We start from the raw sequence: 57,671 nt of genomic DNA on the forward strand, positions 1-57,671 counted from the left end.
TCTAGGATTCAACATATGGGTAAAATGCCAAGAATCTGGATTCTTCCCACCTTCTCTATGTAAATCTGGTCCTGTTCTTTTAGACCCCCATAAGAAAGGGCGATCATAAATATATTCACCTGCCTTAGAATATTCACCGTATCGAACGACTTCATCCCTAAATGGTCGTATCATTTGAGAATGGCAGGCATTACATCCTTCCCTTATATATAAATCTCTACCTTCTAGCTCTAAGGGAGAATATGGTTTTACTGATGAAATAGTTGGTATGTTCGATTTTACAAATACGGTTGGTAAAACTTCTATTGCTCCACCTATAGCCAAAGCTACAAGCGTTAATATAGAAAAATATATTGGAGTTCTTTCTAACCAAGTATGCTTTTTTTCATTTTCTCCTTTTTTAGAAGATATTTTTAAAGCCGGAGCTTCTGCTGGTTCATTTGCTAACAAATTACCTTTTCTTACGGTAACAAAAATATTTACTACCATCAAAGCAGCTCCTGCAAGGTAGAACACCCCACCTATAAATCTTGTAATATAAAATCCTCTTAAAGCAGTTACGGTTTCTAGAAAGTTTTTATAAACTAAAGTTCCGTCTGGATTAAATTGTTTCCACATTAATCCTTGTGTAAAACCACTCATATACATAGGTACTGCGTATAAAACAATTCCTAATGTTCCTAACCAAAAATGCCAGTTTGCTAATTTTACCGAATATAATTTAGTTCTATAAATTCTAGGGATTATATAATAAAGCATACCAAAGGTCATAAATCCATTCCAGCCTAAGGTACCTATATGAACATGACCGATAACCCAATCGGTAAAATGACCAATTTTATTTAGGGATTTTGTAGCAAGTAATGGACCTTCAAAGGTTGCCATCCCATAGCAAGTAATCGCTACCACAAACATTTTTAAAATAGGATCCTCTCTAACTTTATCCCAAGCGCCTCTTAAAGTTAATAAACCATTTAACATCCCTCCCCACGATGGAGCAATTAACATAATGGAGAATACAGTTCCTAGCATTTGAGCCCAACCCGGTAAGGAAGTATATAATAAGTGATGCGGACCTGCCCACATATATACAAATATTAGAGACCAAAAATGTATAATTGATAATTTATAAGAGAAAACTGGTCGATTGGCAGCCTTTGGCATAAAATAGTACATCAAGCCTAAAACGGGTGTAGTTAAGAAAAATGCCACGGCATTATGCCCAAACCACCATTGTACCATTGCATCTTGTACACCTGCGTAAGCAGAATAACTTTTTGAATGCACAATGTTCCAATCAATTGGAACTTCTAAATTATTAAATACCCATAACAAAGTAATTCCAATCCAAGTAGCTATATAAAACCAAATAGCTACATACATATGACTAACCCTTCTTTTTGCTATAGTAATAAACATAATTATTCCGAATAGCACCCATATTATAGCAACAAATATATCGATAGGCCACTCATGCTCTGCGTATTCTTTAGAGGTATTTATACCCATTAAAAACGTAATTGCTACTAAAACAATTATAAGTTGCCATCCCCAGAAGTGAATCCAAGAGAGTGTATCATTGGTACGGGTTTTTAATAATCTTTGAATGGAGTAATAAAATCCTGCAAAGAATCCATTTCCTACAAATGCATAAATTGCTGCACTTGTATGTAACATTCTTAATCGTCCAAAACCAATAAAACCTTGGGATTTTGCTAATTGACTTGGTTCTACCCCAAAAATAAAATCTGGCAATGTGGGTATAAACAATAAAGCAGCCACTGTCAATCCTACTATAAATGCGACAACACTCCAAAATATGGTTGCAAAAGCAAAAGCTTTTGTTATTTTGTTGTCATACGAAAATTTTTGTGTCTCCATCTTTTATAATGTAGTTATCTTAATATAATTTTTCTATTTTATTTTTTCTTCATTATTTTTTAATTCTTCTCCTTCAGCGTGTTGAACCTCATTAGAATCAAACAACATTCTTACTGCCGGAGATTCATCATCATCAAACTGACCTTTTTTAATAGCATAGATAAATAGCCCTAAAAAAATAGCAGCTAAAGAAACACTACACAATATCATTAAATACAAAATCTCCATAGCCTTATCCTATATCGCACAAATCTAATATTTTATTTACTTTCATTCATAAATATACTCTTAATATTTGATAAAAAAAAATAATTTAGAATGTTTCTAAATTATTAAGGTTTTAGATATTTCTTAAAAACTATATATCCTGAAATTTGAGTTAGAATTGTAGATATAAACACAATAGTAATTGAACTTACAGGCATTAAAATAGCTGCAACTAAAGGTTTAAGTCTACCTGAAACAGCAAAACTTAAACCAATAATGTTATAAAAAAAACTTATCATAAAGCATATATACACGATCCTTATAGCAATCTTAGATATTTTAAGATAACTGGATAAACTTGTGATTCTACTTCCATCTAAAATTGCATCAGAAGAGGGTGTAAAGCTATTTATATCGTCAGCTATAGCCACACCGACATTCGACTGTTTTAATGCTCCTGAGTCATTAAGACCATCACCCACCATCATAACTAAATCTCCTTTTTTTTGCAATTTTTCAATATATTCTAATTTATCTTGGGGTGATTGATTAAATTTTAAAATAGTCGAAGTAGGAAATAGTTGTTTTAAAAATTCTTCTTCTGAATTATTATCACCACTTAAAAGAGAAATTTTATTTTTTAAAGATATCTTTTTTACAACCTCAGGTACATATTTTCTATATTGGTTTTTAAATATATATCTTCCTATATTTTCTACATTAATACTTATAAAAACGGATGTCTCTTGAATTGGCTCTCCCTTATATTTAACAAAACTAGAAGAACCAATTTTATAGGTATTCCCATTAACATTAGCTTCAATACCTTTCCCTATGATTTCTTTGTAATTGCGTACTAATAATGACTTGTCGGGGCAATCTAAATATTCATAAAGTGAACGGCTAAGGGGATGATTTGAATTCTTTAAAATAGCTTTTAATTCTTCCAGTTCAGCAACGGTTAATGGTTTACCTTCATAAGCTATATGATTAGCTTTATTCATGGTTAAAGTACCTGTTTTATCAAAAACTATATGGTTGACTTTCGACATTTTCTCAACCGTTGTAGAATCTTTAACATAAAATTTATTTCTCCCTAAAATTCTCATTATGTTCCCTAAGGTAAAAGGGACTGAAAGAGCTAAAGCACATGGACAGGCTACGATAAGTATTGCAGTAATTACCTGATACATTTGGGAGGTATTCTTTTCAATGAAATACCAGTAACAACCACTTATTAGGGTAATTATTAAAATAACAAATACAAAATATTTGCTTACGCTGTTCGTAATTGTATCTAAGATAGAATTTTCTTTTTTAAAGGCTTCATTATTCCATAGCCTTGTTAGGTAACTTTGATTTACTTCTTTAATTATCTCTAATTCAAGCATGGTTCCTCTTTGTTTACCTCCGGCAAAAATTTTCTGACCGCTCTTTTTCTCAATTAAATGAGATTCTCCAGTTATAAAACTATTGTCAATAAATGCTTCTCCTTTTATTAAAATAGCATCTGCAGGTATAATTTCGCCATTTCTAATTAATATTCTGTCTCCAATTTTTAGTTTTGAAATTAGGATATTTTTTTGCTGATTGTCTGGATCTATTTTAGTAACAGCAATTGGATAAAAAGATTTATAATCTCGATCAAAAGCTAATGATTTATACGTTCTTTGCTGAAAAAATTTACCTAATAACATAAAGAATAATAGACCGCATAATGAATCAAAATATCCATTGCTTATCCCCCAATAGGCTTCGTAACAACTTCTGAAAAACAAAGCAAAAATACCTATAACTATTGGCATATCTAAATTTAACCTTTTATATCTTAAAGCACTCCAAGCAGATTTATAATAATCAGAGGCACAATATAAAACTACCGGTAGAGATAATAAGAACATCAAAACTCTAAATAATTGATTGTACTGTTCCAACCAAACATCTTTATTGCCTTCTAAAAATTCTGGAAAAGCCAACAGCATAACATTCCCAAATGCAAATCCTGCAATACCTATTTTTATTATTAAAGTTCGATCTACATTTTCAGGTTTCTTTTTTTCGGCCGTTTCTAAATTTATTATGGGTTTATAGCCTAAACTAGACAAGAAATTGGCTAATTCACTTAATTTATACGTTGAGCTTTTATAGGCTATTTGTACAGTTTTGTTGGTAAAATGAACGGTAGAATATAAAATTTTTGAATTAATGTTTTTTAGACTTTCCAATAGCCATACACAAGAACTACAATGTATCACAGGTACTTTAAGGGTTACCAGTGTGGTTCCGTCTTCAGAATAGTCTATAATTTTATTAAAGATTTCAGGAGTGTCCAAAAATTCAAAATAATTTTTATCTCCATCTGGTTTAATTCCAGCCTGTTTATTCAGTTCATAAAAATTGCTAAGATGATTTTGGCTTAATATTTCATAAACTGTTTTACATCCATTACAACAAAAAACTTTATCATCAAAATCTACTTCTTCGCTTACTATTTCTTGCCCACAATGAAAGCATTTTTTATCCATACTCCCTATAATCAATATTTTAATTTACAAAGTTAGCTTCTTTTAAATTACTTTAAAGAGAAATATTTTTGTATTTTCGCCCGAAAAATTGAGCAATGTATAGTGATTCTGTTGAATTAATTATTTCTGAGTTAAAAAACAACAATGTTTTAAAAGAGTTTTCTAAAGATGAAATTAAAATTTTAAACAATGAAATAATTGAGGTAACTTATCATAAAGGTCAAGAAATTATTCATGAAGGATGTAAGCCTACTGGAATTTATGGAATTCTAAAAGGTACAGCCAAACTATATCAAAATGGTTTTAATGGTAAAGAACAAATTTTAAGATTTGTTAAACGAGGGGATATTATTGGATATAGATCTTTATTGTGTGGGGAGTCTTTTAGTGCTTCTTGTACATCTATTGATGATGAGCTTGTCGCTATATATATACCCGAAATTATTTTTAATAAATTACTAAAGGTGAGTTCTAAAGTATCTTTTGATATCTTAAAAAAGATTTCTCTAGATTTAGGGGAGGCGGGTAAGACCATCACTTTATTGGCTCAAAAAACAGTACGTGAAAGATTAGCTGAAGTTCTTCTTTTTTTGGAAAAAAAATTAGGTGTCGACCAAGAAGGTTTTATAAATATAACTCTTACCAGAGAGGAAATGGCTAACCTTATTGGCACTGCTACAGAAAGTGCTATACGATTAATTTCTGAATTTAAAGGAGACAAATTAATTAAAGTAAGTGGTAGAAAAATTAAAATTTTAGATCATAAAATGTTAACCCGATTGGGTCATGTTACTTTATAAGTCTGATAATTCCATCCATCTCATTTCTTTTTCTTCTAATTCTTGAATTAAAAGATTTAATTCATCTCCCAATTCTTGAATTTTTTTAAATTCCAAATTTTCTAGTGTCAGTTGCGAAGATAATTCATCTTTTTTCTTTTCAAGTTTTGCAATTTCATCTTCAAGGATTTCTAACTCTCGCTTTTCTTTAAAAGACAATTTTTTATTTTTTTTTACTGGCTCTTCATGACCTTTATCTGCAGCTATTTTTTCTTCACTTTGGTTAATTTCTTCTTGATTAACACTAGTTTTAGACTTTTTTTCTAAATAGTATTTGGTATAATTACCTATAAAATTTGTAATCTTACCTTCTCCTTCAAAAATCATCAATTCATCCACGACTTTATCCATAAAATATCTATCATGACTTACTATTAATAAACAGCCTTGATAATCATTTAAAAAGTTTTCTAAAACGGTTAAAGTTGGTAAGTCTAAATCATTCGTAGGTTCATCTAGAATTAAAAAATTTGGATTTTTAAAGAGTATAGAAAGTAATTGTAATCTTTTTTTCTCTCCTCCACTTAATTTTCCTATAGGTGTATATTGAGTTTCTGGTTTAAATAGAAACATTTCTAAAAATTGGCTTGCAAAAAGCTGCTTTCCATTAGATAAAGGAAAATAGTCTGCGATTTCTTTTACGTAATCAATTACTCTTTGTTCTTCTTTAAATATAATACCCTCCTGTTTAAAATGACCAATATTTAAAGTATCTCCCCACTCTATGCTCCCTGAATCTATTGGCTCTTGGTTTTCCAATATTTTAAGAAAGGTTGTTTTACCTGCTCCATTTTTACCTACAATTCCTATTCTAGCTCCTCTTAAGAATGTATGCGTGAAAGAATCTAATATAATTTTATTACCAAATTTTTTGGAGACACTTTCCATTTCAATAATTTTTTTCCCTAGACGAGTCATTTGCATGTCTAGCTGAAGATTGGAATTGTCTAACTTTATATTTGCTGTTTCTTCCGTCTTATAAAAATCTGAAATTCTACTTTTAGACTTGGATGTTCTCGCTTTTGGTTGTCTTCTCATCCATTCCAACTCTTTTTTGTAAAGATTTTTTGCTTTATCTATTTGGGAAGCTTGATTTTCAATCCTTAGAGCTTTGTTCGTAACGTAAGTTTCGTAATCTCCGTTATGAGTATAAATCATCTCATCTTCTAATTCTAATATTTTGGTGCATATAGCATCTAAAAAATAACGATCGTGGGTAACTAAAATTAGTGTTTTATTTTCTTTATTCAGAAAATATTCCAACCACTCAACCATTTCAATATCTAGGTGATTGGTGGGCTCATCCAATATCAATAAAATATAACCTTTCTCTAAAGTAATATCGATCAAAAATTTAGCAAGAGAAATTCTTTTCTTCTGCCCCCCAGACAAATCTTTAATTTTTTTAGAAAGAAAGTCAATTTTTAATTGAGAAATAATTTCCTGTATTAAGGGTTCTACCTTCCAACCATCGTATAAATCCATCTTTTCAATCAAATTCATTAGTTCTGGATTTGAAGGATCTTCTTTAATTAACTTGTCATACTGATGAACTACATCTAAAATGGGATTGGAATGATTAAAAATATAATCTTCTGCCTTTGAGTCTTCATTAAAAGAATCTGACTGCTCAAACATGATCACTTTTACATCTTTATTAAATAAAATTTCTCCATCGTCAAGATTTTCCTTTCCAGCTAATATTTTTAATAGAGTAGACTTCCCACTTCCATTTTTAGCAACCAAAGCTATTTGCTCTCCTTCATTTACATGAAACGATACTTCTTTAAATAGAGTTCTTATTCCGAAAGATTTGCTAATATTTTTAACTGAAAGATAATTCATATGTTGTTATTTAAATCGACGAGATCCTAAAATCTTACCTATTAATCAATAATGTAAAAATAAAAAAGCCGAAAGTGATACTTTCGGCTTTTTGTGGTACCTCTTGGAATCGAACCAAGGACACAAGGATTTTCAGTCCTTTGCTCTACCAACTGAGCTAAGGTACCTCATTTGGTTTTCGTTTGCAAATATAGTACTATTTTTTATATCTCCAAAAGTTTTAAGAAATATTTTTCATGATTTCTCGTTTAACTTATAAACTAATATATTTTAATTATAAAATTATTTTCATAATCAATACATTATTAACATATTTGTACCCGTAATAAAATTACTGAATGAAATTATATCTTTTCCCGTTGCTATGTTTAATTGTTTTGAGCAATGGATTACATGCACAACAAACCTCAACCTCTCCCTACTCTTCTATAGGATTAGGAGATGAAAAATTTAGTACCGATATTACTGTTTCCTCTATGGGAGGTATTGGAACTTCATATATTTCTGACTTTAACAATGAAGCAAATTTTAATAACCCTGCTGCAAATAGAAATTTAAAATATACCAGCTTTAATGTTTCTGTAAACACAGATTTTATAAATGAGAAAACTTCTTCACAAAGTAGTGATAGATCTACCACTTACCTTTCCAACATTTCAGTTGCTTTTCCAGCAGGGGAAAAATCTAGAATTGGATTCAATTTAAGACCCTATTCTACTTTAGGCTACAATATGGACCTAAGTAACAACTCAAATGGTATAACGCAAAATTCTTCTCTTAAAGGTAGAGGTGGTTTAAACATGTTTGGTGGTTTTTACTCCTATAACATTACTCAAGACCTTTCCGTAGCGGCTAAAATCAATTATATATGGGGACAACTAAAAAAAGAGGAAGAAACATCTATTCAGGGTGCCAATCTAAAATCCGGAACTTTTAACCGCAAAGATTATGGATATTTTGATTATACATTAGCCCTTGCTTATAGAAAAAAATTCACCAATGACCATTTAATTAAATTGGGAGCCACTTATACTTTCGGTAGGGATGTAAATACTGATGTAAATTCATTATATTCTACGTATTATTACAATTCTTTAAATGAAAAACAATCCATTGATACTTTAAGTTATTCCCGTGGTACTTACGATAGTAAAATACCTTTTTCTTATTCATTAGGAGTGGCTTATGGTAAGGAGTTTAAATGGTCATTAGGTTTAGACTTCAAATATATTAACCAATCTAAACTTGAAATTCCTCAAGAAAATTACACTTATAATAACAGATACCGAGTTGCTTTGGGTGGATGGTTTTTGCCTAACATAAATGGTTTTAAATCTTATTTTGAAAAAATTATCTATCGTTACGGTATATATTATGAAGAAACTGGAATTGAACTTAACAATCAATCAATCAATCAGTATGGTATAACAGCTGGTTTAAGCCTGCCAATTGGGAAAACCGGTAAACAAGATCCTTCTACCTTAAATCTAGGCTTAGAACTTGGCCAAAGAGGTACTACTTCTGAAGGCTTGATAAAGGAAAATTTTGTAAACTTTAGAATTGGATTTAATTTTGACGATCTTTGGTTTAGAAAAAGACAATTTGATTAATAATGAATCTAAATATATTTAAGCTGAATCTAAATTGCTAGATTCAGCTTTTTTATTTAAATACTATTAAATTTTTATAATCTCTTATTTTTTTATTATAGAATGTATGTTTTACTATTCAATAAATAACTAATATGATAAAAAAAATCTTCTATTTATAAAAATAGAAGATTAAAAAATTATTTAAATTATATAAAAGTTAATTATTCGAATTTTAAAGAAAACACTATTGCTCTTGTAGACATTGATTTAATCGCACCCGCCCAAACAGGAGGAGTACCTGGATTGTCCTTCACTAATTCATCATTTATAAAGAATATACCTCTAACTGATGGGGTTAGTTTAAACCTCTTTAAATAAATTTCTATTCCAGCTTCTAATTGGTATGAGAAGTTGTTGTCTTTCATTCGGAAAACTTGCTCCAAATTGTCTTGTTCTTTCTTCTCACTCCCTTGAAGATTCATTAAATAACTCAATCCAGCCTGTATATAAGGTCTGGTATTGTTCCATTTATTTCCATGAAAATTAATAAATACCGGGATATCTATATATGTAGACTTTACGTTTCTAATAGCATCCAAATCTGAGTAAGTAGGTTCTTTTCCTTCTTCGACTTCTTGGTTAATTATATTTTGTATATTTCTAAATATTAGATCTCTTTGAACGAAATGCATTGCTGGCTCTACTCTTAAATCTAAATATTCATTGATTCTCATTTTACCTATTAATCCTACTGTAAAACCAGCTTTGGAATCTACATTAACTAAGAATTTACCTCTTGAGTTTAATCCTTCTGCTTCTGGATGCAATTTAAAACTAAAGTAGTTGATGCCTAAATAATAGCCCCAAGAAAATTTTTGATGATCTATATCGTCATATCGATCCATAACATCTTTAGAGCGGAACTGAGCATTTAATAAGTTATAAGAAGTTATAAATACCAATAATGTTATAATCTTTCTCATGTATAATGAAAACGTATTCTTTCTTAATTTATTTTGTTCCCTCATAAATACTTACAACTCCAAAAGTAAATGTTTTACTCGTACTTTGTTTAAAACCATTTTTTAAAAGAATCTCTTCCATTTCTTTTCCGTAAGGCATTTTACTTACAGAATCGGGCAGATATGTATAAGCCTTTGAATCTCCTGAGATTATTTTCCCAATGGTTGGCAATATATATTTAAAATAAAGCATAAAAAAAGGTGCAAAAATCCCTGTGGGTTTAGAAAATTCTAAAATAAACAACTTGCCTCCTTTCTTTAAGACTCTTTGCATTTCTGATATACCTTTTTCAAGATTCTCAAAATTTCTAACTCCAAATGAAGCAGTTACAATATCAAACTCCTCATCATGAAAAGGTAGATTTTCTGCTTCTCCTTTAATCAGTTTTATTCTTTCTTTTAATCCTTGTTTGTTTATTTTAATTTGTCCGTAATCCAACATTCTTTGAGAAAGATCTAAACCTGTCACTAAAGCATTTGTCTTTTTTGCATGTTCAATAGCTAGATCTGCTGTACCTGTTGCAACATCTAATATTTTACCTGGATTTAAAGCTACTACCCTTTTTTCTAATCGATTTCGCCAGTAAACATCAATCTTAAGAGAGAGTAATCGATTTAAAAAATCATAATTTTCCGAAATGTTATCAAACATTTCTTCCACTTGCTTCTTTTTATTGTCGGTTTTATTGTAAGGTTTTATATTTTCGGGAGTCATAAATTACTTTCTCTACTATACCTTACAAAAGTAATTGTTTTTATTCAGAAATAGTTTCGTAATACTCTACAAATTGATTTTTTCTGAACAACTTAGTAATACCTGTTAGGCTATCAGATTTCTTTTTTAGTTTGGGATACTCTTGGTTAATATTTATTGAAAAACCTTGGATTACTAAATCGTTGTATTTTTTTATTTCTCCTTTATATTCTTTTCCTTCTATATCTATATGATGAGAATTATAAAGTGAATCTCTATTTTTTACATAACCATAATATCTTTTAAAGGTATAATAATTGGATAGTGTAGGATTTATTAAACCTCTAGTATTATTTTCTATGCTAAAAAATGTATCTTTTAATAGTACGACTGAATCTTCTCTCTTTGCTGAGATGGCATTATTGCCTAGCTGAATAGATACTTTAGCAGTTTGCCCTGGTCCTAGTAAATATTTTTTATTATTTAATACTACTTTAATACTACTATCTGTTGGATTATCTAGCAAGAATACATCTTCTTTTTTTAGGAATAAAAGATATACGGAAACTGAAAATAAACAGAAAGCTAGGGCTATAATTAAACCTTTAAGGGAATTATTTTTCATAAATTTTTTACTTTTTTTAAAACTACAAAGTTAAATGAGTTAAATAATAATCTTATATAAAAAAGTTTATATAAATCTTAATATTAGAATTTTAAACATCTGTATTAAGTATTTACACAAATTTAATTTTTATACAAAATTCTTTTAAATACTAAATGTATTTATTTAGGTTTATGCTCTTTATACAAACTTTCTATATTAATAAGTAAATTTAGCGCTCTTTATTATTCCTAATTTTGTAACATTTTTAGATAGGTAGCATACTTATAAAAATAGATAAAACTCATTCAATAATGAAAATTTACAGTACAATTCTTGCATTTTTGATACTTAGAATTCTATCAGCCCAAAAAATTTGGTCATTTAATGATTGTTTATCTTATGCTAAAGAAAATAATTTGCAAGTATTAGCTGCCATTTTAAATGAAAAGGTTCAAGAAGGGAATTACGATATTGCTAAGAAAAATAAGCTTCCTAATTTAACTGGTACTGTTGGAAATAGCTTTTCTTTTGGCCCCGATGCTCGTAAAGATTTTTCATACAATGAAGGTTATCAAAATAATTTAGCTTTAGAATCTTCAATCATCTTGTATAATAACGGAAGTTTAGATATAACTCAAGAAAAAAATAAACTCTTAATTGATCAACATAAATTTACAACAGAAAAAATACGTAATGATATTTCTTTGCAACTTGTGGGTAATTATTTAACCGTTTTGTTAAATAAAGAATTGATGCTTGTAAATGGAAATTTACTGAATACTCAGGTTCAAGATGCTGAAAGAAATGAAAAATTATACAATGCAGGAAGCATTCCATTAAGTACTTTGTATGAATCTAAATCTAATATGGCTAACGCTAAACAAACTTTTGAAAATTCAAAAATTGATGTTAATCGAGCGTTGATGAATTTAGCTATGCTTCTTCAAATGGATTATCGTGATTTTGAGATTGAAGATGTAAAAGTTTCTGATCAGATTGACTTACCATTAATCAACATAGATAATATTATCAACCATGCTTATACAAATCAGCCAGAAATAAAGTCCTCAGAATTAAGTGTGGAAGTAGCTAAAAAAGATATTGAACTTGCTAAAGCTGCTTTATACCCTACCATTACAGGAGGCTATAAAGCGAGTACTTATTATCAAGATTATTTTGATAGGTCTGTAAAAAATCTTAAAGATCAGTGGCACGATAATAATTCTCAAATTATAACTTTAGGCGTGAGCGTACCTATCTTTAATAAAGGAATTACAAAAGCAAAAATTGAACAGTCCAAAATAGCTCAATTAATACAAGAAAATCAATTAGATCAGAATAAACTAAATCTAAAGCAAACCATACAATCTTCTTATTTTGATGTGAATTCTTCTTACCAAACGTATACATCTGCTAAAGAGTTGGTAGAGTCTACTAAAATTTCTTATGAATTTGCTGAAAAAAGTTTTAATGCTGGAAAAATTAATGTTTATGATTTAAATATTGCCAGAACTAATTATTTTAATGCACAATCGCAAATGCTTCAAGCTAAATATAGTTATCTTTTTAAGCTTAAAATCTTAGAATTCTATATGGGTAAACCATTAGAAATTTCTTCTGATGAAAATATAAATACTAACAATGCATTAACAACCAGTATATCTCAATCCATCCATAATACAGAGATCTCTTTAAATGAAACAAATTCTAATGAATCTCTAAATGTAAATACCAATAATGACAATAATATTATTGCAAATGAACCTAAAGAAGTAAATATTTTACAGAAAAATTCTGAAATTATAGATCTTGAAGACAACTTAAAATCTGAATCTATAAACAAGGAAACAATTGAAAAAAATATTCCAATTAATGAGTCTGAAAAAATTATCTCTAACGATCATACAGAAACAGCTAATATCCCGAAAAAAGATCAGATTAACCAAAATTCTCAAACTATTGCAAATAGCTCTTTAAACGAAGAGGATTTGAAAAGAGAAGCTTTAATAAAAGAGCGCCGAGCTAAACTCTCCCAGGGTTCCTCCACAAATATTTTTAAGAATGAGGCAGAGAGAGAAGAAATGATTAAGAAAAAAAGAGAAGAAATGAAAAAAAATTAGGTATTAAACCTTTATAATAAAAAAACCTGAATAATAATTCAGGTTTTTTATTTAGAGCTGGTACAATTAATTATCCTTTCTAAAAACCAATCCAGTTTCTGGAAAATAATCTGCTATTATATTTTCATTATCATTAATCTTTCCACCTAAAATTTCTTTCGACAATTGGTTAAGAATTTCATGTTGAATTATTCTTTTCAAAGGTCTAGCCCCAAAGGAAGGATCATAACCTTTACTCATTATATAATCTTTCGCTTCCTCTGTCATTCTCATATTTATACCTTTTTTTGCTAAAATTTTATTCAATGAATCTAATTGAATATCTATTATACCTCGTATTTCATTTTTGTTTAAAGGTTTAAAAATAATTGTCTCATCAATTCTATTTAAAAATTCTGGTCTAAGGGTTTTTCTTAATAGTTCTAAAACCTCTTTTTTAGTTAACTCTAAAATTTCCTTGTAATTGTTTTCCTGTAATTTTTCAAAATTTTCTTGTATTAGGTGAGAACCCAAATTAGAGGTCATAACTATTATGGTATTTTTAAAATTAACCATTCTACCCTTATTATCCGTTAAACGCCCATCGTCCAATACCTGTAATAATACATTGAATACATCTGGATGTGCTTTTTCGATCTCATCTAACAATACAACGGAATAAGGTTTTCTCCTCACAGCTTCGGTTAACTGTCCACCTTCGTCATATCCTACATACCCTGGAGGCGCACCCACCAAGCGACTTACCGAATGTTTCTCTTGATACTCACTCATATCAATACGAGTCATGGAATTTTCATCGTCGAAAAGAAACTCCGCCAAAGCTTTAGCCAATTCAGTTTTGCCCACTCCTGTAGTACCTAAAAACAAGAAAGATCCTATAGGTTTTCTTTCATCATTTAATCCAGCTCTATTTCTACGAATAGCATCTGCCACAGCTTCAATAGCCTCGTCTTGCCCTACCACTCGCTTATGTAAAACTTGTTCTAGATTTAACAATTTTTCTCTTTCACTTTGCACCAATTTAGTTACAGGTATACCTGTCCACTTAGCTACAACTTCAGCTATATCTTCTGAATCAACTTCTTCTTTTATTAAACGAGGTTTATCTTCTGATAATTCCTCTTCCGCTTGAATTAAGGCTTCTTCTTTTTCTTTAATTTTACCGTAACGCAACTCTGCAACCTTTCCATAGTCTCCTGCTCTCTCTGCTTTATCTGCCTCCAGCTTTAGCTCTTCAATATTCTTTCTAATTTCCTGAACTCTTTCGGCTCGCTCTTTTTCAGCTTTCCAAGAGGCACTCAATTCATCCCGTTTTTCGTTTAGTTGAGCTAACTCTTGTTTCACGTTTTCAAGTTTTTTTTCATTGGAGAGCCTTATAGCTTCATTTGACGTAGGACTCTCTGTCTCTCTTTTTACCGCTTCTAACTCAATCTCCAACTGCATTTTTTTTCTATCTAAAGCATCTAACTCCTCGGGTTTTGAATTCATTTCCATACGTAATTTAGAAGAGGCTTCATCAATTAAATCTATCGCCTTATCTGGAAGAAAACGATCGGAAATGTATCGATTGGAAAGCTCTGCTGCGGCTATTACTGCTTCATCTTTAATACGTACCTTATGGTGAGCTTCGTATTTTTCTTTAATCCCTCTTAAAATAGCTATTGCATCTTCTACGCCCGGTTCATCTACCATAACTTTTTGAAAACGCCTTTCCAGAGCTTTATCCTTTTCAAAATATTTTTGATATTCATTTAAAGTGGTAGCACCAATGGATCTTAATTCACCTCTTGCTAGTGCTGGTTTTAGAATATTGGCTGCATCCATTGCTCCTTCTCCTCCTCCAGCACCTACTAGAGTATGTATTTCGTCTATGAAAAGTATTATATTCCCCTCAGAGGAAGTTACTTCCTTAACTACTGATTTAAGCCTTTCCTCAAATTCCCCCTTATATTTAGCCCCAGCAATTAATGCCCCCATGTCTAATGAAAATATCGTTTTATCTTTCAAATTTTCAGGAACATCTCCATTTATAATTCTATGCGCTATACCTTCTGCAATGGCTGTTTTACCAACCCCAGGCTCTCCAATTAAAATAGGATTATTTTTTGTTCTTCTTGATAGGATTTGAAGAACCCTTCTTATTTCTTCATCCCTTCCTATAACAGGATCTAACTTACCTTCTAGCGCTAATTCATTTAAATTTTTCGCATATTTGTTTAAGGAATTGTAATTATCTTCTGCTGTTTGAGAGGTTACTCTTTCTCCTTTCCTTATTTCTTCTATGGCTTTTAAAACACCATCTCTAGTAACTCCTTGATTTTTTAATAATTGGGAAGTTGAATCTCCAACAGATAAAATAGCTAAAAATAGATGTTCTAAACTTATAAACTCATCTTTCATCTTATTTGCTTCTGTTTGTGCATCTGTCAACACCTTATTCGCATTCTGTGAAAGATATAATTGCCCTCCAGAAACTTTAGGTAAGGAATTTAATATATTCTGCAATTCAGAATTTATATAAGCTAAATTAGAGTTTTGCTTTTTTAAAATAAAAGTAATTACACTTGCCTCACTCGTTAATAAAGCTTTAAGAAAATGTGCAGGCTCAATCGCTTGATTTCCTAATTCTTGAGCATAGTTTTGTGCTTGTTGTAAAGCTTCTTGTGATTTTATTGTTAATTTATTGATATCCATGTCTAAATTCAATTTTTTATAACATTTTATATTCAAAATATAAGCCAAATGGAGAAAATACTTACCGCTTAATAATTGAAACAAAATAAAAGACAAAAAGTCGTTAATTAAGTCAAGATACTGTCTTTTTGTCCTTAATAAAGCCTATATTGAATAAAATAAATTTGTTTATTTTTGTGATATGAAGGAAAAATTTATCCCGATCTTATCTAGTCTAATGACTATCTCTCTTGTAGTATTTGTAGGCTTGCAAGTTTTCTGGCTTAAGCAATCTATCGATGCTGGAGAACAGGACTTTTCTTCACGCGTATATAAGGCTTTAAATAATTCTGCACAAAAAATTAACTCTATTGAAATCAATAAATTTTATAAACCTTTTACAAATTTTTATCAGAATATAAATAACCAAAAAGACTCTAGCACTATTCAGACCGCTATGAGTGTTATTGATTCACAATCAGTAAAATACATTATGTATAAAAAAACGATTGTTAATCGCAAACCTTTAATTATTCCTTTCTCAAAAAAAGATACTTTAAAAATCACCAATTTACTCACCGACGAAGGTGTCCTAAAAATTAAGAAAGATTCTAACGATTCTAATTTAAAACCTATTGAACAAAGCATTGAAAATAGTTTTGTGAGTCCAAAATTTACTTTAGATGAATTTGCAAGACTTAGTATCAACCAAATGAGTTTAGAATCTAGAGTTAATATCCAGTTAATTGACTCTGTCGTTAACATTGAGCTAAGAAAGCAAAACATCGATACTAAATTTGAATCAGGCGTACTCAATAACAAATTTGAAATCACTAAAATTCATAGCAAAGACTTTGTACTAAGTAAACAACCTAAAGAAAATTACAATGTTATCTTATTTTCAGACGGAAAAGACATTGCAAATTATTATCTATCGGTTTACTTTCCTTCGAAACAATATTCAGTACTCAACCCAATATTTGGCGCAATCGGCTTAACTATAGCTTCAACTCTAGTTATAATAGCCATTTATTCTGTATCTATCTATTATATGTACCGACAGAAAAAAATCTCTGAAATAAAAACAGATTTTATAAACAATATGTCTCATGAATTTAAAACACCTATTGCAACCATTAATATTGCAGCAGATGCTTTAAAATCAGAGAAAGTACAAGCAAATACAGAGAAAATTCTTTTCTATTCTTCCCTTATTAAACAGGAAAACGAAAGAATGAAAAAGCAGGTTGAAATGGTTTTAAGAATGTCTAAACTTGAGAGAAATTCTCTTGAATTAATTAGAAAAGAAACAAATATTCGAGAAATTCTTAAAAATAGCGTTAAAACCGTACGTCTTCAAGTAGAGGAAAGGGGCGGACAAATTACTGAAAATTATACAGCCACTAACTTTACAGCTAATGTGGACGGATTTCATTTAACCAATGCTTTCGTAAATATACTAGACAATGCAAATAAATATTCACCCAATAAACCGGATATAACTCTAAAAACTTATAATAAGGACAATAATTATTTTGTTGAGATTACTGACAAAGGGAAAGGAATGTCTGAAAATGTGGTAAAAAAAATATTTGAAAAATTTTATAGAGAAGAAAGTGGAAATATTCATAACGTAAAAGGGCATGGACTGGGCTTAACCTACGTTAAGAATATTATTAAATTACATAATGGTGGTATTAAAGTTGTAAGTAAACCTAATAAAGGTACTACATTTATAATTAATCTACCTCTAAATCATAATTAAAATGGAAAAAAAAATTAAGTTATTACTTGTAGAGGACGATCCTAGTTTTGGATCGGTATTAAAGGACTATCTTACCCTTAATGACTACGACGTTACTTTAGCAATTGATGGAGAAGATGGTTTAGAAAAATTTAAAGCTGACACCTTTGATGTATGCCTCTCTGATGTAATGATGCCTAAAAAGGACGGATTTACTTTAGCTAAAGAAATTATTGATTTAAATCCTGATATTCCATTGATCTTTCTAACCGCTAAAAATATGCGCGAGGATATTTTAACCGGGTATAAATTAGGAGCAAATGACTATATAACTAAACCCTTCGATTCTGAAGTATTGCTTTACAAAATTAATGCTGTACTCCAAAGAAATTCAAATTCTACAATCAATAGTGAGAATGATGTAAAGGAAGTTTATGAGATATCTAATTTCAAATTTAATACTAAGTTAAGACAACTTGAGATAAATGGAAAAATGCATAAACTATCTCCCAAAGAGAATGAATTATTAAAATTATTATGTAAATATAAGAACGACCTAATGCCTAGAGAAGAAGCTCTAACCAAAATATGGCACAATGACAATTACTTTACTTCTAGAAGTATGGATGTTTACATTGCTAAAATTAGAAAATTATTGAAAGAAGATGACAATATTGAAATTGCCAATATACATGGAGAAGGATTCCGTCTTTTGGTAAAAGAATAAGCCTAGATAACTGAAATAGCACAATTATTATTTTCATTTTATGAGTGAAAACTTAAAAAGTTTAGTAATACCTTTACTAAACTTTTTAAGTTTTTGTTGATTAATATTATTTATATAAAATGGATAATTTAAAAAAAGCTCCTAATATTTACGATTTAGAAAATAAAAAAATAAGTTCTCTTTTATGGGAATATGCTATCCCTGGAATCATTGGAACCGTTGCAGTTGCTTTATATAGCATTATTGACAGCATATATATTGGCAATAACAAATATTTAGGAGATCATGCCAATGGCGGCTTGGGTATTTTACTTCCAATTATGAATTTTCTTTCTGGAATAGGTATGCTAATAGGCGCTGGAGCAGCAGCAAGAACATCCATTTTTCTAGGAAAAAAAGATAATATTTCAGCTGAAAAAATAGTTGGCAATTCAATTATATTAAGCATTGTTTTAACACTCTTTCCCGTTATATATATATACATTTATATTGGTAAAATCCTCTTTTTGTTAGGGACTACTTCTGAAACTTTACCTTTTGCCAAAGAATTTTTAAAGTATTATCTACCAGGGAATATTTTTTTAATTTTAAATTTCTCTTTAAATAATATCATGAGATCTTCGGGTTACCCTAAGAAAGCTATGTACACGATGTTAATTGGCGTAGGAGCAAACATTATTCTAGCTCCAATTTTTATATTTATACTAAATTTAGGAATGAAAGGAGCTGCAATAGCAACAAACTTATCAATCTTCTTAGGTTTATGCTTTGTATTAACACACTTTTTTCAACATAAGAACACCTTAACCTTGAAGTGGAAACGATTAAAACCTGATTTTAGGATAATATGGGCTATTATTAGTATAGGGTTTGCCCCGTTTTTTATTTTGATAGCTGCCTCATTAATTGTTTTTATAATCAATCATAGATTAGTTTCTTATGGTGGAAGTATTGCTATAGAGGCTTATACTTTGGCTAATCGGATATTGATGGTGTTTATCATGATCATTGTAGGATTGACGCAAGGAATGCAGCCCATAATCGGTTATAACTATGGAGCCAAACGATTGGATCGTGTAAAACAAACATTAAAATACACATTAAAAGTTGGATTTATAATAGGTTTAATAGGTTGTATTTCTGGAGTAATATTTCCGCATATTATTATTAAAATGTTTAACCCTTCACCTTATCTAGCTAAACATGCAGAAAGAGCCTTACATATATTAACATTAACTCTACCTTTAAGTGGAATACAAATGGTAATTTCCTCTTATTTTCAATGCATAGGAAAAGCAATAAAAGCATTCTTTTTAAGCATGACTCGACAATTCCTTATCTTGATTCCTGCTTTATATATTCTGCCTAAATATTTTGAATTGAATGGAATATGGTATTCTGTTACAATATCTGATACAATATCTACATTAATAGCTATAATAATGTTTATCCTACAAATAAAAACCTTTAAATATATTAAATAAAAATCTCGTTTGTTTATTTAATATAAATAATAAACAAACCTATTATTTATTGTAAAATAAATAATAGGTTTGTTTATTAGTATTTTAATATATTATAAATCAATAATATATTTTCTTTTTTTATATTTGCAAACTTAACTATTGTATCAAAACAGTATGCATTGTTTAATTACAATCTATAATTCAATATAAACTGAACTAATTATGAAAAATAAAGAAGTTCTTATTGTTTCACCTTTTGAAATTCCAAACGTAAGATTAGCACTACAAACTTTAAAATCTGGAGCTTTTCCTATTTTGCACTTAGGCAGAAATAAAAAAATTGCAATTAATAAATTAAAAGAACTTTCTGAAAAAACTTCTGAAAAATTTGGTATTAGTGGTTGTTCATATATTCTTTCTGAAATAGAAATACCTACTAATGTTTCAAAAGTAATAACTCCATATATTTCAAATATAAAACTAGATTATACTATTGACATACTTTACCAAGTATTTTCTTTTGAAGAAGCAGAATTAGCTATTAAAAATGGAGTTAAATCAATAATAATAAAAGGAAATGAAGGTTCAGGAAAGGTTTCCTACGAATCATCTTTTATTCTATTTCAGAATATACTAAAAAAATACCCAAATCCTGATTTCAATATATATGTACAAGGAGGATTTGGGGTTCATACTTCTGCTGCTGCTCTAGCATTAGGTGCACATGGGGTTATTTTTGATAGTCAAGTAGCTCTATTTCCAGAGAGTAATACTCCAGAGAATTTAAAAAATATCCTTTCTAAATTAAGTGGAAGTGAAACGATTGTAGTAGAAAACTATAGATTTTTATCAAGAAAAAACTCACCTAAACTACCCGAATCCCCTACCTTCAAAGATGTGGAACCTTTTATTGGTGGACTTGATATTGAATCTAATCTAATCCCTTTGGGGCAAGATATAGCATTAGCTGTAGATTATTTAGAAAAATATAAAAAATTAGACAATTTTGTATTTGCCGTTAAAGAAGCAACCTATGGGCATCTTTTACAAGCTCAAAAATTAAATTCAATTGAAAAAAATAGTCCTTTAGCCAAAGAATTAAAAATTAAGTACCCTATAGCCCAGGGACCAATGGCTAGAGTTAGCGATATACCTGAATTTGCTGAAAAAGTAGCCAATGAAGGAGCCATTCCATTTATCGCTATGAGTCTTATGATTGGAAACGCAGCCAAAAATGCCGTTAAAAATACCTATGATTTATTAAAAGATAAACCTTGGGGGGTTGGAATTCTTGGCTTCGCTCCTTCTCAGATTAGAGAAGAACAAATGAAGTACATTTTAGAAAATAAACCCCCAGTTGTTATAATTGCTGGCGGAAGACCTTCTCTCGCTAAACCATACGAAAAAGAAGGAATTAAAGCTTTTTTACATGTACCATCAGTTTCCTTATTAGATTTGTTCCTTAAAGAAGGAGCCAAAAATTTTATATTTGAAGGAAGAGAAAGTGGAGGTCACGTTGGTCCCTTAGCTAGTTTAGTTCTTTGGGAAAAACAAATTTTCAGATTACTTAAAGAAGAACAACCGTCTTTAATAAATGTATTCTTTGCTGGTGGAATCCATGATTCTTTCTCATCAGCATTTGTATCAATAATGTCAGCATCACTTGCTGCAAAAGGAGTGAAAATTGGAATCCTTATGGGTAGCTCTTACCTATTTACGAAAGAGGCTGTAGATACCGGTGCTATTTCTAAAGTCTATCAACAAGAGTCCATAAATTTAGATAAAACTATATTACTTGAAGCCGCAGCCGGGCAAGAAACAAGAGCTTTACCTACACCTTTTACTGAAGAATTCCTTAATGAAAAGAAACGTCTAATAGCTCAAGGACTAGACTCTAAAGAAGTTTGGTTAAAATTAGAAGAAATGAACTTGGGCCGTCAAAGAATTTCTGCAAAAGGAATTGAAAGAAAAGGAGATAAACTCGTTGAATTAAACCATAAGGAACAACTTCAAAAAGGTGTCTTTATGATTGGAGCAATAGCTTCATTAAGAAATAAAGCTCTTTCAATAAAAGATCTTCATAAAGAAGTTGCTGTTGACAATAATACCCTTATATCTAATTTAAGTGAAATATCAAAACCAGCAAATAAACAAAAAAACACCAAGTTAGCCATTGTCGGAATGGCTGGAATATTTCCAAAAGCCAAAGATCTTGATGAATATTGGAAAAATATTTTATTAGGAGAGGATTGTATTACTGAAGTTCCTAACGACCGATGGAATAAAGATCTTTTCTACAATCCTAATACAAGAGATACAGATTATATATCTTCTAAATGGGGAGGTTTTATACCAACCATTGACTTTGATCCTTTAGAATTTGGAATTCCTCCACAATCATTAGCTTCCATTGAACCTGTTCAGCTATTAAGTCTACTCGTAGCAAAAAGAGCTTTTGAAGATGCCGGTTATGATATGAAAAATTTTGATGGAGAAAATACTTCCGTTATTATTGGTGCAGAAGGAGCTACAGAACTTGCTTCAAGCTATGGATTTAGAGGTTATGCTAAACAAGTTTTTGGAGAACTACCAGAAGAACTAAAACAAGCCCTACCTAAACTAAATGAAGATTCATTTCCTGGAGTACTATCCAATGTAGTTGCAGGTAGAATTACCAATCGTTTAAATCTAGGCGGTTGCAATTATACCGTTGATGCGGCTTGCGCCTCATCCTTAGCTGCCATGGATATTGCTTGCCAAGAATTACAAAGTAATAGATCAGACATAGTTTTGGTTGGTGGTGCAGATTTACATAATGGATTAAATGATTTTTTAATGTTCTCTGCAACACATGCTCTCTCTAGAAAAGGTAAATGCGCCTCTTTTGATGCTGATTCTGATGGGATAGCTTTAGGAGAAGGGATTGCTATGTTAGTTTTAAAAAGACTGGAAGACGCTGAACAAGATGGCGATAGAATTTACGCAGTTATCCGTGGCACAGGTGGAAGTAGCGACGGAAAAAGTTTAGGAATGACAGCACCTAACAAAAAAGGACAAATGAAAGCTTTACAACGAGCGTATAAAAATTCAGGAGTTTTGCCTTCAGAAGTTGGATTAATTGAAGCACATGGAACAGGCACAGTAGTTGGAGACCGTACAGAGTTAAATGCTCTTACTGATATGTTTTTAGAATCTGGAGCTCAAGTGGGTCAAACCCACTTAGGTTCTGTAAAAACCCAAATTGGACATACGAAATGTTCCGCTGGTATTGCGGGCGTAATTAAAGCAGCATTATCTACTTACTACGGCATAAAACCACCAACAATAAATTTAAAGAAACCGAACACTTATTACAATCAAGAATTAAGTCCTTTTGTATTTAATACTCAAGCTGGATTATGGAACGACGATAAAAGAATTTCAGGAATAAGTGCATTCGGATTTGGAGGAACTAACTTCCATGTAGTTATCGAAAACTATCAATCCGATATAAAAAAGGCCAGTGCATTAAATAGTTGGCCCTCAGAACTCTTTATTTTTAGAGGAGATCATAAAGAGGAAGCTCTCTTACTAGCAAAAAAAATTAAAACTTTACTTAATACAAATAAAAGTCTAAAAATCAAAGACATTGCTTACAGTTTAGCTACCTATAATCAAAAAGAAATTCAATTTTCTATTATTGCACAAAATATAGAGGAATTAGATTTAAAAATTGATAATATTCTTCTTAATAAAGAAGATCAAAATATTTATTTAAGAAAAGAAATTGATGGAAAAGTAGCATTTCTTTTCTCAGGTCAAGGAAGCCAACGCGTTAATATGGCTAGAGATTTATTTGTAGCCTTTCCATCCATGAGGAAGTTATTAAATCAAAACAGAGAATATGAAAAAATATTATTTCCTCATACTGTTTTTGATAATGGTAGTAAAATTCAACAAAATAAGATCATAACTGACACAAGAAATACTCAACCTACCCTAGGAATTGTAGATTTAGCTATTGCAGAGTTTTTAAATTCTTTAGGTATCACTCCTGATGTAGTTGCGGGACATAGTTATGGTGAATTACCTGCTTTATGTTTTGCAGGAGTTTTTGATTCTGAAAAACTTGTTTATTTAAGTAAAGAAAGAGCTGAATCTATCCTTAAAGCTATAAAAGAGGATAAGGGAAAAATGATTGTCACTAGTGCCAATGAAGAAGAATTAAGTTCTTTATTAAAAGATGAAAATGAAATATGGGCAGTAAATTATAATTCTCAAAAACAAATTATTTTAGCTGGTAGTACATCAGCAGTTGCTAAATTTATAGAAAAAGCTAAAGAAAACAAGATTTCATGCAAAGAATTAACTGTAGATTGTGCTTTCCATAGCCCCCTACTTAAAGATGCTGAAAAATTCTATAGCAAAATACTTAAAGATATTAAATTTAAAGAACCAAAAATACCTGTTTGGTCCAATACTACTGCAGAAGAATATCCTTCTCAAGAGACTAAAATCAAAGAACGACTTTCTGAACATCTTATTAAACCGGTATTATTTACTCAAGAGGTCAATAACTTATACAATAATAACGTAAAAATTTTCATTGAGACGGGTCCTGGCAGAGTATTGACCAATTTAGTACAAACTATTTTAGGGAAAGAAGATATCGTGACAATCCAAACGGAGGAAAAAGGGAAAGAAGGTATAAGTTTTTTACTACAAGGAATTGCACAATATATTTCTACCGGTAGAAATATTAATTTAGAGAAATTATTTGAAGATAGAGAGGTTGCGAAATTAAAAATTGATGAACCTGAATTCTACAAGAACAAACCAACCAACTGGTTAATTAATGGGCATTATGCTGTACCATCTATTGGAGAGTTACCAGCAAATGGAGCATTACCAATTGTTCAACCTTTAAATTTATTAGGGAAATTAAGCTCCCAAAATTATAATTCTGAAAATCTAACAGAATCTGACCATATCATGCTTGAATATTTGGGAAATATGAAAAGTATGATTCAAAATCAACGAGATGTAATGTTGGGCTATCTAGGTCAAGATATTCATGCAGGTATAAGAGTTGAATCTAAAGACAATTTTCAAAAAAATACTATACAATATAATTCTGGCAATGGTTCTTCTGACATTATAGAATCACCACAAAACAATGCTCAAGATCTTGCGCCAGCTAAATCCTCTCCGTCCATATCCTTAGAAATTATACAAAATACTCTACTTGAAACCGTAAGTGAAAAAACTGGTTATCCTGTTGAAATGCTAGGTTTAGACCTAGATTTAGAAGCAGATTTAAGCATTGATTCTATTAAAAGAATGGAAATTATTGGTGCTTTAAAAGAAAAGCTAAATATTACCGCTGATTTTGAAGAATCTGAAGACGCTATTGAAAAAATGGCTTCTATTAAAACATTAAGTGGTGTAATTGGATGGGTGGAAGAATTAGTTAAAGAAGAGCAAAACTCAAAACATATAATCGATTCTTCCAATTCTAATCACGGAATTACCCAAAGTAATCAGGGCAAAGAATCTATATCTCTAGAAATAATCAAGAGCACATTATTGGATACTGTAAGCGAAAAAACTGGTTATCCTGTAGATATGCTAGGATTAGATTTGGATTTAGAAGCAGACTTAAGCATTGATTCTATTAAAAGAATGGAAATTATTGGTGCTTTAAAAGAAAAGCTAAATATTACTGCTGATTTTGAAGAATCTGAAGATGCTATTGAAAAAATGGCTTCTATCAAAACATTAAATGGCGTTATTGGGTGGGTGGAAGAATTAGTGAATGAAGACTTAAAAAAAGAAACAAAAGTAATAACTACCCAAGCCAATTCTTCTATAAGTACTATTTCTTTTGATGCTGAAACCATAGCTGAATTAGAAAGCGACTTAAATGAAAATAATATTGAGAATGAACCTATTTTAAGAACTTTTTTTGAGCTTAAAAATTATCCTATAGATTCTAAAGAAAAGCTTGAAATAGCTAATAAATATTTTGCGTTAACAGATCAAGGCGATAATTTAAGTAAGAATGTTAAAAAATTATTAGAAGAAAAAGGTGCATTTGTTGATTTTATAACTGGTAATGAAAATGACTTATCAAAATACGATGGTCTATTAATTTTTAAAACTAATAAATCTTCCATAGATTACACCATTGAAGATGTATTCCATATGATTAAAAAGCTAAATATGGATAAGGTTCAATGGATTTATCTCATTGAAGATATCATGGCTGGTTTAGAAAAAAAACAAAGCATTTCTGAATTTAAAATATTACCAGGATATTCTGGATTTATAAAAAGTTTAGCTCGTGAATATTCGAAAATCAATTGTAGAATTATATCCTCACTTACTAATTTTGATGAATATTTGCCTACTTTAATATATCAAGAACTTGAGATCTCAGACATTTCAGCAGAAGTATTTTACAAAAATAAAGACCGCTACCGATTAAATTTAATTCCTGAAAAAATTCAAACCAAAAAAAATTCAAAGCTTGAATTAGATACTGATTCTGTAGTGCTAGTCTTAGGTGGCGCCCAAGGCATCACTGCCGAATTAACTGAACAATTATCCACGGAATATCCTTGTAATTATATATTAGTTGGACGTTCAAAAAAACCAACAAAAGAAGATCATAAATATATTTCATTGAATGATAAAAATGAAATTCGAAAATTTTTAATAAGCAACGAAGGAATGAAAATTCCTGCTGAAATAGAAAAAAAAGCACAAATGATTGATAAAACCAATCAAATCATTAAAACTATTTCACAAATAGAAAGTTCAGGATCTAAGGTTACTTATTTCTCTCTAGACGTTACTAACGATAATGAGTTTAAAAAATTAATTAAAAACATTTATAAACAATACGGGAAAATTGATGGAGTAATCCATGCAGCAGGTATTTTAGAAGATAAACTTTTTTCTCAAAAGACCTATGAATCTTTTGAAAAAGTATATACAACTAAGATTAAACCTCTCCATGTCTTACTAGATGAATTAAAAGATAATCTAAAATTTATGGTTTTCTTTAGTAGCATTGCTTCTGTTTATGGAAATCGTGGACAAATAGATTATGCAGCAGCTAATAGTATTTTTGATAGAATATCTTTGTTATCAAACAACATAAAGGATATTCGTATACTTACCATAAATTGGGGACCTTGGAAAGGTACCGGAATGGTTTCAAGTGCATTAGAAGCAGAATTTAAGAAAAGAGGAGTTGGAATGATTCCTTTAAAACAAGGAGGTAAAGAATTTGTTAATGAGTTGAAATACGGCACCCACAATCAAGTACTGGTTATGGGAGGAAACGAAGACGAGGTTAAACAATTTTTTGGTATTTAACTTATGAAAAGTACAGATATTGCAATTGTAGGAATGTCCTGCCTCTTCCCCGATGCAAAAAATATTCAGGAATTTTGGAACAATCTTATTTCTGGTAAAAATTCAATAACTGAAACTCCTAATTCTAAATTTGATATTCTTGTAAAGAATACAACGAATTGTTTAACCTCAATTAAAGGTGGATTTATTCCTTCAATAAATCTTGACTTTGAAAGTTTAAATCTTTCAAAGTCAGAAATTCAAAATGTTGATATCGATAGTTTATTAGCTTTTAAATTAGTTGTGGATGCGCTCGAAGATGCTTCTATTTCAAGAAATGACTTATCAAATTCATGTGTAATAATTGGTGAAGAAAATAATATTAGTTCTTCTAATATAAATGCCATTGATACTTTTCACACTAAAGAACAATTGATACAAATTATTAGAAATATTTTACCTAACTTAACAGAAGATCAAATTGTTGAAATTGAAAAAGAATACTTAAAGAACAGAAATGCAGATAGAATAATTAGTACAAACATCGCGTCTTTTATCTCAAATAAACTAAATATTAATGGAGCTGCCTATTCTTTAGATTCTTCTTATTCAAGTTCTTTACTAGCGCTAGAACATGCAATCAAAGAATTAACATCCAACCGCATAGAAATAGGAATTGTTGGGGGTATTAATTTTACTCTTAATTCTACTAATTTAGGAATTTATTCAAAAAAAGGTATTTTAAACAACAATCCAAACGATCAAATTTTCAATAACTCTGGAGAAATTTTTTTGGGTGAAGGTGCAGGCTTCGTTATTTTAAAAAAACTTGATCAAGCTATCTTAGATAATAATAAAATTTATGCTACCATACAAGGCATAAGTTCAAATTCAATTTCAGATATTGAAATAGGGCAAAAAGAAGCCATTAAAAACGCATGGAAGCAAGCACAAATATCTCCCAAAGATATCGATTATATTGAAGCTAGTGCTTCTTCAATGAATAAAGAGGATCAAACAGAAATAAAAGTTCTTTCAAACTTATTTAAAGACAAAAAAATTACGGTTGGAACTCTAAAACCTAATATAGGAAATACACTATCTGCCTCAGGAATTGCTAGTATAATTAAAGTTGTCTTATCACTTTATAATCAAGAAATTCCATCAACATTAAATGATAAAATTTGCAATGAGGAATTAAAAGATACGCCAATTATCATTCCTGTACAAAATATTCAAAACGAGAATTTAATGTATGCTGGAATTAATTCCTTTGGATTAGAAGGAATGAATATGCATACAATACTTAAAGTTCATGACAAGAATTCCAAACTAAAAAACTTATCTTCAGTTAGATTTACAGATGAAGTTATAGCTGTTACTGCAAATTCTAAAGAAGAATTAATCAAAGCATTGGATGAAGAAAATTTTTCTATTGCAAACAATACTGGAAAATATCGTTTAGTCTTATTTAATCCAGTAAAAGAACGTATTGAAAAAGCGAAAAAACTAATTTCAAAAGATAAACCTTGGAAAGGTAGGCAGGATATTTGGTTTACAAACGAACCTCTTCTAAATGAAAATGGTAAAATTGTTTTTTTATTCCCAGGCTTTGATCCTTCCTCCCAACTAGAAATAGAAAGTATTGCTCCATATTTTGATTTAAAAAATTCTTATAATAAGAATCTAAGAGATGACGATCAAAGATTATTGAATCAATCTTTTAAACAATCATATGCTTGTGAGATATCTAATAAAGCCTTAAAAGATATAGGTGTTCTTCCAGATATGAACGCTGGTCATAGTCTAGGAGAATGGTTTGCAGCAAATGCAGCTGGTCTATTTAGCGAAAATACTACTTCAGATTTATTAAAATCAATGGATCCTGAAAAATTTGAAATTGAAGGTATCTATTTTATAGCTGTTGGAGCTGGAACGGATAAAATTAATCCTATACTTGAAAATATTCCGGATTTATACCTTTCCAACGACAATTGTCCAAGTCAAGTACTATTGTGTGGAACTGAAAAGGCAAAAGATACTCTAATAAAGTATTTAAAAAGTGAACAAATATTTTATCAAGTTCTAACATTTCAATCTGGATTTCATTCACCCTTTATTAAGGATAAACTTTATTTGTTAGATGAAGCTCTAGAACATATTAAACTAAAGAAAAATACAATCCCTGTTTGGTCTGCAACTACCTTAGAACAATATTCTCATACTAAAAAAGAGTTTAAAGAATTAACCATTAAACACTTAACAGAACCCATATTATTTCGTGAATTAATACAAAAATTGTACAATCAAGAAAAGGCAAGAATATTTATTCAAGTTGGTGGTGGTAGCTTGATTGGCTTTGTAGATGATATACTAAAGGAAAACGATTATTCAGCAATATCAACTTCAGTACCTAATCGTACAACTCTTGAGCAGTTAAGACGAATATTGGCGTTATTATTTATTGAAGGTAAAAGCATAAACATTGATTTTTTGGGTTTAAGAAATTCAAGTATTAAAAATTCGGTTGAAATAAATCTAAATGAAAATTCATCCATTGTAAAAGATTTTCCTACTCTACAAAATTTAGTTGAAAATTTACAAGTTCAATCATCTCATACTGACACTCATAACAAAATTGATGATTTACTAATCAAGTCCAATCACCCAGTGATTCAAGCTCTGAATGATAACACTCTGGAAATAATTCAGATGCAAAAAGAATTTTCTGAAATCATTCGAAGGCGAAATGATAATATTTATACTTTTAACAATAAGAATCAAGCTGTTCAACATTTAAAGAAGATTGAAACTAATAAACCTCTTTCTAACCAAACTCTTCCTAGAAAAGGTTCTTCTTTTAAAGAAGATTTATACATTTCCTTAGAGGACCATCCTTATTTAATTGATCACTCTTTGTTTAAACAACCCAAATACTGGAAAGATTTAGAAGATATAAATCCTGTAATACCTATGACCATGTCTTTGGAATTACTTATGGAAACAGCTCTTAAACAAGCACCTGATCAGAAAATATTGTGTTTAGGTCCCGTTAGCGTTTTCCAATGGATGAAAGTATCAAAACCTTTTCAACAAATTATTGAAGGCACATGGAAAAGTGAATCTATTATTTCTTTAAAAATTAAAAATTTTGCAAATGCAGAAGTTACTCTAGGAAATGAGTTTTATAATCCTGAACCTTATTATACTAAAGATTTTGATTTAGGAAAAGACTTAGCTTCTATACCTACTCCAAAAACTATTTATACGAGGCATATGTTCCATGGCCCTGCCTATCAAGGAATCCATGAAATAAAAAATATTACTCAAAAAGGACTTAGAGCCATTATTAAAAAATCATCAGGAAAAGGATCCTTACTGGATAACATTGGCCAGTTATTCGGTCTTTATCTTCAAGTCACCTTGGGTGAAGAATCAAATGTTAGTTTTCCTGTAAAAATAGAAGAAATAAATTTTTATCAAGAATTTACAGATCAAGAAGGAACTTTTGAATGTATATGTTTACCTACGTCAATTACAGAAAAAATTGCTACCACCGATATTATTATTAAAAGAGATAATAAAATTTGGTGCATAATCAAAGGTTGGAAAAATCAAATTTTTGAAGGATTTGATAAAAATCTGTGGAATATGACCATGAATCCTTCTGAAAATATAATTTCTAAAAATATAGAAGAAAATAATATATACTTTTTCAATAATATCTATAACAGAGCTGTAAACTGGGATTTTTTAATGAATATATATCTTAATAAAGAAGAAAAAGAGCATTACAATTCCTTAATGCTCAATAAAAAGAAAGATTTTCTTATAAGTAGAATATGTTTAAAAGATAATGTTCGAAAATATATTTCTAATAAGTTTGGAAAAAATTATTACCCAATTGAAATCAGCGTTCAACATGATTTAAATAATAAACCTTATGTACGGGGTATTTCAGAAGCTGAAAAAATTGAAATATCTATAGCGCATAAAGATAGCAATTCAGTAAGTATCGTTTCTGATAAGCCCATAGGTATAGATATAGAACTTATTCAATCCAGAGAACAAGGATTCTTAGATCTATCCTTTACAGAAAATGAATTAAAATTAATTAAAGATAAAGATCTTTCAGAATGGAGTACTCGTTTATGGGTTGCAAAAGAGGCTTATGGAAAGAAATTAGGATTAGGTTTACAAGGAAACCCCAAAAAATATGAAGTCGAAAACATAGAGGATAACATACTATCCATAAATAAAACTAAAATAAAAACAATAAAGTTAAATAATTATATCATAGGATGGACCCAATAGAAAAGCAAAAGGAAGAAGTTTACGAGCAATTAAAAAAATACATAACTGAAATAATAGGGGAAGATATAGCTGAAGAATTAGATATTTCTCCAAAGAGTATTTTTACTAAAGACCTAGAAATGGATAGCATTGAAATTGTTTCACTTGCAGAAAAAGTGAAAGCAAAATATGGGGATGTTATTGATTTCAATGGTTGGCTTTCAGAAATGGAGATGGAACAATTAATAAAATTATCAATTGAAGACATAGTAAATCTTATTGTTGATGCCCTTAATAAAAATAAATAATAAAAACGTAAATGTTTTAGAATTAAACCCAGAAGGAAAAAGTACTATTGTAATGATTCATGGTATGTTTACTAATTCTTCTATATTTTATTTTAATATAGCACCAATTTTAGCTAAAAAATTCAGAATTATTATGTATGATCTTAAAAGTCATGGATTAAGTGAAAAAGTGGATCATGGATATGATTTAAAGACTCTCTCGAAGGATTTTATTGATTTGCTGGAAGAATTTAAGCTAGAGAAAGTGAGTATTGTAGGTTATAGTTTTGGCGGACTAATCGCCTTATATATAGCCATCTACTATCCTGAAAAAATTGAAAGAATTGCTATTATTGATTCTCCATTGACAAATAGAGACGAAGAAACAGATAAGGTTCTTGAAAAATATGGAAATGAATTTTTGGAACTATATATGAAAAATTATAGTATTTCCACAAACATTAAACCTAATCATAAACAATTAGAAAAAAATAGACGTTTGTATAATTTTCTACTACATGAAACTACTTTGCCAAAAGATCTTATTACAGATGAACATTTTACATCTAAAGAAAATATGGAGAAGGTTAAACATGAAACTCTACTATTGTATGGAAATCAATCAGATTGTCTACCGGATGGTGAATTTTTAAATAATTCAATACCAAAATCTAAATTTTTTATAGGAAATGGAGATCATAATATACCTATACAAAACCATGTATGGATTAATGAAAAACTAAGTACATTTTTTAATATATAAACTAAAATTATGGCTAAATATGCCTTTATAGTCCCCCCTTTAACTGGACATATTAACCCTACTTTGTCACTTGGAAGCGAACTTCTTGATAGAAATCACTCTGTTTCATGGATATGCTTAGATCCAGAATTAAATAAACAACTGCCCAAAGGTGGAGAATTGTTAATCCCGCCTATTGAAGCCAGTAATGAAGAAAAAAGTAAATTGATTGCTTATGCAAAAGAGTTACAAAAAAAGAAAGTATATGGTATAGATAGTCTAAAATTTTTATACGAAGAAGTGCTTACCCCTATGAATTCGCTTATGATACAGGGGATTGAAAAAATTTTACAAAAATATAAACCAGATGTAATTATCCATGATCATCAAATTTATGCAGGATCAGTTGCAGCATTAAAATATAATATTCCATACGCTACATCGGTCACAGCCCCAGCCTCTATAAAAGTAAACGCAAACTTTCCTAAAATACATGAATGGGAAGGAGAACAAATAATTAAATTTCAAAATAACAATGGTATTTTAAAAAATGAAAGATTAGACTGCTCTTCTTTGCTTACCTTGGTATATACTTCTAAAATTTTTTTTGGAGAAAACAATTTACCCTCAAATTTTAAATTTATAGGTCCTGCAATCGCAACTAGACATCTAAATATAGAATTTGATTGGAAAAAATTTGAAATTATAGGAAATAATCGACCAAAAATACTAGTAAGCATTGGTACTAACTTCGATTATAAACAAAAAATAGAATTTTTTAATAAAATCATTGAAGCTTTTGAAGATCAAGAAGTAGCTGTAGTTCTAATCTCAGATCCAAATTTATTTAAAAAAATACCTAAAAACTTTATTATACAAAACAAAATTCCTCAGTTAGAAATTATCCCTCATATACAGCTAGTTATATGTCATGGAGGAAATAATACTGTTTGTGAGGCACTAAGTGAAGGGATTCCCTTAGTCGTAATCCCTATAGCCTACGATCAATCATTTATTTCAACCTGTGTTGTTGAAAATGGTGTAGGTATAAGACTTAACTTTAATAGATTTAAAGTTCAACATTTAAAAAATGCAGTAACTACTATCTTAAATGAAAATTCATTTAAAGAAAATGCTCGTTTCATTCAAAAATCTTTTAAGGAAGCAGGAGGTATTAAAAAAGGAGCAGATTATTTGGAACAGTTACTAAATTAAATTGAAATTATGTCAAAAATAATATTTGTAGTCCCACCCTTCTTCGGACATATAAATCCGAGCTTGAGTATTGGAAAAACTCTTTTAGAAAGAGGACATGAAGTGATTTGGACAGGTTTAACGGAACTTAATAAAGAACTAATCCCTAACGGTGGAACTTATTATATTTTAAAAAAATCTTTTCAACAATATCAAAAAGAAATCGAAAACATTATTCACTTACAAGACAAAGGGGCAAATATGCCTGCATTAGAAGCTTTAAAATTAGGTCTACAAGACACTTATATACCTTTAGCTAAAATAATGTTTGATGAATTTAATCAACTTGTAAAATCTTTTGAACCAGATATTATAATTAATGACTGCATAACTTTTGTTGGAGGATTGGTTGCACATTTAAATAAGATACCTTTAGCAACTATAACCCCTATAACCCCTAATGCTATCCACGATCCTGGTACAGCTCCTAAGGTTAGTAAATGGGTTCATGATTCAATAAAGGATTTACAATATTACGTAGGTATTGAGGAAGATGAAGAACTTGTTCTATCTAAAAAATTAAATTTATTTTACACTTCTCAAAAATTTGTAGGGTATAAAAACGATGAAATTCCTCCTTACATGAAATTTATAGGAGCATTAACCGGTAGACCCGATAATACACCTTTCGATTGGGAAAAATTGAATAATGAGAAACGACCTATTATATATATTTCTCTAGGAACAGTTTTAGTTGATATTAGAAAAGAATTTTTCTCTAAAATGGTTGAGGCTCTAGGTGATAAAAACTTCACAGTAGTAGCTGCTACAAATCCAACAATTCTAAACCATTGGCCAGATAACTTTATAGTTCAAAGCTATGTTCCACAATTGAAATTGCTTAAACATGTTGATGTGGTAATTGGCCATGGAGGGTTAAATACGGTCTGCGATACATATATGAATGGAATACCCATGTTAGTAATACCCATGGCTTTTGACCAATCCCATACAGGTGCTTTGATTGAACAATACGGATGTGGAATAAGGCTTAAATATAAACGTCTAAGAACTATAGATATTGAAAATGCGATAGAAGAACTTTTAAACAATCCAAAATATAAAAAATCAGCAAAAGAAATTCAAGAATCCTTTATAGAAGCAGGTGGAAATGATAGTGCTGCTAACTTAATTGAAAATCTTATTAAAAATTAACGATATACCATGTTTAAAATAAATATTACGTCTAAAAAAAACATATCTGATGTCAATATGTATATATTATTACTTATATATGTAATAATAACATTGTTTGCATGTTCAAAAATGTCGCCTCTTTATGTAACAAATGAATGGGCAGATCCTAATGTATATTTTAATGTAGCTAAAGGAATGGTAAATGGTAAGGTTTTATATACAGAAATTTTTGATCACAAAGGACCTTTTATATTCTTCATCTATGCAATAGGATATTTAATTTCTAACAATACATTCTTAGGGGTATTCATGATAGAAATAATCTGTTGGTTTTTTTTAGCAATTTCACTTTATAAGATTAGCAAGATCTACTTTTCAAACAAAGTTTCCTCAATTTTAACGATGCTTTTTTTTATTCCTTTTGTAAAAATAATAAAAGCAGGTGGATCTGTGGAGGAATTTATACTATGCCTAGAAGGAATTAGTTTGTATCTGTTTCTACAATACTTTAATAAAAATAACAGTATACATAAACCAAAATACATGTTTATACATGGAATGCTTTTTACAGCTGTCTTATTAACTAAAATTAATCTGATAATTTTTTGGGTTTTTCCACTTTTATTTATATTTATAAATATTCTTTTTCATAAAGAATTTAAAAATTTAATAAATAATATTCTTTTATTCTTAATAGGTAGCTTAATTATAGCGCTACCTATAATTGGATATTTATATTTTAACAATGCTTTAGAAGAAGCTTACAATATCTATATAAAACTTAATAGTGCCTATGCAAAAATTGGTTCATTAAAAAAAACCACTATCTTATTAACTTTAAGAATACTATATTTATTTATAGAACCATTATCTCTATTTATTTTCGCTACTATCGGAATATTTATATTCCCTCTAAAACACATCAAAAATCCATTAGGAAAATACAGCATCTTATTAACTGGAATTTCGCTTTACATAATTATATTTATGGGGAAATTTCAATATTATTATCCTATTCCATACCTTATTTTCAGCTTTTTGGGATTATTACAAATAGCCAATTATTTAAAAGAAAAAAATACGAATACAAATGTCTATCTATCTATTAAAGACATGTATTTAATAACTCTTATAATTGTATTTGCAAATATAAGCGTATCAAAGATGTCTAACACCCGTGTTGAAGAATGGTTTTTCCCAAAAGATACTTATGCAAGTACAACAGTAATGACTAATAAATTAAGGGTTGAAATTATGAAAGAAAAAAATCCAACACTATTAAACTTAGGTTTTGGTTTAGCTAACAATTTATTTACTACTTGTAATATTGTACCCAACGTAAAATATTTCATTACTCCAAACTTATCTTATAGTTTTTATCCACAACTAAGACAAGAACAGTTTAAGTATATAAAAAATAAAAAAACTGATTTTATTATCATTCAAGAGTATATAACAGGAAGTGATTATTATAAAAAACAAAATCCCGTAGATCGTCCAAGCTATTTAAAAGAATTACCAATACTAAATGAAAATTACAAATTGATTTTAGCAGATACCTTAACTAATTATATTGATGAAAACTCAGATGAAATATACTATCTATACAAAAAGAATCCGTAATTATCTTTAATTTATACTCTGAAAAAGATTATCTTAAATTACAAAGATTTTTCTATCTTTGCATTAGAGTTAGAAAAGTAAAAATTTTTGATTCTAGATATGACAGAAAAATTAGTTCAAGAATTAAATGATTTAGAGCTTAAAATATTAAGTTTAAAAAAAGAAAATTCTGAATTAAAAAAAATAAATAAATATTTAGAAAATTCTCTTTCTATAAAAGAAGATAAATTTATTCAAAAAGAAAAATTATATAAAGAAATAGAAGAACAAAATAGGAGACTAAAAGTAGTAAATGCTTTATCAGGAAGTGAAGAATACAAAAAAGTAATGAAATTGCAAATGAATAGATTGATTAAAGAGATGGATATTTGTATTTCTGATTTAAAAGGCTTTTAATATTGTAATTTATATGTCGTTAAAAGTAAATCTTAAGATTGCAGGAAGAACTTACCCATTAGTTGTTCAAGATGATGAAGAAGAAATCTTACGAAATGCAACCAAGAGAATACAAAAATATGTATCTACATTTGATAAAGATTACAACATTAACGACAAACAAGACTCCTTAGCAATGAGTGCACTGCAATTAGCCTCAGAGCTAGAAAATTTATTAAAAAACATAGATAGAGAGCACAAAGAAATTTTACTAAAAGTAAAAAATATAAAAGCATTAATTACAGATTCGTAGTTATAGTTTTTTTGATCATAAAAATATAAAATTGTGTAGATAAAGTATAGCCTACATTGGTTCTAACTCAATTTAGTAAACTCAACGCAAATGATTGAAATGAGTGATTTGTTTTTTCTATGGCGGGCTGCCTCTCATCTCCCTGAGATGATTTGATAATTTTATTATCAACAGCAGATTACAAAAAAAAAGCATAGCTTAAATCCTGATTTATGGAGTTTACTCAAATCAGTTTTAATAGAATTAATGTAGGCTTTTTTAATTAATATAATATGGAAATAACTATAATCAGTGAACTAATTGCTACCTTACTAATAGGAGGTATTATCGGATTTTTTTTATCAAAAAGTTCTTTAAACAAATTTCGAAATAATAAAATAAAAGAGGCTCAAAATAAAGCCTCGTTAATTATTAAAGAAGCCGTATCAAAAGCTGAAACTGTAAAACAAGAAAAAATGCTTCAAGCAAAGGAAAAATTTCTTGAACTTAAAGTACAGCATGAAGAACAAATAAATCAACGCGAAAAGAAAATTATTGACACAGAAAAAAGAATAAAAGATAAAGAATCCAAACTAAATGATGATCTACATCAAAATAATATTCAAAAAAAACAACTAGATCAAGCCATTAAAGATAATCAATCTAAGGCAGATATCCTTTTAAAAAAGGAAGAAGAATTAAAAAACTTGCACCAACAACAAGTACAAATTTTAGAAAAAATTTCTGGATTTTCTGCAGAAGAAGCAAAAGCAGAACTAATTGATGCATTAAAACACGAAGCTAAAACAAAAGCTCAGGCACAAATACAATCGATTATTGAAGAAGCAAACCTAAATGCTAAAGCCGAAGCCAAAAAAGTAATAATCCAAACCATACAAAGAATAGGAACTGAAGTAGCCATTGAGAATTCAGTTTCAGTATTTAATATAGAGTCTGATGAAATAAAAGGTAGAATCATTGGTAGGGAAGGTAGAAATATTAGAGCTCTTGAAGCTATGACTGGGGTTGAAATTATAGTAGATGATACTCCAGAATCAATTCTATTGTCTTGTTTCGATCCTGTAAGAAGAGAAGTTGCGAGATTATCTTTACATAAATTAGTTACGGATGGACGTATCCACCCCGCAAGAATTGAAGAAGTAGTAGCCAAAACTCAACAGCAAATTGAAGAAGAAATTATTGAAATCGGTAAAAAAACTATTCTTGATTTAGGTATTCATGGCTTAAATCCTGAGTTAGTAAAAATTGTAGGTCGAATGAAGTACAGATCTTCTTATGGTCAAAATCTTCTACAACATTCCCGTGAAGTTGCTAATATAGCTGGAATTCTAGCTTCAGAGTTAGGTGTAAACCCTAAAATTGCAAAAAGAGCAGGATTATTACATGACATTGGAAAAGTTCCTGAAGAAGAATCTGAATTGCCACATGCAATTTTAGGAATGCAATGGGCTGAAAAATATGGAGAAAATTCTACCGTTGTAAACGCAATAGGAGCCCACCACGACGAAATTGAAATGAAGAGCTTAATTGCTCCTATCGTTCAAGTTGCTGATGCAATAAGTGGAGCTAGACCGGGAGCTAGAAGACAAGTCATTGAATCATACATACAGAGATTAAAAGATTTAGAAGATGCTGCTCTTAGCTTTGATGGAGTAAACACCGCTTACGCAATTCAGGCTGGAAGAGAATTAAGAGTTATGGTCCAAAGTGAAAAAATTGACGATCAAAAAGCTTCTCAATTATCTTTTGAGATTAGTGAAAAGATCCAAAATGAATTAACATATCCTGGACAAGTTAAAGTAACTGTAATAAGGGAAACACGCGCAGTGAACGTTGCAAGATAAATTCATTGAATTACTTAAAAAAGTCTGAAATTAACTATTATTTCAGACTTTTTTTAATTCAATTATTCTTCGTCTGGTAAATCTTCATCCAAACTCATATCAATTCCATCAATTTTAACCTTTTTTAAACTATTAGTTTTTAAATCTATATATTCTTTTCTATCCTTATAAATTTTAATCCCACTGAAAATAGCTTGTTCAAAAGAATTATTAGTATTAACCTCAATTTCAATATTAGAAACATCAGAAAAATTTTGGTTTAACCTAAATACTATGTAAGGCGTTCCTCCTACAAAAGAAAAATTATTTTCTTTAAATGAAATATCACAATGAGCTAAAACCTGTTGTTCATTCATTGCTAAAACAGCATCAAAAGATTTATATTCAAAATTTTCAAAGAAACTGTCAGCAGAATAGGGGCCAAAAGCTAAGATTCCTCTTTCAAAACATTCTTTTACTGAAGGTTCAATTATTTTTAACTCCTCCTTTCCAATTAATGTTACATCCTGAGAAAAATTATTTACTCCTAAAACTGCAATTTTAGGCTTTTCAATACAAAAATCTTGAACTAGTGTTTTATTTATTAATTTAATATATTTTGATAAATCTTCTTTTTTTAGTGATTGAGAAAAATCATTTAGCTTTCCACCTCTATTTACAAAAGATATTCTTAAATTTTCATTAAGAATCATATCATAAGGTGAACCGCCTAAATCATTCTTTAACACTTCTAACAATTGTACACCATCCAAGAAACTATTGGACCAAGAATCAATAATTAGGAGATCAATTTGTCCTTGCTTTAATGACTCTATACCGGAAGTAAAAGAAATATTAGCCAAACGAGCAAACTCTTCTATTAAATTTTCATTATTGTTGTCTGCTGAATCCTTCCAAACATTTACAACATTAATTTTTTTATGAACAATTTCACTAGCAGATGCTATACCTTGAAAAAAAATTGAATTATATCCCAATTTTTTTTTCTTCTGAGACAATAATTTAGTTGAGCCGAAAATAACTGGAGTAAAGAATTCTAGCATTTCTCTTTTTTGAAATGTTTTTAGAATAATTTCAATACCAATATCATTAGGGTTACCTAAACTAATTCCCACCTTCAACTTATTATTTAAACTCATATATCTCAAGATTGTAATTTAACAAAAATAAAAAAAATAAATAGATTTAGCTTTGTACTTCATATATAAAGATTCGTTTATTAATTTTGCAAAACCTCCCGCGCCTTTTTACATGTAATTAGTGAAAAAAAGAAGAATAAATAGAAAGAAAAAGAAGAAATCTAATAATATTTACTATTGGTTAACTGCACTAATCATTATTATCTCTTTGGCATTACTATCTAAATTTATGATCAAGATTTACAATGATTTTTTAAAAGATAACAACAACAATCATAACTTACTAAATTCTAGAAAAATATCCGAAGAAAAAAAAATTAATTCCATACTCAAAGAATATCAAAATTGCCTATTTGGTATTGACATAAGTAAACATCAAGGGAAAATTAATTGGGATAGTATTCACTCTATCAATTCAAATTATCCTATTACATTTGTTTTTGTACGAGCGACTCAAGGAATATACAAGAAAGATAATTTTTTTGATAGTAATTGGAATAATTTAAAGGCTAAAAAATTTATCAAAGGAGCTTATCATTATTACAATCCTGATCAAAACTCTTCTGAGCAAGCAAAAAATTTTATTAAAACTGTTCATTTAGAACAAGGTGATTTACCTCCTGTCCTAGATATTGAAGAATTGCCTAAAAATCAATCATTAGAACTTCTAAAAAAAGGCATTATGAATTGGCTTAGATTGATTGAAAATGAGTATAAAATCAAGCCTATTATCTATTCTAACGATGCTTACTTTATCCATCACATTAAAGATTTAAATCTAGATAACTATCCTATATGGGTTGCCAATTACAATCCTATTAAATATCCTTTACACACTAGATGGTCTTTTTGGCAATTCTCTGAAAAGGGAATTATTCCAGGAATCACATATAATTTTGTAGATTTAAATGTTTTTAATGGAGATATTAATAAATTGAATTCTTTAAGAGTAAAATAAAAAAATCTGATATTTTCAAATTTTTTTATTTCACTAAAGTATATGAATTACTGCAACTTAAACTCTAACAGCGCATCATCATCTTTCATAAATGTTAAAGTGTTATTTTCAATCTTAACTAAATTTGCTTGATCAAGATTAGTTACAAACCCAGATTCATTATTTTTATTATCACAGAACATACGCGTAGTTATAACTTGGCTAATATCTAAATGATTCTCTTCATCTAATAGATATGAACCTGAATAGCGATTACATCCTGAGTTTCCCGAAACTCTTTTTTTCAATACATCAAAAGATAAAGTGGGTAGATTATCAAAAACATTTTTAGCATCTTCTCCGTCAATTTTCTGTAAAACCCAAACTTGATTCTCTTGAATTTGAGCATTTACAGGATTTATCTTTTCTACTCTCATATTTTTTTCAACACTTACGTTGTTAGAACTACAACTGAAAGAAAATAAAAAAACTGACAATAATAAGGATAAACTTAAAATTTTAATATTCATTTTATAATTTTTATAATTCGGTTGTTTAACACAAAAAAGTTGCCAAAAGAACTATTATCCGCTATAAATATTTATTTAAAAGCTATAACACTTGACTTTAGGGTTAACCATATTGTATATTTGCAACTTAAATTAAAAATTTAATAATGAAAACTTCAGATTTTGACTTTAAATTGCCCCCAGAACTTTTAGCTGAACGACCTTCTGAAAATAGAGATGAGTCTAGGCTAATGGTTGTTCATAAAAATTCAGGACAAATTGAACATAAATTGTTTAAAGACGTTATTGATTATTTTGATGAGGGGGATGTGTTTATTTTAAACAATACTAAAGTCTTTCCTGCACGCTTATATGGGAATAAAGAAAAAACTGGGGCACAAATTGAAGTTTTTTTATTACGTGAATTAGATGCTGAATCTAGGATCTGGGATGTTTTGGTAGATCCTGCAAGAAAGATTCGCATAGGAAATAAATTATTTTTTACTGATGATGATAGTTTAGTTGCTGAAGTTATTGATAATACAACCTCTAGAGGTAGAACTTTACGATTTTTATTCGACGGTTCTTATGAAGAATTTAGAATAAAATTGAAGGAATTAGGTGAAACACCACTACCAAAATATATTAAACGTAAACCAGATGCGGAAGATATTGAAAGATACCAAACTATATATGCAAAAAATGAGGGAGCAGTAGCGGCTCCTACTGCCGGGTTACACTTTTCTAAACATTTATTAAAACGTTTAGAGATTAAGGGAATTGATTTTGCTGAGATAACCTTACACGTAGGTTTAGGAACTTTCGCTTCAGTAGAGGTTGAAGATCTTTCTAAACACAAAATGGAAAGTGAACAAGTATCAATTTCAGAAAAAACTTGTGAAATTGTAAACCATGCCATTGAAAACAAGCGTAGAGTATGTGCAGTAGGAACAACTTCTATGCGAGCCATTGAAACCTCTGTATCTGCAAATAATCGACTAAATCCGTACGTTGGATGGACCAATAAATTTATTTTTCCTCCTTACGATTTTGGAATCGCAAATTGTATGATCACTAACTTTCATACGCCTAAGTCTACTTTAATGATGATGATCTCTGCCTTTGCAGGTTACGATTTAGTTATGAAAGCTTACAAGGAAGCGGTAAATGAGGGGTATAAATTTTATTCTTATGGAGATGCTATGTTAATTATTTAAATTAAATAGTTATAAAATTTGGATATAAAGAAAAAAGATATTAGAGCCTTAAGTTTAGAAGAACTTAAGGCTTATTTTTCCTCTATTAAAGAACCTGCGTTTAGAGCCAAACAGGTTTATGATTGGTTATGGAATAAAAATACACATTCACTTTCTGAAATGACCAATTTATCAAAATCTTTAAGAGAAAAATTGGAAAGCAATTTTATAATTAATCCAGCAAAAGTACATTCATTTCAAAAATCTGTTGACGGGACTATTAAAAATGCTGTAAAACTTTACGATGGCAATATTGTTGAATCGGTTCTAATACCCACTTCTAAGAGAACTACTGCATGTATATCTTCTCAGGTTGGTTGTAGCTTAGATTGTACATTTTGTGCCACAGCTCAACTTGAAAGAATGAGGAATCTAACAGCCTCTGAGATTGTTGATCAAGTAAATTTAATTAATAAACAAAGTGCTGAATACCATCATAAACCGCTTTCAAATATAGTTTTTATGGGTATGGGAGAACCTCTTCTAAATTACAATTCCGTCATAAATGCTATACAAAAAATCACAGATCTAAAAGGACTAGGTATGTCACCCAGACGAATTACTCTTTCAACTTCAGGCATTCCTAAAATGATTGTTAAATTGGCAGATGAAAATTTAAAAATTAAGCTAGCTCTTTCCTTACATTCTGCTATTGAAGAAAAGAGAAATAAGCTAATGCCTTTTAGTTTAAAATTCCCTTTAAAAGATATTTTAGAGTCTTTAAAATATTGGTATGCACAAACAAAAAGTAGAATTACTTTTGAATATATTATTTGGGCAGGCATTAACGATTCAGATGAGGATATAAAAGCATTAGTAATGTTTTGCAAACAAGTGCCTTCTAAAGTAAATTTAATCCAATATAACTCCATTGACGATGGAATATATTCACAGGCAAGTAATCTAGCCGTTGAAAAATATATTCAGCACTTAGAAAAAAATAATATTATTGCTAAAATAAGAAAAAGTCGAGGACAAGATATTGATGCTGCCTGTGGTCAATTAGCAAATAAACATTGATTAGAAAAATTTCCTTAACCTCAAAATAAAATATTTTTGATAATGTATATATGCAAATAAAAGAGTTTTAATTTCCTATAAGTAAAATTAAAATTTGATAACTCTTACCAAAATTTAACTAAAATTAATAGAAATATTTTTTAACTTTTATTTAACGTTTTTCATCTTACTAAAAACAGATAAAACTTATTACTTTTGTAATAAATAGTTGCCTTTTATACAGCAACTTTTTTTTAAAAGAATTATTATAATAATAAAAAAACATTTATGTCATTTAAAGCACGATTAGAAGTTGGAGGTAAAAAGTATAATATTTTAAATATTAATTATTCTTTATCCCAAGAAACTGACCCTACAGGTCGCCCATCCTCACAAACTAGAGGTGGAAGAATTGAAATTACTATAGAATCAACTGGAGATACTGATATTTTTGAGTGGATGACTAATAGTTTTGAAAGAAAAGATGGTTCTGTAATTTTCATAAAAAGAGATTCTGATGCCACTTTAAAACAATTAGATTTCACTGATGGATATGTTGTTAAATATCGTGAAAATTTTGATTCTATTGGAAGAAGCCCATTAAAAGAAACTTTCTTAATATCTGCAAAAACTATTAAAGTAGGAACTGGAGAACATGTTAACGATTGGGTTTAAAACTTATTAAATTTCATCAATTAATAAAATAAAAAAAGGAGCTTTACCTCAAGCTTCTTTTTTTATTTTATTAAAAATTATATGCCCTTAATTGGACTACTTATAAAACTTTTTACTAACTGTTCCGTTTTAAACTTAGATTTTTCTAGATTATCATTAATTACAAGTGAATCAAAATTTTTCGCATAAAGCAACTCTTCGTCAGCTTTTTGAATTCTTTTCTTTAATGACTCTTCATTTTCAGTATTTCTTAGTCTTAATCGCTCTTCAAGTACTTTTAAGGATGGAGGAGCTATAAATATAGCTAAAGCCTTATTTTTAAACTCATTTTTTAAATTTATTCCTCCTTTAACATCAATGTCAAAAATTACATGTTTCCCTAAACTCCATAATCTTTCAATTTCAGAGTTTAATGTTCCATAAAATTGATTATTATAAACCTCTTCATATTCAATAAATTCATTATTTTCTATTTTACGCTCGAATTCATCTTTAGAAATAAAATAATAATCTTCTCCTTCTTTTTCATTGTCTCTCTTCTCTCTGGTTGTACAAGATACAGAGAAGGAAAGATTTGGAATTATAGATAATAAATATTTTACAATAGTTGTTTTACCAGCACCTGAAGGCGCAGATAAAATTATTAATTTCCCTTCCACTTTTTTCCCTGGTAGCAATTGGGTTAAATCTAAAGCATCATTGCCTGGTTTATGGTACACTAACCCCATATCTATAATATATTATTGGTTTGTTCTTTTATTTTTTCAAGCTCATCTTTCATCAAAACTACTAATTTTTGTATTATGGAATGATTGGCTTTAGAACCAATTGTATTAATTTCTCTACCCATTTCTTGAGCTATAAATCCTAACTTTTTGCCTATTGGATCTTTTTCATTTAGCATCTGCATAAAATATTTGCAGTGCTGCTGTAATCTAACTTTCTCTTCACTAATATCTAATTTTTCAATATAATACACCAACTCCTGATGAAATCTTTGTTCATCATATTGAACTTTTATTTCATCTAACTGTTTAATTAATTTTTGAGTAACTATCTCTATTCTTTCTTTCTCATATTTTTCAATCTCTTTTACAGAATTTAAAATATTGAGAATATAAATATTAAGAATTTCATTTAATGATTGACCTTCTTCTTTTCTAAAATCATCAAGTTTTAATAAGGCAGTTTTAATACTTATTACAACCTGTTCCCATTCATCTTCGGATATTTCTAATTCTTCTCTATTTAAAAACACTTCGGGCATCCTCACAGCCATCTTTAAATATTCTGCTTGGGAAACTTCCATCTGAAGTGTTTCCAGATCTTTTATATAATTTTTTATAGTATTTATATTAAGCTTGGGATTACTATCTTCGTCAGCATTTTCAATATTCATGGAAAAATCCACTTTCCCTCTAAAGACATGATCTGCTATAATTTTTCTTATCTCTAGTTCTTTACATTTATATCGAGTAGGTATTTTAACATAAAGATCAAGTGTTTTACTATTAAGTGTCTTAATTTCAGTAGATATTTTACAATTTCCCTCACTAACTTCTGACTTCCCATAGCCAGTCATAGATTTTATCATATTAATTTCCTTAAAATTATAGAAATTTTATTTATACAGTTTTTTTTAATTCAATGATAGTAATTTCAGGCCAAATACCTACTCTCCCTGAAAATCCTAAATATCCAAATCCCCTATTTACATATAAATATCTATCCTTTTCCTTATAAAGATCCGCCCATTTAGGATATCTATATTTTACAGGAGACCATTTGGCTATTCCTGGAATTTCAACTCCAAATTGCATACCGTGTGTATGTCCTGATAAGGTTAAATGAATTTTTTTATAATAGGTTTTTACATGAGCATCAAAATGAGAAGGATCGTGAGATAACAAAATATTAAAATCTCCATCTTTTATATTTTTTGAAGCCAATTCTAAATCTCCGTCCTTCGGAAAATTACCTTCTCCCCAGTTTTTTACTCCTATAATATTTATATAACTTTTTTCTTTTTTTATTTGCAATGACTCATTTTTAAGCAATTGCCAATTTATCTCTTCATGAAATTCTTGTATCTTATTTATGTTTTCCTGTTGCTTTTTAACATTATCTACACCATAAGCATAAATCCCATAGTCATGATTACCAAGTATTGATATTTTCCCGTCTTTAGCTTTAATTTTTTTTAACAACGGCAACCAAGGTTTTAATTCTTCTGCATAGTTATTCACAGAATCTCCAGTGAAGAAAAAAATATCTGGATTTTCTTCATTTAGCATCTGAATTCCTCTTTCAATCTTTTTATAATCTTCAATATTAAAACTTCCCATATGAATATCAGAAAGTTGTGCTACCTTATATCCATCAAATTCTTCTGGCAAATCATCAAAATAAATAATTTTTCTTCTAATTCTATAATCAAATTTACCCCAAATAATTCCCTCTATCACTCCTAAAAAAGGAATAGATGCTATACCCAATCCTATTAAGCTAACTGCTTTTCTTCTTTGAGGTAAATATTTAATACTAGATTTTTCTTTAAGATTCTTTCCATTCAAATAAAACTGATTGAATAAAAATTTTAAAATTCTAAAAATGTCTTCAAGGAAAAGTATAAATGCAAAAAGAAGTTTAGGTATATATATAATAATAAATAATCCTATTAAAAATTGTATTTGAAATTTATTATTTCTGTTTATTTGATAAAAACTTACAGTAATAAAGAAAAGAAGAGTGAAAGATATAATTGTGCATACATACTGTATTTTTTTATTTTTAAATAAAACTTTTATTCCTTGATACGAATAATACTCAACTATTAATAAAAAAATAGCTAATACTGCAAGGAAATTTTTCACAATTAATTGTTATGGCATTCTATATAGAATTGCATTTATATTCATTCCTGCTCCTACTGAAGCAAATATTACTAAATCATTTGATTTAAATGTTTGATTCAGAAAATTTCCTTTTGCCATCATATCATACATGGTAGGAATTGTTGCAACTGATGAGTTTCCAAATTTTTGAATCGTCATTGGTGCAATTCCCTCAGGAATAGAACTAATAGGTAATCCATAAAGTCTAAATAATCTTTGCAACATGGCATGATCCATCTTGGCATTTGCTTGATGTAGCAATACTTTATTTATATCTGTTATGGTATATCCCGCATCATCAATAACTTTTTTTATTGCTTGAGGAACATATTTTAATGCATACTCATAAATTTTCCTACCTCTCATTCTTATATTGGCTCTAGAGCCAACGTATTCTGGATTTAGTGATTTATCTGTAGTTAAATAGAATACTTCTTCTCCATTGTCAGATCTTGTGTAATGATTTAATATACCTATAGGCTCATCACTTTTTTCTCTCCCTTCTAATACAACGCCAGCGGCTCCATCAGAAAATATCATGCAATTTCTATCAAACGGATCGACACTTCTAGAAAGAGTTTCTGAACCTATGACTAAAATCTTTTTAGCAATACCTGCTTTTATAAATTGATCTGCTAAAATAACCCCTTCATTCCAACCCGGACATCCAAAAACCATATCGTAGGGTTTACACTGCGTATTTTTAATTCCTAATTTTTGTTTAGTTAAAGCAGATATAGATGGGGTTATTCTAACTTGTCTCTCATCTGAATCAATATTACCAAAATTATGTGCTACAATTATATAATCCAATTCCTCCTTATCAATCCCCGCATTTTCAATAGCCAACTTCCCTGCTTCTGCAGCTAAATCTGAATTCATTACAGAATCATCTTCTATATAGCGCCTTTCTGTAATCTCAGTAATATCTGCAAATTTTTGGATAATCTCACTGGTTGATTTTACTAAAGGTTCCCTATTTTCATCAAAAAAAGTGATTTGTTCAAAACTACTATTGGGAACAATTTTGTTGGGCAAATAAGATCCTGAGCCTGTTATGATACTTTGTAACATATATTTTTTTGCTATTGATTTTATTACTCTTAACTAACAATTTTGCAAATTTATATAATTCTAACTAATTAATCTAAGTTGCATTTTAAAATTTTATTGTAAAGCTTTAATAATAGTTTTAGAAAGAATAATTACATACCAAACAAACATTTATTATTTCAGAATGAAAAACAAAACAAATTAATTTTATTTTAATATTTAATTTATTGCTTTATAAATTTATGTTTATCCTTGCCAAGGGAGGAATATGTGATTAAGATATATACCCCCTTAGATAAAAATGAGGTGTCAACTTTATTATCAAAAATTGACTGTTTACTAACTAATTTCCCATTTATATCATAAATTTCAATATCATTTACTTTTTGCTTGGTATTAATAAATAATTGATCTTTAACAGGATTAGGATATATAGAATTTGAAGTTATTAAAGATTGTATTTCTTCTTTATCTGGATTATTAACAGTAACACTAGGATTATCTTTATCCTCTTCCTGAGGTAAATCATCCTTATAATATGGCTCACAATCAGAAGTAATTTTTGCGTTAAATTTATTTAAATTAGGAAAAATATTGGATACATCTTGATTAAAATAAGTTAACTCTTCGGGATCAACGCATATAAATTCTAAATAATTTTGAAATATACCTGGAATTAATTTATTTTCTTCATCAATCCAAAGATCTAAAACTTTATTTTTAATATTTAGTTTTCTTAAATCTATTTTATTTGAAGTCATTGAAATAGGCTTAAAAAATTTTATTTTTTGATTCTTAGTTAAATCTAATTCTGATAGGTTACTTTCAGAAGTAATTAATTCTTCTAAGTCTAAGTTTTGTGTAAGATCAATCGTCTTAATTGCAGTTCTGGAAAGATTAAGTTTGGTTAAATTAACTAATTTTTTAACCTCTAAATCCTCCAAACTTTTATTGCCACTTAAATCTAATTGTTTTAGATGCTCATTCAAATTTATTGATCTCAGATAAAAATTATTAGAAGCATTTAATTTTGATAAATTTCCTAAATTAGAAACATCTAAGATGCTTAATCTATTTTTTGAACAATCAAGATATTCAAGTTTAGGTAGATTGAAAAGATTCAATTTATGTAAACCAGCCAGACCTGTTGTTTCTCCCATACTTAGTAGGGTTGTTCTTAAATTAACAAGATTAGGCAAGTTATTAATTGTAATACTTTTATTCACATTTTTAGAATCCTCATCTAAATCCGAAATAGAATAAGTATCTATATCCAAATCTATTATTTTAGGAAGATCTTCCAAATAAAGCTGTGAGGTAAATCTTATTTCTAATTCAGCTAGATTAGGAAGATTTTTTAAATGTATATTTTCGCCATAAGTGTTTAATTTTTTTAAACTTATAGCATTTTCAATTACTGCGTTTGACGCCTCAATCTCTTCCACATTGGGTGCTTGTGAAATATCTAAAAAATCAAATAATTGAAAATAATGTGCTATTTTTAATTTAGGCATGACCTGTGGGAATTTTATGCCTATTCCTCCATTCCTTAGATCATTCTGACCATAAAATTCTTTTAGATTAATTAATCCCGATAAATCTATAAAATAAAATGGTTTAGATGGAACTACAGCAGAAACATATGTACCTGCACAATTAATTATTTCAATGTTAGAAAAAAATTTTAATTCTTCTGTTGAAAAATCATTAATATTTGGTGGAGATAAACTCCACATATTTTGAACATCTACATATAAATAAAATACGTTTAATGCTTCCTCATAGGAAATTTCCCCATCTCCATTACTATCAATTGCTATACTATTACCTTTAGCATCTTTAGCTATTTTATTCTCAGAGCTAGAGGATAATAAATATTGCTTTAAAGGTAGATATGAAAAATCAATATTCTGCGCCTTTAAGTTAAATATGTTTACAAATAAAAAGGCTGATAAAGTATAGAGTTTAAAATTCATTTGTTAGTTTTTGTTCAAATTTAAGAAAAAAAACCTTTATTTTTCAATAAAGGTTTTTTTCTTACAGCTTTTCTTTTATTTTATTTTCAATTTCTTCTAACAATTCTGGATTGTCTTTTAATAATTGCTTGACTGCATCTCTTCCTTGTCCTAATTTTGTGTCTTGGTAACTAAACCAAGAACCTGATTTTCCGACAATTCCCATTTCAACACCTAAGTCTAATACCTCTCCAACTTTAGATATTCCTTCTCCATACATTACATCAAACTCTGCTTGACGAAAAGGTGGAGCAACTTTATTTTTTACTACTTTTACTTTTACTCTGCTCCCTATAGCATTATCTCCATCTTTTATTGGGCTTCCTGACTTACGTATATCCATACGCACAGAGGCGTAAAATTTTAGTGCATTTCCCCCGGTTGTAGTTTCTGGATTGCCAAACATTACCCCTATTTTTTCTCTTAACTGATTGATAAAGATTACGGTACATTTAGTTTTACTTATAGTTCCAGTAAGTTTTCTTAATGCTTGCGACATTAAACGAGCGTGTAATCCCATTTTAGAGTCTCCCATCTCACCCTCAATTTCAGCTCGTGGCGTTAGGGCTGCAACAGAATCAACTACCACAATATCTATAGCGCCGGAACGAATTAAATTATCAGCAATTTCCAATGCTTGCTCACCATCATCGGGCTGTGAAATTATTAATTCATCTAAATTTACACCTAGTTTTTGCGCGTAGGTCGGATCAAAGGCGTGTTCTGCATCTATAAATGCTGCTACTCCCCCTTTTTTTTGCGCTTCTGCTATTGCATGTAAGGTTAGTGTAGTTTTTCCTGAAGATTCAGGTCCAAAAATTTCAATTACTCTCCCTCTTGGATAACCACCAACCCCTAAAGCTAAATCAATTCCAAAGGAACCTGTAGGAATCACATCTACCTCTTCTACGGGTTTATCTCCCATACGCATAACAGCTCCTTTTCCGTAGGTTTTGTCCAATTTGTCCAAAATTAGATTTAATGCTTTTTTCTTTGCTTCAGAACTATTGGTATCTTTATTTTCTTTTTCTGCCATTTTATTTTACTTTTATATAAATTTTTACTTCCCCAGAAGGTTCATATTTTTCAAAATCATAAGTATAAGCTCTGCTTAATTTGCTCTCTTCTTCTAATTTCCAATTTTTTTACCAAGTTTGATATATACCTTCTCCATCGGGTTTATCTACTATAAATATTTTGTAATTCTCTTCTGATAAATTGAGCACGCCTACTTTATTCTCAATCATTATACTTAAAGTGTAATCTCCTTGGTAATTAGAATCGTATTCATGATAAACTCCATAAATATTATCTTGATAACCAGAATCTTTAATTTTAGGAATTGAATTACTCCAAATCGCTTGTATTTTTTTAAGAATTTCAGGATCATTAAAATTATTGGTTCTAATGCTTTCAACAATGGATAAATTCATTCTTTAATTTTCTTTTAATATTTGTTCTGCGTGGTCTTTGGTTTTTACTTTTGTGATAACATTTGTAATCAGACCTTTTTCATCTATCAAAAACGTGTATCTTAAAATTCCATCGTATTCTCTACCCATAAATTTTTTCTTTCCCCAAGCTCCAAAAGCTTGTATTATTTTTTTATCTGTATCCGCAATTAAGGGGAATGGAAAGGAAAATTTTTCATGAAAAGATTTTTGCTTTTCTACAGGATCTGCACTAATACCAATGATCTCATATCCTTTTGCTTGCAAAGCTTGATAATTATCTCTTAAACTACAGCTTTCGGCCGTACAACCTGGGGTATTGGCTTTTGGATAAAAATAAACTACTAATTTTTCGCCTTGGTAATCTGAATATCTTATCTGCTTCCCTTCTTGATCTATACCTACAAAATCTGGTACTTTATCTCCAATTTCTAACATATGATTAGGTTTACTAATGTTTATATTGTAAATATATTTATAAAAAAAGGAATAATAAAACAATTTCTATTATTCCTTTTTACAATTAAATTTAATATCTAAACGCCAATCCTGCTCCCCATTTCCATTCACTATCGTAATAAGCTGCAATTGAAAAGTTTTTACTAATAATATAGCGAGCTCTGGTTGTAAATCCTAAATGACTATCTAGAGATAAATCTAGCCGAGTTCTTGGTGTTAAAGCTATATCTTCTTTTTCTAATTTTATTTTAAGTTCTCCGTTAACAGGAGAAACACTCGCATCTAATAGCACTCGCATAGGCAGCAAATATCTAAATCCTATGGCTAAATTGTTGATTGTTTCTTTATTATACTTTTGTCCAAATATATTTTTTTCTCTACCTGCTGTCGTATATGAAAAGGAATATCCTATATAAGGCATAAACCATTGCATTTTACCTATATAACGACCTACCCTTGCTTCTACTTCATAACCGGGGTTGTCCTTGTATGCCAATTTCCACTCTGCCTGTAAAAGTGCCCATCGGCTATTTTCAATTCTTAATTTCCCCGTATTTCCTTTATTACTTATTTCATTCATTACAGCCAATCGTTCCATATTTCCCATCATTTTAGAAAACATTTTCCAATCGTGTTCTCCTCCATGTGAACGTGAAACTTGTGTTGAATCTTGAGTGCTAAATACTCTTCCCATTCCAGACATCATATGATATAGAATGTGACAATGAAAAATCCAATCTCCTGTTTCGTCTGCTTCAAATTCAATCACGTTTTTTTCCATTGGCATAATATCCATGGTATGTTTTAAGGGGGAATATTCTCCTTGACCGTTTAATATTCTAAAGAAATGCCCATGCAAATGCAAAGGATGTCTCATCATTGAGTTATTAACAAAGGTGATTCTTAATTTTTCTCCTTTTTTCACAACAATTTTATCCGTTTCTGATAGGTTTCTATTATTAAAAGACCAAACATATCTTTCCATATTTCCATTTAATTCTAAATACATTTCTCTTACAGGCCCTTCTTTTAAATTGGTGGGTTCTGTAGATTTTAGCATAGAATAATTTAAGGTTACAGGATTTTGTGAATTATTTTTTTCCAACTTATCGATCGACATTGAATGAGATGTATGTTCATGTTCAGTCATTGTAGTTGTTGAACTATACTGTCCTTGATCTTCAGGCGATTGTTCTTCGAAATCTTTTTTCATATGCGTATGCGATTGATGTTCATGCTGACCATTGTGTGATGATTCTGGCATATTCATATGGCTTGAATGGTCTTCTTCTTTATTCAAATGCATATCTTGGTTTTCTTTAGAGACTTCTTTCTCTTTCATATGCATGGAAGGATCGTGATGTTTTAGATTTTGTATTTCCGGATACATAACTTGATTCATATCCATCGTTTGGTAACTCATTTTCATCCCCATATTATCTAAGTTTCCATTCATCTTCATCATATCATTCATCATTTTCATTCCTTCAAAGTATTTTAGTGGCTCTAATCTTTTCATACTTTGTTTATGATTTCCATTTCCTATCCATAAAGAAGCTGTGCGAATTCTATCTTCGGTGGTCGCTAATAATTCATAGGAAGTATCTACCTCTGGTATTTCTATAATTACATCGTAAGTTTCTCCATTTCCAATTATAAACCGATCCACTTCAACTGGATGCACATCTTTACCATCTGCGGCAATTACCTGCATTTTTCCTCCGGAATACTGAACCCAAAAATACGAGGAAGAACCTCCGTTAATAATTCTTAATTTTACTTTATTCCCCTTGTATTCTTTAAAGAAGTCCTCTTCTTTTCCATTAATATGTACTTGATCGTAATAAACATCACTAACATCCATGGCAGTCATCCTTTTCCATTCATTTTTAAGCTTGGTGCCTAAATATCCTTGTGCTATGGCTTCTGAATAACTTTGGGTTACTCCTTTTTGTACCTTATTTTTTTGTATGGCTGCCCAATCATCATGAAAATATAATCTTCTTAAAACTCCTTTCGATCGAGAATTTGTCCAATCGCTTAAAAGTACTGTATATTCTGGAAGGTTGTCTATTTTGTCTTTTTTATCTATAATAAAGGCTCCGTATAAACCGTCTTGTTCTTGTAAGCCGGTATGTGAATGATACCAATAAGTTCCATTTTGTATGATTGGAAATTTATACACCATGGTTTCTCCTGCTTTTATAGGCGGTGAGGTAAGATGATCTACTCCGTCATACTGATTGGGTAATAATAACCCGTGCCAGTGCATAAGGGTTTCTTTATTTTTTAGTTTATTATGTACAGATATTACTGCTGTATCTCCTTCCGTAAAATGAAGAGTAGGCATAGGTATTTGTCCATTCACCGCTAGGGCTTTTTTCTTTTTACCACCAATATGGGTAATTGTATCTGTTACATACAAATCATACTTAACTATTTTTTGTGCTTTTATATGGGTAATACCTATTAATATAAAATTAATTAGTACTAATTTTTCTATTATTTTCATCCATTAATTCTTAAAGATTTTTTAAAAAAGTATACATTCCAATAATTCAGATCATTGGAATTCTTTATAAGTTTACTATTAGTTAAAGAATTAAATGAATTGAGGTGGCACCCAATTTACTGAGGTATACGATTGATACGTAAAGAAAGTATTAAACTTTATTAAGGGTAGATACGTCTTATTTAAATTATATTTTTCTATACTAGGCTCGTTGAAAAACAATTGTAATTTTATAAAAGAGGGTGCACATAAAATATCACAACAATTTTTTTTATTCTTTGTTTCTTTGCAATTCTGTTTATTATGATGATTGCACTTATCTCTACAACAACTATGAGTTTTGGAATTATTACTAAAGTTTTTATTTTGCCCATGAATTCCATGGGCTAATAAGTGAGGTGTTTGAAATACTACCCCTATAGTGATAAGAATTACGATAATTTTTTTCCCAATCATACGTATAAACAAAGATACAAAAAATTAAATTTTTAATTATATCAATAGTTCGTCATAATTCTTTACAACTTTATATCCTTTACCTCTAAAATATTGTTCTGAATTATCTGTTTTTTCAGCCATTATAAAATCTCCTCCCCAAGCCCCTAAACTTTTTATGAAACCCGGATAATCTGAAAATAATTTCTCTTTTATTGTAGGTATTTCGATGAATTTTGAAATATAGTTTTCGTGCTGGATTATTTGATAGGCAAATTCTTCATACCTAATTTTAGAAGTAATTATTTGTTCTGTAATCTCTGAAATTGCCTCCACCAATGCTTGAGATTTTTCTTTTTGTCTGTAATGTTGAATTCCTTCTCTTGAGTTTTGCTTGTTATTAAGATATACAAAAATAATTCTATCTGATATTTCTGAAGGGAAATAAACATCCCTTACAATAGGTTCTTTTTCTTTTTGCAACCTATAGGTAATTGGGTTTTCAGCATTTGCGCATGCAATATCATAGCCACTACCTCCAAAAGTCTGGGATAAAAGTTTATACGGATCCACTTTTGTCCATTTAGCAATATTATTAATTAGCGTTGAGCTTGTGCCTAATCCCCAATTTTCAGGAAATTCTAAATGTGTTTCACATTCAAAACTAGAGTTTTCTTGAAAAATTTTTGAACCTAATTTTTTTACTTCAAGAAAAATTTTCAATAATTTTAAAGCTATATCTGGTTGATTCGTCTTTACAACTTGCTCTGTATATATATCCAAAATACAGTTAAACCATAGCTCCCCATTATGCTTATAAGCTAGCCAAGTTATTTGGTTATTTTCCTTAGTAACTGGATGAATCTGCAATGTTTGTCCTACTTGCGTTGGAACTGCTAGAGCTAAAGCACCGTCTAAGACGGCGTACTCTCCGGTTAATAGTAATTTTCCTCTGCTCTTAAATGTTTTTATTGAATCCAATTTTTTTTGAATTAATTATTTAACCTATATGTTTTTATAACTACTTTAACTGCTATTTTTAGGCGTACAATTTTAACAATATATATATATCAATGAATTATACCAAAACTAAAAAATAGTCTTTGAATTACTTATTGCAAATATTTACTAAAAGAATCATCTAAAATTTTTGGTATACTTACTCTTCCTTTAACTACAGATACCACTTCGGCTCTGGCTTCTGAACAAAGTTTTAAATCTGATTTTCTAATAATTTTCTGATTAAAAAAATATCGGATTCCTTGTTTTTCTAAAGATTCAATGGTACATATAAATTGATTTCCTCCCTGTAATGAAGCTATATATTTCACAAAGATGCTTATTAATACTAAGTCTGTACCTTGGGTATGAAGCTCATAAAAATTTAAACCTTCTTTTTCTAAGAATTCATGTCGTGCTACTTCGTAATAATGTTGATAATTTGCATTGTTTACAATTCCTTGCGCATCACATTCATAATCTCTTACCTTCATTTCTAGTTGGAATATTGAACTATTCATTATTATTATTTTTTAAAATTTGTTTTTAAGTAAATAGGTACCAAAGAATTCCTATGTTTAAACGAAAATCTGTATAAGGGTTTAAAGGAGTACTATAAAAATCATATCCTGATAGACTTGAATTAAAATGTTGCGCTTCAAAAATAAACAACATTCTTTTTACTTTAAAGTGTATAAATAGGTCTAGCAATGGATATTCTCCGATTCTATAATTTTCTGTTCCTGATTGTAATTTAAATTCATTGGTCACAGGAAAAAACATTCTGGATTTAAACTTTGAAAAGTAATATGCATTTATCCCTGCTTGAACCTCAGCCTTTTCTTTAAAAATTTTGGACTGGTAATAGAAAGTTGCTCTTCCTATAAATTCTGGCAAGGGCAATATTTCTTTATTTCTAGTGACATTTTGATAAGCTAAAGCGGTTTCTAAATGAAATTTTTTATACTGAAAAGAATTTTTTAACCCTATTTGTGCTAGGTTAACAGAAGTACTGGACTGCTTAGGAGCATATTCATCATCTAAATACGTATAATTGTCTATGTTAAAAAACTGAACTGTAAATCTTGTATTAAATGGCTTCATTCTTAAAGCTCCCCCCATCTGTATAGTTGTTTCATTTTCTGGGTTTTCTATAAAATAGTTAAATTGTTTATAAAAACTTTGAT

43 protein-coding genes and 1 tRNA gene (2 of these 44 running past the window's edge) are annotated in these 57,671 nt (G+C 29.4%); 20 read left to right on the forward strand and 24 right to left on the reverse strand.

The window, feature by feature from the left end:
• The 3 genes from ccoN to ETU10_RS01920 form a co-directional block, all read right to left on the reverse strand.
• Positions 1 to 1,881 carry the 5' portion of a cytochrome-c oxidase, cbb3-type subunit I gene (gene ccoN, locus ETU10_RS01910; RefSeq protein WP_146309514.1) on the reverse strand. The gene continues 351 nt to the left of window position 1, outside the view, so 1,881 of the gene's 2,232 nt are visible here — the first part of the coding sequence; the start codon lies at positions 1,879 to 1,881; its stop codon lies beyond the left edge, outside the window.
• 33 nt (positions 1,882 to 1,914) lie between these two features.
• Positions 1,915 to 2,109 (reverse strand): cbb3-type cytochrome oxidase assembly protein CcoS, encoded by a 195-nt coding sequence (gene ccoS, locus ETU10_RS01915; protein ID WP_146291591.1) that lies wholly within the window; start codon positions 2,107 to 2,109, stop codon positions 1,915 to 1,917.
• Positions 2,110 to 2,213: 104 nt separating this feature from the next.
• Complete coding sequence (locus ETU10_RS01920; protein WP_146309515.1) at positions 2,214 to 4,613, reverse strand: heavy metal translocating P-type ATPase; 2,400 nt, start codon at positions 4,611 to 4,613, stop codon at positions 2,214 to 2,216.
• Between the two features lie 95 nt (positions 4,614 to 4,708).
• Between ETU10_RS01920 and ETU10_RS01925 the strand changes: the two genes are divergently transcribed.
• Positions 4,709 to 5,413 carry a Crp/Fnr family transcriptional regulator gene (locus ETU10_RS01925; RefSeq protein ID WP_146309516.1) on the forward strand — a complete coding sequence of 235 codons (705 nt, stop codon included), beginning with the start codon at positions 4,709 to 4,711 and terminating at the stop codon, positions 5,411 to 5,413.
• On the opposite strand, the gene ETU10_RS01930 is transcribed toward ETU10_RS01925, so the two are convergent.
• Both ETU10_RS01930 and ETU10_RS01935 read right to left on the reverse strand, forming a co-directional pair.
• Positions 5,408 to 7,297, reverse strand: a complete 1,890-nt coding sequence (locus ETU10_RS01930; RefSeq protein ID WP_146309517.1) for an ABC-F family ATP-binding cassette domain-containing protein — start codon at positions 7,295 to 7,297, stop codon at positions 5,408 to 5,410. The genes ETU10_RS01925 and ETU10_RS01930 overlap by 6 nt on opposite strands.
• A gap of 94 nt (positions 7,298 to 7,391) precedes the next feature.
• A tRNA-Phe gene (locus ETU10_RS01935) sits at positions 7,392 to 7,464 on the reverse strand.
• A gap of 171 nt (positions 7,465 to 7,635) precedes the next feature.
• Between ETU10_RS01935 and ETU10_RS01940 the strand changes: the two genes are divergently transcribed.
• On the forward strand, positions 7,636 to 8,907 hold the full coding sequence (locus ETU10_RS01940) for a hypothetical protein (RefSeq protein ID WP_146309518.1): 1,272 nt from the start codon (positions 7,636 to 7,638) through the stop codon (positions 8,905 to 8,907).
• 203 nt (positions 8,908 to 9,110) lie between these two features.
• Here ETU10_RS01940 and porT read toward each other — a convergent pair whose 3' ends face one another.
• The 3 genes from porT to ETU10_RS01955 are packed head-to-tail and all read right to left on the reverse strand — an operon-like array spanning position 9,111 to position 11,230.
• Positions 9,111 to 9,872, reverse strand: a complete 762-nt coding sequence (gene porT, locus ETU10_RS01945; protein ID WP_146309519.1) for a type IX secretion/gliding motility protein PorT/SprT — start codon at positions 9,870 to 9,872, stop codon at positions 9,111 to 9,113.
• Positions 9,873 to 9,900: 28 nt separating this feature from the next.
• The gene (gene ubiE / locus ETU10_RS01950; protein ID WP_146309520.1) at positions 9,901 to 10,626 is read right to left on the reverse strand and encodes a bifunctional demethylmenaquinone methyltransferase/2-methoxy-6-polyprenyl-1,4-benzoquinol methylase UbiE; all 726 of its coding nucleotides are present in this window, start codon (positions 10,624 to 10,626) and stop codon (positions 9,901 to 9,903) included.
• 40 nt (positions 10,627 to 10,666) lie between these two features.
• Positions 10,667 to 11,230 (reverse strand): hypothetical protein, encoded by a 564-nt coding sequence (locus tag ETU10_RS01955; protein ID WP_146309521.1) that lies wholly within the window; start codon positions 11,228 to 11,230, stop codon positions 10,667 to 10,669.
• Positions 11,231 to 11,523: 293 nt separating this feature from the next.
• On the opposite strand from ETU10_RS01955, the gene ETU10_RS01960 reads away from it, so the two are divergent.
• Entirely contained in the window at positions 11,524 to 13,332 is a 1,809-nt protein-coding gene (locus tag ETU10_RS01960) for a TolC family protein (protein ID WP_146309522.1), read from the forward strand.
• 66 nt (positions 13,333 to 13,398) lie between these two features.
• Here the strand turns inward: ETU10_RS01960 and clpB are convergent, their stop codons facing one another.
• Positions 13,399 to 16,026, reverse strand: a complete 2,628-nt coding sequence (clpB, locus tag ETU10_RS01965) for an ATP-dependent chaperone ClpB (RefSeq protein WP_146309523.1) — start codon at positions 16,024 to 16,026, stop codon at positions 13,399 to 13,401.
• Between the two features lie 181 nt (positions 16,027 to 16,207).
• On the opposite strand from clpB, the gene ETU10_RS01970 reads away from it, so the two are divergent.
• From ETU10_RS01970 to rny, 13 genes are all read left to right on the forward strand, one after another.
• Positions 16,208 to 17,770 carry a sensor histidine kinase gene (locus ETU10_RS01970; protein ID WP_146309524.1) on the forward strand — a complete coding sequence of 521 codons (1,563 nt, stop codon included), beginning with the start codon at positions 16,208 to 16,210 and terminating at the stop codon, positions 17,768 to 17,770.
• A gap of 1 nt (position 17,771) precedes the next feature.
• Complete coding sequence (locus tag ETU10_RS01975) at positions 17,772 to 18,476, forward strand: response regulator transcription factor (protein ID WP_146261494.1); 705 nt, start codon at positions 17,772 to 17,774, stop codon at positions 18,474 to 18,476.
• A 119-nt stretch (positions 18,477 to 18,595) separates the two neighbouring features.
• A complete protein-coding gene (locus ETU10_RS01980; RefSeq protein WP_146309525.1) occupies positions 18,596 to 19,960 on the forward strand; it encodes an MATE family efflux transporter in 1,365 nt (454 codons plus the stop codon).
• A gap of 204 nt (positions 19,961 to 20,164) precedes the next feature.
• Positions 20,165 to 27,304, forward strand: coding sequence for a type I polyketide synthase (locus ETU10_RS01985; RefSeq protein ID WP_185145036.1), 7,140 nt, complete (start codon positions 20,165 to 20,167; stop codon positions 27,302 to 27,304).
• A 3-nt stretch (positions 27,305 to 27,307) separates the two neighbouring features.
• Positions 27,308 to 31,597, forward strand: coding sequence for a type I polyketide synthase (locus ETU10_RS01990; protein ID WP_146309527.1), 4,290 nt, complete (start codon positions 27,308 to 27,310; stop codon positions 31,595 to 31,597).
• Positions 31,585 to 31,884 (forward strand): acyl carrier protein, encoded by a 300-nt coding sequence (locus ETU10_RS01995; protein ID WP_146291611.1) that lies wholly within the window; start codon positions 31,585 to 31,587, stop codon positions 31,882 to 31,884. Before ETU10_RS01990 ends, ETU10_RS01995 begins: the two co-directional genes overlap by 13 nt.
• Positions 31,862 to 32,626 carry an alpha/beta fold hydrolase gene (locus ETU10_RS02000; RefSeq protein ID WP_146309528.1) on the forward strand — a complete coding sequence of 255 codons (765 nt, stop codon included), beginning with the start codon at positions 31,862 to 31,864 and terminating at the stop codon, positions 32,624 to 32,626. The genes ETU10_RS01995 and ETU10_RS02000 overlap by 23 nt, the downstream gene beginning before the upstream one ends.
• Positions 32,627 to 32,635: 9 nt before the next feature.
• A complete protein-coding gene (locus tag ETU10_RS11280; RefSeq protein WP_185145037.1) occupies positions 32,636 to 33,820 on the forward strand; it encodes a nucleotide disphospho-sugar-binding domain-containing protein in 1,185 nt (394 codons plus the stop codon).
• Positions 33,821 to 33,829: 9 nt separating this feature from the next.
• Positions 33,830 to 35,014, forward strand: coding sequence for a glycosyltransferase (locus ETU10_RS11285; protein ID WP_146261501.1), 1,185 nt, complete (start codon positions 33,830 to 33,832; stop codon positions 35,012 to 35,014).
• A 111-nt stretch (positions 35,015 to 35,125) separates the two neighbouring features.
• Positions 35,126 to 36,619: a glycosyltransferase family 39 protein gene (locus ETU10_RS02015; protein WP_146309530.1), complete on the forward strand. Its 1,494-nt coding sequence runs from the start codon at positions 35,126 to 35,128 to the stop codon at positions 36,617 to 36,619.
• A 99-nt stretch (positions 36,620 to 36,718) separates the two neighbouring features.
• The gene (locus tag ETU10_RS02020) at positions 36,719 to 37,015 is read left to right on the forward strand and encodes a hypothetical protein (protein WP_146261503.1); all 297 of its coding nucleotides are present in this window, start codon (positions 36,719 to 36,721) and stop codon (positions 37,013 to 37,015) included.
• 13 nt (positions 37,016 to 37,028) lie between these two features.
• Positions 37,029 to 37,307: a cell division protein ZapA gene (locus ETU10_RS02025; protein ID WP_146261504.1), complete on the forward strand. Its 279-nt coding sequence runs from the start codon at positions 37,029 to 37,031 to the stop codon at positions 37,305 to 37,307.
• A gap of 272 nt (positions 37,308 to 37,579) precedes the next feature.
• Positions 37,580 to 39,151 (forward strand): ribonuclease Y, encoded by a 1,572-nt coding sequence (gene rny / locus ETU10_RS02030; protein ID WP_146261505.1) that lies wholly within the window; start codon positions 37,580 to 37,582, stop codon positions 39,149 to 39,151.
• A gap of 62 nt (positions 39,152 to 39,213) precedes the next feature.
• Here the strand turns inward: rny and ETU10_RS02035 are convergent, their stop codons facing one another.
• On the reverse strand, positions 39,214 to 40,290 hold the full coding sequence (locus tag ETU10_RS02035) for a 4-hydroxythreonine-4-phosphate dehydrogenase PdxA (protein WP_146309531.1): 1,077 nt from the start codon (positions 40,288 to 40,290) through the stop codon (positions 39,214 to 39,216).
• Between the two features lie 121 nt (positions 40,291 to 40,411).
• On the opposite strand from ETU10_RS02035, the gene ETU10_RS02040 reads away from it, so the two are divergent.
• Positions 40,412 to 41,248 carry a GH25 family lysozyme gene (locus ETU10_RS02040; RefSeq protein ID WP_146309532.1) on the forward strand — a complete coding sequence of 279 codons (837 nt, stop codon included), beginning with the start codon at positions 40,412 to 40,414 and terminating at the stop codon, positions 41,246 to 41,248.
• 47 nt (positions 41,249 to 41,295) lie between these two features.
• On the opposite strand, the gene ETU10_RS02045 is transcribed toward ETU10_RS02040, so the two are convergent.
• Positions 41,296 to 41,757: an META domain-containing protein gene (locus tag ETU10_RS02045; protein WP_146309533.1), complete on the reverse strand. Its 462-nt coding sequence runs from the start codon at positions 41,755 to 41,757 to the stop codon at positions 41,296 to 41,298.
• 146 nt (positions 41,758 to 41,903) lie between these two features.
• Between ETU10_RS02045 and queA the strand changes: the two genes are divergently transcribed.
• The 3 genes from queA to tssD all read left to right on the forward strand — a co-directional run bounded on the left by queA (position 41,904) and on the right by tssD (position 44,666).
• A complete protein-coding gene (gene queA / locus ETU10_RS02050; protein ID WP_146309534.1) occupies positions 41,904 to 42,953 on the forward strand; it encodes a tRNA preQ1(34) S-adenosylmethionine ribosyltransferase-isomerase QueA in 1,050 nt (349 codons plus the stop codon).
• An 18-nt stretch (positions 42,954 to 42,971) separates the two neighbouring features.
• The gene (gene rlmN, locus ETU10_RS02055; protein ID WP_146309535.1) at positions 42,972 to 44,012 is read left to right on the forward strand and encodes a 23S rRNA (adenine(2503)-C(2))-methyltransferase RlmN; all 1,041 of its coding nucleotides are present in this window, start codon (positions 42,972 to 42,974) and stop codon (positions 44,010 to 44,012) included.
• Between the two features lie 267 nt (positions 44,013 to 44,279).
• A complete protein-coding gene (gene tssD, locus ETU10_RS02060; protein ID WP_146261511.1) occupies positions 44,280 to 44,666 on the forward strand; it encodes a type VI secretion system tube protein TssD in 387 nt (128 codons plus the stop codon).
• A 77-nt stretch (positions 44,667 to 44,743) separates the two neighbouring features.
• Here tssD and gmk read toward each other — a convergent pair whose 3' ends face one another.
• The 13 genes from gmk to ETU10_RS02125 all read right to left on the reverse strand — a co-directional run.
• Positions 44,744 to 45,394 carry a guanylate kinase gene (gmk, locus tag ETU10_RS02065; protein WP_146309536.1) on the reverse strand — a complete coding sequence of 217 codons (651 nt, stop codon included), beginning with the start codon at positions 45,392 to 45,394 and terminating at the stop codon, positions 44,744 to 44,746.
• Positions 45,395 to 45,396: 2 nt separating this feature from the next.
• Entirely contained in the window at positions 45,397 to 46,260 is an 864-nt protein-coding gene (locus ETU10_RS02070) for a YicC/YloC family endoribonuclease (protein ID WP_146309537.1), read from the reverse strand.
• 31 nt (positions 46,261 to 46,291) lie between these two features.
• The gene (locus tag ETU10_RS02075) at positions 46,292 to 47,239 is read right to left on the reverse strand and encodes a metallophosphoesterase (protein WP_246118407.1); all 948 of its coding nucleotides are present in this window, start codon (positions 47,237 to 47,239) and stop codon (positions 46,292 to 46,294) included.
• A gap of 309 nt (positions 47,240 to 47,548) precedes the next feature.
• Entirely contained in the window at positions 47,549 to 48,634 is a 1,086-nt protein-coding gene (locus ETU10_RS02080) for a 3-oxoacyl-ACP synthase III family protein (RefSeq protein WP_146309539.1), read from the reverse strand.
• 203 nt (positions 48,635 to 48,837) lie between these two features.
• Complete coding sequence (locus tag ETU10_RS02085; RefSeq protein WP_146309540.1) at positions 48,838 to 50,589, reverse strand: T9SS type A sorting domain-containing protein; 1,752 nt, start codon at positions 50,587 to 50,589, stop codon at positions 48,838 to 48,840.
• Positions 50,590 to 50,650: 61 nt separating this feature from the next.
• Positions 50,651 to 51,664, reverse strand: a complete 1,014-nt coding sequence (gene recA / locus ETU10_RS02090) for a recombinase RecA (protein WP_146309541.1) — start codon at positions 51,662 to 51,664, stop codon at positions 50,651 to 50,653.
• Positions 51,665 to 51,773: 109 nt separating this feature from the next.
• Positions 51,774 to 52,061 carry a hypothetical protein gene (locus ETU10_RS02095; protein ID WP_221410357.1) on the reverse strand — a complete coding sequence of 96 codons (288 nt, stop codon included), beginning with the start codon at positions 52,059 to 52,061 and terminating at the stop codon, positions 51,774 to 51,776.
• A gap of 3 nt (positions 52,062 to 52,064) precedes the next feature.
• Positions 52,065 to 52,517, reverse strand: a complete 453-nt coding sequence (gene bcp / locus ETU10_RS02100; RefSeq protein ID WP_146309542.1) for a thioredoxin-dependent thiol peroxidase — start codon at positions 52,515 to 52,517, stop codon at positions 52,065 to 52,067.
• A gap of 91 nt (positions 52,518 to 52,608) precedes the next feature.
• Complete coding sequence (locus ETU10_RS02105; protein WP_146309543.1) at positions 52,609 to 55,050, reverse strand: multicopper oxidase domain-containing protein; 2,442 nt, start codon at positions 55,048 to 55,050, stop codon at positions 52,609 to 52,611.
• Positions 55,051 to 55,140: 90 nt separating this feature from the next.
• Complete coding sequence (locus ETU10_RS02110; protein WP_146309544.1) at positions 55,141 to 55,506, reverse strand: hypothetical protein; 366 nt, start codon at positions 55,504 to 55,506, stop codon at positions 55,141 to 55,143.
• Positions 55,507 to 55,542: 36 nt separating this feature from the next.
• Positions 55,543 to 56,466 (reverse strand): GYDIA family GHMP kinase, encoded by a 924-nt coding sequence (locus ETU10_RS02115; RefSeq protein WP_146309545.1) that lies wholly within the window; start codon positions 56,464 to 56,466, stop codon positions 55,543 to 55,545.
• Positions 56,467 to 56,597: 131 nt separating this feature from the next.
• Positions 56,598 to 57,005 carry an acyl-CoA thioesterase gene (locus tag ETU10_RS02120; RefSeq protein WP_146309546.1) on the reverse strand — a complete coding sequence of 136 codons (408 nt, stop codon included), beginning with the start codon at positions 57,003 to 57,005 and terminating at the stop codon, positions 56,598 to 56,600.
• 25 nt (positions 57,006 to 57,030) lie between these two features.
• Positions 57,031 to 57,671: the 3' portion of a putative porin gene (locus ETU10_RS02125; protein WP_146309547.1), read on the reverse strand. It continues 1,315 nt past the right edge of the window; only the last 641 of its 1,956 coding nucleotides appear in the window; its start codon lies beyond the right edge, outside the window — the gene reads right to left on this strand; the stop codon is at positions 57,031 to 57,033.

The sequence above is a fragment of the Apibacter muscae genome, assembly GCF_007845595.1.
Lineage (GTDB): Bacteria > Bacteroidota > Bacteroidia > Flavobacteriales > Weeksellaceae > Apibacter > Apibacter muscae.

Coding starts and splice junctions, on each gene's coding strand:
- porT (WP_146309519.1), bottom strand. CDS start 9,872: ATGAGAAAGATTATAACATTATTGGTATTTATAACTTCTTATAACTTA.
- ccoS (WP_146291591.1), bottom strand. CDS start 2,109: ATGGAGATTTTGTATTTAATGATATTGTGTAGTGTTTCTTTAGCTGCT.
- ETU10_RS02095 (WP_221410357.1), bottom strand. CDS start 52,061: ATGAATTTATCCATTGTTGAAAGCATTAGAACCAATAATTTTAATGAT.
- ETU10_RS01990 (WP_146309527.1), top strand. CDS start 27,308: ATGAAAAGTACAGATATTGCAATTGTAGGAATGTCCTGCCTCTTCCCC.
- ETU10_RS02035 (WP_146309531.1), bottom strand. CDS start 40,290: ATGAGTTTAAATAATAAGTTGAAGGTGGGAATTAGTTTAGGTAACCCT.
- recA (WP_146309541.1), bottom strand. CDS start 51,664: ATGGCAGAAAAAGAAAATAAAGATACCAATAGTTCTGAAGCAAAGAAA.
- ETU10_RS02120 (WP_146309546.1), bottom strand. CDS start 57,005: ATGAATAGTTCAATATTCCAACTAGAAATGAAGGTAAGAGATTATGAA.
- ETU10_RS02045 (WP_146309533.1), bottom strand. CDS start 41,757: ATGAATATTAAAATTTTAAGTTTATCCTTATTATTGTCAGTTTTTTTA.
- ETU10_RS01975 (WP_146261494.1), top strand. CDS start 17,772: ATGGAAAAAAAAATTAAGTTATTACTTGTAGAGGACGATCCTAGTTTT.
- ETU10_RS11285 (WP_146261501.1), top strand. CDS start 33,830: ATGTCAAAAATAATATTTGTAGTCCCACCCTTCTTCGGACATATAAAT.
- ETU10_RS01940 (WP_146309518.1), top strand. CDS start 7,636: ATGAAATTATATCTTTTCCCGTTGCTATGTTTAATTGTTTTGAGCAAT.
- tssD (WP_146261511.1), top strand. CDS start 44,280: ATGTCATTTAAAGCACGATTAGAAGTTGGAGGTAAAAAGTATAATATT.
- ETU10_RS01985 (WP_185145036.1), top strand. CDS start 20,165: ATGAAAAATAAAGAAGTTCTTATTGTTTCACCTTTTGAAATTCCAAAC.
- ETU10_RS02105 (WP_146309543.1), bottom strand. CDS start 55,050: ATGAAAATAATAGAAAAATTAGTACTAATTAATTTTATATTAATAGGT.
- ETU10_RS01925 (WP_146309516.1), top strand. CDS start 4,709: ATGTATAGTGATTCTGTTGAATTAATTATTTCTGAGTTAAAAAACAAC.
- ETU10_RS01970 (WP_146309524.1), top strand. CDS start 16,208: ATGAAGGAAAAATTTATCCCGATCTTATCTAGTCTAATGACTATCTCT.
- ETU10_RS01980 (WP_146309525.1), top strand. CDS start 18,596: ATGGATAATTTAAAAAAAGCTCCTAATATTTACGATTTAGAAAATAAA.
- ETU10_RS01955 (WP_146309521.1), bottom strand. CDS start 11,230: ATGAAAAATAATTCCCTTAAAGGTTTAATTATAGCCCTAGCTTTCTGT.
- ETU10_RS01995 (WP_146291611.1), top strand. CDS start 31,585: ATGGACCCAATAGAAAAGCAAAAGGAAGAAGTTTACGAGCAATTAAAA.
- ETU10_RS02000 (WP_146309528.1), top strand. CDS start 31,862: ATGCCCTTAATAAAAATAAATAATAAAAACGTAAATGTTTTAGAATTA.
- ETU10_RS11280 (WP_185145037.1), top strand. CDS start 32,636: ATGGCTAAATATGCCTTTATAGTCCCCCCTTTAACTGGACATATTAAC.
- bcp (WP_146309542.1), bottom strand. CDS start 52,517: ATGTTAGAAATTGGAGATAAAGTACCAGATTTTGTAGGTATAGATCAA.
- ETU10_RS01960 (WP_146309522.1), top strand. CDS start 11,524: ATGAAAATTTACAGTACAATTCTTGCATTTTTGATACTTAGAATTCTA.
- ETU10_RS02015 (WP_146309530.1), top strand. CDS start 35,126: ATGTCGCCTCTTTATGTAACAAATGAATGGGCAGATCCTAATGTATAT.
- ETU10_RS02025 (WP_146261504.1), top strand. CDS start 37,029: ATGTCGTTAAAAGTAAATCTTAAGATTGCAGGAAGAACTTACCCATTA.
- ETU10_RS02070 (WP_146309537.1), bottom strand. CDS start 46,260: ATGATAAAATCTATGACTGGCTATGGGAAGTCAGAAGTTAGTGAGGGA.
- rny (WP_146261505.1), top strand. CDS start 37,580: ATGGAAATAACTATAATCAGTGAACTAATTGCTACCTTACTAATAGGA.
- ETU10_RS01930 (WP_146309517.1), bottom strand. CDS start 7,297: ATGAATTATCTTTCAGTTAAAAATATTAGCAAATCTTTCGGAATAAGA.
- ETU10_RS02110 (WP_146309544.1), bottom strand. CDS start 55,506: ATGATTGGGAAAAAAATTATCGTAATTCTTATCACTATAGGGGTAGTA.
- queA (WP_146309534.1), top strand. CDS start 41,904: ATGAAAACTTCAGATTTTGACTTTAAATTGCCCCCAGAACTTTTAGCT.
- ETU10_RS02020 (WP_146261503.1), top strand. CDS start 36,719: ATGACAGAAAAATTAGTTCAAGAATTAAATGATTTAGAGCTTAAAATA.
- ETU10_RS02080 (WP_146309539.1), bottom strand. CDS start 48,634: ATGTTACAAAGTATCATAACAGGCTCAGGATCTTATTTGCCCAACAAA.
- ETU10_RS01920 (WP_146309515.1), bottom strand. CDS start 4,613: ATGGATAAAAAATGCTTTCATTGTGGGCAAGAAATAGTAAGCGAAGAA.
- clpB (WP_146309523.1), bottom strand. CDS start 16,026: ATGGATATCAATAAATTAACAATAAAATCACAAGAAGCTTTACAACAA.
- gmk (WP_146309536.1), bottom strand. CDS start 45,394: ATGGGGTTAGTGTACCATAAACCAGGCAATGATGCTTTAGATTTAACC.
- ETU10_RS02085 (WP_146309540.1), bottom strand. CDS start 50,589: ATGAATTTTAAACTCTATACTTTATCAGCCTTTTTATTTGTAAACATA.
- ubiE (WP_146309520.1), bottom strand. CDS start 10,626: ATGACTCCCGAAAATATAAAACCTTACAATAAAACCGACAATAAAAAG.